Origin of the sequence: Mycobacterium sp. RTGN6, from assembly GCF_033804605.1 — a bacterium.
Classification (GTDB): Bacteria; Actinomycetota; Actinomycetes; order Mycobacteriales; family Mycobacteriaceae; genus Mycobacterium.
Window position 1 is genome coordinate 287,157 of sequence record NZ_JAPZKZ010000008.1, and the last position, 56,929, is coordinate 344,085.

Consider the following 56,929-nt stretch of genomic DNA (forward strand, 5'->3'; position numbering starts at 1 on the left):
ACGCCGACCGTGGCCGCGCGCCTGAAGGCCGCCCTTCCCACCTCCACACCACCGGCTCAGGCCCGCGCCGCAGGCGATCCCAACACGGACACCTTCACCGTGACCGTCAGCGACGGTCTGTCGAGTACCACCGTCACCGTCACGGCACCCATTGCCGCAGCGTCGCTCATCGGCCAAGGGGCGATCCCGACCGGCGACGGACCGGTCGAGATCGCAGTGGGTCCCGACGGCCGCGTATACATTCCGAACTACGTCGACGAGACCATCTCCGTCTTCGACCCGGCGACCAACGAGACGACGACCTTCTCCTCACCGCCCGGCACCGGGCCACTGGTGGTCAGCCCGAACGGCGAACTGCTCTACGTGACCCAGGGGCAGATCGGTGGACCGAATTTCGTCAGAATCATCCGGACCGCCGACAACAGCACCGCCGCCCTGATTCAGATCGGCACTGGCAACGGCGACGTCGCCCTCTCCCCCAACGGAACCCGGCTCTACATCGCCACCAACGGCAACGACACCGTCACCGTGATCAACACCTTCACCCAGTCGATCATCGCGGAGATCCCCGTCGCGGGTAGGCCGACCGGACTCGCCGTCACCCCCGACGGCACCCGGGTCTACGTCACCAGCCAGAACAGCAACACGGTATCCGTCATCGACACCGCCACCAACACTGTCATCAAGACCATCACGGTCGGCACCATGCCGTACTACGGCGTCGCATTCACCCCGGACGGACGCCGCGCCTACGTCACCAACTTCACCAATACGACTGAGCCAGGGTCGGTCTCGGTCATCGACACCGACCCCACCAGCGCCACGTACAACACCGTCATCGCCACCGTGACGACCGAAGTCTCGCCCTTCAGCGCGGCCGCGAGCCCCGACGGCAGCGTCGTGTACGTCGTCAACGCGTCTGGTTCGCTGTCGGTGATCGAGACGGCCACCAACACCGTCATCAAGGTGGTCGCGCTGAACACCACCGGGAACATCGGCGCCCAGAACGTCGTGGTGAGCCCGGACGGCACCCACGTCTACGTCACCAGCCTGGGCGACGATCAGGTGAAGTCGTTCCTAGTGGGTGCCCCACGCGTGTACGACGTCGTCGACACGATCACGGTTCCGCCCGCTCCGTTGCACCTCGCGCTGAACCCCGCGGACAACAGCATCTGGGTCAGCAGCCTGGGCTCGTACGTCTCGTTCGTCGACCCCGACCGCACAGTGACCAACTTCGGCGAGGCATTGGATCACGGCGTGTACGGGCTCGCCATCACTCCGGACGGCAGGTACGCCTACCTCGCCGACTTCGGCAACCCGGTCCAGGTGTTCGACACCGTCACGCGGACACCGGTGGCGACCATCCCGATTCCCGGCGGCGGAATCGTGAACTTCATCAACATCAGCCCGGACGGCAAGTATGCGTACCTCGTCAACGAGAGCAATTCCCTGGACACCGTCACGGTCGTCGACACCGCCACCAACACGGTCGTCGGATCGGTTCGACTCCCCGACGTCTCCGCGGGCTCGCCGACGATCTCACCGGACGGCGCCTACCTCTACCTGGTCAACAGTCGCGATGGCAACGTGTTGCAGATCGACACGGCGACCAAGGCCGTCACGAAGACCATCGCGGTCGGCAACGGTGCACAGTTCGTGGTCGTCAGCCCCGACGGCACGACGCTCTACGTCACGAACTACGGCGTCGCCGTCGGCTCAGAGCCGGCGAGGGGGAAGGTGTCCGTCGTCGACGTCGCCACTGGAGCCGTCACGACCATTGCCCTGAACGGCATCGAACCCTGGGTTCCGGTGCTCAGCGCCGACGGCACCCGGCTGTACGTCGCACAGAGCGGGTTCAAGAGCGTCGCGGTCATCGACACCACGACGAAGAGCCTCATCTCCGTCGTCAACGTGGGTAACAACCCCCGCGGACTCGCGATCAGTGCAGACGGCCAGTTCCTGTACGTGGCGAACTACGACGACGCCACCGTGTCGGTGATGAAGATCGCCTGACGCGCAACGGGGTCAGCTTGCGGGTCCGACGTAGGGAAACACCCGATTCCTCGTCTGCGCTCGGCGAATAGCGTCACGCCCATAGGGCGGGCGGTAGCTCGCCGGAGCAGAAGGAGGAATCACAATGGCGCGCAAGCTGACGAAACATTCCGAGCTGGCTCCGCTTTCGGTGCTGATACTCGTGACACTCGGCGGATTCGGCTCGCAGGCGACGGCTGTCGCCGATCCCCTGCCGTACGGGCCAGATACCTGCATTCAAGGATTCGTCTGGCGTGAGGCGCAGTCGGGCGACACCGTCTGCGTCACCCCGGCCATCCGCACCAGCACGGCGCAGCAGAACCAGGCCGCCGGCCAGAACGTCGAGCCGAACGGCGGAGCCTACGGACCCGCCACGTGCAAGCAAGGATTCGTCTGGCGCGAGGCCTTCTCGGGCGACACCGTCTGCGTCACCCCGGCCGTCCGGAGTCAGGCGGCCGCCGACAACGCCGCCGCGGCGTCGCGCAAGGCGGCGAATGCGCCCCAACCGACACCGACACCGGCACCGGCCCCACCGCTGTGTCTGCCGGACCCATTGGGTGTCTTCCCAGGTTGCTAACGGCGCGCTTATCATCACCTCGCGGTCTTTGGACGGAGGTCACCCACGAGCGCCGACGTCACGCTGCGCCAGCTGCGCTATTTCGCCGTGCTGGGCGAAGAGCTGAACTACCGGCGCGCCGCCGAGCGACTATTCATCACCCAGCCGGCGCTGTCGACCGCCATCAAGCAACTCGAGCACCAGTTCGGCGTCGTCCTATTCACCCGTAGTACCCGCGAGGTGGCCCTGACCGAGCTCGGCGCGGCGTGGTTACCCGAAGTGCAGAAGGCGATCTCGGGCGTCGAGCACGTCGTCGACACCCTCGTCGCCCTGGCCCAGCGCGATCGCCGCATCCACCTGGGCTATCTGATCGGCACCGGAGCCGACCTGCTGTTCAAACTGGTCCGCCACTTCGAGGCGGCTCAACCCGACATCACCTTGGAACCAAGGGAATTCGACTTCACCGACCCGACGGCCGGGCTCGCCGACGGCACCACCGAAGTGGCCATAATCCGGCCGCCCGTCGACCTACCGGACCATCGGATGTTCATCCTCGACGCCGAGGACTGGGTGGCGTGCCTCCCGCGGGACCACCGACTGGCCCACCGCTCCGAGGTGTCCATCACCGAGTTGCTCGACGATCCCATCGTGGTCGCGCCGGCCAGCGCCGGGCGGTGGCGGGACTACTGGATGGCGATGGACGTCAGGGATAGGCCGCCCACCATCGCCGCGGTGGCCGCGACGTACGAAGAGGAGACGACCACCATTGCCCGTGGACTCGGCATCAGCTTCACCAGTGAGGCCAGTGCGCGACTCTACGACCGGCAGGGCATCGCCTACGTTCCGATCGTCGACCGCCCGCGCAACTTCACGGCGCTGGCGTGGAATCCGTCGACGCTAAGTCCGGACGCCGCAGCGCTCGTCAGCCACGTCCGCGACCAATGGAGCTTCGGCGAAGGCGGGGCACGTGAACGGCCGGCAACTGATTACTGACCCACTGATAAACACAAGTTATCAGTAGATCAGTTATTCGAACTTCCGCACTCCTGGTCAAAGGGGTTTTCTTGGTGCACCGACCCTAAGTCTGGAGTAAAGATGACCGATATCGCGTCCACCGACGCCAAGGCTCCGGAACCCGTGAGTACCGAAGATGCCAACCTCGAGCAGTTCGGTTACACCCAGAAACTCGACCGCTCCGTTGGCAAGCTCGCGTCGTTCGCCATCGGCTTCGCCACGATCAGCGCTACCACCGCAGTGTTCACCGGCTTCGGCGCGGGGTACTTCACGGCGGGCGGTCCCTTCGTGTGGACGCTGCTGCTCGCGGCGGCGGTGTTCCTCATCTGGGTCTTCATCGCTGCGGACCTGACCGCGAAGATCCCGCTGGCCGGTTACGCCTACCAGTGGACCAGCCGGATCCACGGCTCCACCCTCGCCTGGTTCACCGGCGTCATGGCGCTGGCCGGATGGATCTGCGGCATGACCGGCGTCGGGTTCATCCTCTCCGGCTATCTCGGCGGCCTGTTCGGCTGGGACATGAGCCAGACCGTCCAGATCTTCGTCGCCATCGGCGTCATGGCCGTTTGCATGCTCGTCAACATGTACGGAGTGCGGTTCGCCACGATGGTGAACAACATCGGCGTCAGCCTGGAGTTCGTCATCACCATCGGTGCGACGATCCTGGTGGCGATCGTCGCCTTCTCGTCGCCCGAGAACCACCAACCCTTCTCGGTGCTGTTCACGGGCGGCACCTCCGATGGCAGCACCCCGTACATCCTGGCCTGGCTCGCGGCCTCCCTCGGACCGTTCTTCGGCCTGATCGGCGTGGAAGCCAGCGCCGACGTCGCCGAGGAGACCAAGGACGCGCGGCACGTCATTCCGCGCACCATGTTCTACGCGCTGAGCGCCTCGATCGTGATCGAGTTCCTGATGTACGTCGTCTACGTGCTGGCCATCAAGGATTCCGCAGCCGTCGAGGCCGCGACCGGTGCTCCGATCGAGGAGATCATCACCCAGCAGGTGGGCCCCGTCATCACGAAAATCGTTGTGGCGGTAGCACTCACGAACGTGATGGCCTGCATCCTGGCCAACATCCTGGTGGCTACCCGGCTGACCTACTCGATGGCCCGCGACAACATGCTCCCGTTCTCACACGTCTGGCGGCACGTGTCGCCCAGCAATCGCACGCCCACGTACGCGGTGCTGGGACTGTTCGGATTCTCGACGGCGCTGCTGCTCTTGGCCCTGGTCAGCGAGAAGGCCTTCTTCCTCATCCTCGGCCTGTCGGCACTCGCCGTGTTCGCCACCTACGTGCTGCAGACGATCGCCCTGCTCATCGGGCACCGCCGGGGTTCCATCCCGACCGCTGAACCGGGCACGTTCGACCTCGGCCGCGCTCGCATGCCGATCTACGTCGTCGGCCTGATCGTGTTCACCCTGGTGTGTGCGGCGCTGATCTTCCTACCGCAGTTCGCAGGCAACGGTTATGTCTTCCTGGGTCTCGTCGTCCTGGCCGGTATCTGGGCAGTCACCGGCTTGCGCAAGCGGCTGGCCAACGGCGAAGCGGGACCCAACTTCGCCAAGACTCACCTTTCCTGAATCTCACTACTTACCAAAGGAATTGCGCACCATGACCGTCACCACCCCATCCGTCGGATCCAGTAACCTGGTGGCCGTGGAACCAGGCGCCGTCCGCGAGGACACCCCACCCGGCTCGGTGATCCAGTACAGCGACTACGAGCTCGATACGTCCAGCCCCTACGCGGGCGGGGTGGCCTGGATCGAGGGCGAGTTCATCCCCGCGGAGGACGCCAAGATCTCGATCTTCGACACCGGCTTCGGCCACTCCGATCTGACCTACACCGTCGCACACGTGTGGCACGGCAACGTCTTTCGGCTTGGTGATCACCTCGACCGGCTGCTCGACGGGGCGCGCAAGTTGCGCCTCGACGCCGGGTATACCAAAGACGAGCTCGCCGAGATCACCAAGCGCTGCGTGTCGCTGTCGCAGCTGCGCGAGTCGTTCGTGAACCTGACGGTGACGCGCGGCTACGGAAAGCGCAAGGGCGAGAAGGACTTGTCGAAGCTCACCCATCAGGTGTACATCTACGCGATCCCCTACCTGTGGGCCTTCCCGCCCGCCGAGCAGATCTTCGGCACCACTGCCGTCGTGCCGCGGCACGTGCGCCGAGCGGGCCGCAACACCGTCGACCCGACGATCAAGAACTACCAGTGGGGTGACCTGACCGCCGCGAGCTTCGAGGCCAAGGACCGCGGCGCGCGCACCGCAATCCTGTTGGATTCCGACAGCTGCGTGGCCGAGGGCCCAGGCTTCAACGTGGTCGTCGTGAAGGACGGCAAGCTCGCGTCGCCGTCGCGCAACGCACTTCCCGGCATCACCCGCAAGACGGTGTTCGAGCTCGCCGACGCGATGGGCATCGAGGCCACCCTGCGCGACGTCACCAGCCACGAACTCTACGACGCCGACGAGTTGATGGCCGTCACCACCGCGGGCGGCGTCACGCCCATCAACTCACTCGACGGCGACCCGATCGGCGACGGCGCACCGGGACCCCTCACCGTGGCGATCCGGGACCGGTTCTGGGCGCTGATGGACGTGCCATCGCCGCTGATCGAGGCCATTAAGTACTGAGTCAGAGTGCCCCTTTCGGCCTGCTTCCGGTGGTACCGTCGAAGTACGGATCAGTACCCGAACGGTTGGTGCGGACATGAGCACATCCCGACGCGCAGTACGAATGATCGTGACCGGAGCGGCCGCCGCGGCCTTCGCGGCGGTGCTGACGTTCGCCGCGGACGGTCCGACCGTGCAGAACCAGGCGGACCCCTGCTACAACGGGGTGACCAGATACAACCCGTGGGCGCCGAGCTGCACAATTCCCGGCCCCAAGAACAAGATTCGTGGTTCGGCACCCGATGCCAACGCGATCATTGCGTGCAGGAACATTCCGGGGTGCCTGTCTTGGTACGTCAACAATCCCTGACCGCCTCGGCCGTTCGAGGCTGGCTACCCGTCTGCGGCTCTTAGGGATTGCGCACGCAGTCGTAGGTGAGCGGTACCTCGTCTCCGAGCTCGACCACCTCGAACTGATCCGGAGTGATCGAGTTGAACGACTGTGCGTCGATGTCGAGCTCCGACCATTTGGCCGTACTGGTGCGGTCGTCTGCGAAGGTCAAGGGGATCTCGCCACCGTCGGACAGAAGCATCCCGTACTTCTTGAGCGCCGTGATGATGGTCTTTTCACCTGCACTGTACGAGGAGTCGTCGAAGTCCGGCTTCAGCCGGAAGCGCACCCCGTAGGGCGGGGCATTCGGGTCGGTGCTCTCCGGCCCACCGGCGTGGGTCGCGGGGCGCACGTAGACACCCTCCTTCATCCGATCGTTCGGAAGGATGAACCGAATGGCATGTGCGAGTTCACCCGTCGCCACTTCGTCGGCGGTGGGTGTGAGTGCGGCGATCGGGAATCCGGCCGCGTCGGCGCTGGTGCACTGATCGCCTCGCAGAGTCTCGGGGTATTCCTTGTCGAGCTCCCACACGAAGAACGCCCCGGTGGTCAACTCGTCGCCCTCCATACTCGTCTGATACGTCTCGTAGAGCTTTTGCTCATCTCGGTCCACCACGAGCAGGTGGCAGTCGCCCTGGCCTTCGGTCTCGCCCGAGCTGTCGCACGTGAGATCGTCGGAGCCCTCGATGGTGGCATCGGCCGGGACGGGCATCTCCGCGGGTACTTCGTCGCAGTCCGGTCCGCCGTAGCAGTACTCCTCTGGGTTGCCGACCACCTGCACGCGGGGTGCCGACGAGTCGGCCTCGAAGACCGTGATCGAGAAGTCCGTTTGCAACTCGTTTCCGCCACCCCAGCCTCCCGCGTCGTTCAATGCGGCGATGATGGCGTCACTGCGATCCGACTTTTCTGCGCTGGAGACATCGGTCGTCCATGGCTCCGAGGCAGTGAACAGCCCACCGCCGGCCGCACTGGGACTGGCGGTGTCCGAAGCCCTGGTGGTGCTCGATCCCCCGACTGTGCTGGTGACCGTGACGGTGACGGGACTTGACCCGGCGCAGCTCGTGGCCACGAAACAGGCGAGGGCCAACGCGCCCATTCGTCCGAAACGGGTGATCGCCATGGGGCCCCTAGGTACTGGTCGTTGAGTGTCCATCGACGCTATCGACGCGCTCACCCGGACATATCGGGTGTTTCCCTACGGAGCCTCCTGATCAGGACCGGATCGAGTCGATTCGCCCTATTCGTCGGCTCCGCCGACCTCGTGCTTCGCGAGCTCCCGCTTGAGGATCTTGCCCGTGGGGTTGCGCGGCAGTTCGTCGAGGAAGACGACCTCCCGCGGCACCTTGTAGCGGGCCAGGTTGTCCTTCACGTAGGCCTTGATGGTGTCCTCGTCGACGCTCGCCCCCTCGACCTTGACGACGAAGGCCCGCAGCCGGTGGCCCCACTCCTTGTCCTCGACGCCCAACGCGGTGGCTTCGACGACCTCGGGGTGGCCGCTGATCAGATCCTCCACCTCCGCGGGGAACACGTTCTCGCCGCCGCACACGATCATCTCGTCGTCGCGGCCGCTGACGTAGAGCAGCCCGTGCTCGTCGAAGTAGCCGACGTCGCCCGACGACATGAGCCCTTCGATGATCTGCTTGCCGCCGCCACCGGTGTAGCCCTCGAAGGGGAAGGTGTTGCCGACGAAGATGCGGCCCACCTCGCCCTGGGCCACCTCGTTGCCGTTGTCGTCGAAGAGCTTCACCTTCACGCCCTTGACGACGGGCCCGACGGTGGCCGGGTTGATCGATAGGTCCTTGGGCCGGGCGATGGTCGCGAACGCGATCTCCGTCGACCCGTAGAGGTTGTAGACGACGGGGCCGAGGTCCTTCAGCGCGCGGGTGGCGAGCTCGCCGCCGAGCTGCGAGCCGGACACGAAGACGATCCGCAGGCTCGACAGGTTCGGCTTGGGACTGGTCTTCTCCAGTTCGTCGAGAATCCGGGACAGCATTACGGGCACCACCACGAGTGCCGTCACCCGGTGCTCCTCGATGTCGGCGAGCACCGTGGCCGGCTTGAAGCGCCGCCGCAGCACCAGGGTGGAGCCGAGCATCATCGCGATGGTGCCGTGCAGCAAGCCCAACGCGTGGAACATCGGCGCAGGCAACGACGTCACCTCACCCGACCGGAACGGCACGTGGGACAGCACGCCGCCGATCGGGGCCAGCGACGGCGGGGTGCTCCGGTTGGCGCCCTTCGGCGTGCCCGTGGTGCCGCTGGTGAGGATGATGATCTTCGCGTGCTTGTCGGACTTCGGCGGCGGGTCCTTCTTGCTCCGGGCGATCAGGTCGGCGAGCGTCTCGTCGGTGCTCTCGGACGGGGCCTCGTTGTCTGGGTTGGTCGGCAGCGCGCGGAGCTTGCCCAGCGGCGGGTCGGCCGCCGCGACGGCCTTCGTGTACTCGTCGTCGTGGATGATCAGCTTCGCGCCCTCGCGCTCGGAGACCTCCTTGATCTGAGGTCCCGAGAACTCGCTGTTGAGCAGGATCAGCCGAGCGCCGACCCGGGCGGCACCGTAGAACGCGATCAGGAACCACCGGTGGTTGCGGATCAGCAGCGCCACCCCGTCGCCGCCCCGGACGCCCATCGCCCGCAGTCCGTTGGCGACGGCGTTGACCGAGTCGTCCAATTCCTTGAACGTCAGCTCGCCGTCGTCGTCGATGATGGCGGTGCGATCGGGCGTGCGGCGCGCATTGAGGGCCGGGATCATCCCGAACTCACCCCAGCGGCGGATGTCGGCGACCATCGCGGCGACGTTCTGCGGCGGCTCCAGCTTGAATGCGCCCGCCTCGAACATCTTGCGGGCGTAGTGGACCTCCGCCGAGCCGCGTTCGGCGAGTTGTTGGATCTTCGCCACTGCCTGCAAAGGAAGGTCGGTTAGCTTGGGCATGGCCCAACAATATGTGACGCCGGTCTCACCCGGGCCGGTCCCACCGCACAACTAGCATTGCCCTATGGCCGGTCCGCTGTCATTGGACGTGGGCGGTCGCACGGTGTCCGTGTCCAACCCCGACAAGGTCGTCTTCCCCGAGGCCGGGGTCACCAAGCTCGACCTGATCCACTACTACCTGTCGGTCGCGGACGGCGCACTGCGCGGCGTCGCAGGCCGGCCGATGATCCTCAAGAGGTTCGTGAAGGGCATCTCGGTCGAAGCGGTGTTCCAGAAGCGTGCCCCGGAGAAGCGGCCCGACTGGATCGAGGTCGCCGAGTTGAAGTACGCCTCGGGCACCTCGGCGAAGGAGGCCGTCATCCGCGACGCGGCCGGACTGGTGTGGGCGGTCAACCTCGGATGCGTCGACCTCAACCCGCATCCCGTGCTCGCCGAAGACCTCGACCACCCCGACGAACTCCGCGTCGACCTCGACCCGATGCCCGGTGTGGAGTGGGAACAGATCGTGGCCGTCGCGTTGGTGGCCAGGGACGTGCTCGCCGACTACGGGCTGACGGCCTGGCCGAAGACGTCGGGCTCGCGCGGCTTCCACATCTACGCCCGCATCCACCCGCATTGGCCGTACAAGCAGGTCCGCCTCGCCGCCGAGACCATCGCCCGCGAGGTCGAGCTCCGCACCCCCGAGCTGGCCACCAGCAAGTGGTGGAAGGAGGAGCGCGGCGAACGCGTCTTCGTCGACTTCAACCAGAACGCCAAGGACCGCACCGTCGCCTCGGCGTACTCCGTCCGCTCTCGACCAGACGCGCGGGTGTCGACGCCGCTGCGCTGGGACGAAGTGCCCGACTGCCGACCCGAGGCGTTCACGGTGGCGACGGTGCCCGCGCGCTACGCCGAACTCGGCGACCCCTGGGAGGGCATCGACGACGCCCCAGGTGGCGTGGACGCGTTGCTGGAGCGGGCGAGGGAACTGGGTCCCGCGGAGAAGGCGCCGAAGGGGACGACGCGCGGCACCGGCCGCCGCGAGTCGAGCATGCCGCTGATCGAGGTCGCCCGCACCAAGACCAAGGACGAGGCGATGGCCGCGCTCGACACGTGGCGCACGCGGTATCCCGCCGCCGCCGAGCGCCTCGAACCGGTCGACGTGCTCGTCGACGGGATGCGCGGCCCCAGTTCGATCTGGTACCGCATCCGCGTCAACCTGCAGCACGTCCCGGAGGATCAACGGCCGCCGCAGGACGAGCTCATCGCGGACTACGACCCGTGGGTGAACTACTCGGGCCCCCAGTGGAAGCGTTGAGCCGTTTGCCCATGGCCACCGCCGGGTAGTTCTTAGCGAAGTATTAGCCGCTACTCAACGGTAGGCCAACTTGCGTGGATACCTTCGGGTTACAGGTTGAAGGGACGGCGTCGTCTGCAGCCAGCTCATTCAACGGAAACGAGGGCATCATGACGAACGTGAGCACCGGCTCCGCGTCGGATCATGGCTTCCGCTATGGCAATCCCGCGCTCGATTGCGACCGCGCTCAGATGAGCGCGGTGTGCCGCCAACTTGCCACCGTCGTATCGTTCGGCGGCGAGCTCGACCACACGAACATCGCACGCATCAGCCAGTACGCCACCCGATATGTCTTGTGCGAGAAGCCCTTCGTGCTCGACCTCAGCGACGTGGAAGCGTTCGCCGACGCGGCCATCGCACTGCTGTACGCCGTTGACGACGCCTGCTACGACGCCGGTGTCGAGTGGGCGGTCGTGGCGAGTCCCGTCGTCACCGACGTGATGCATCACTACGGCGACCCCGCCGCCTTCCACACCGTCGGCTCCGTGCCGGAGGCACTGCACCGCTTCGCCGACGCCACCGCGGCGCGTCGCCGCCTCCTGCCGATCCTCGTCAAGTCCGCCTGAGAGGACTACCCATGCTGCTCGACGTTCGCTCGCTCATCCGCCTGCTGCGCAGGCGCAAGCCACTCGACATGCACCGGCTCGCACTCGAGGCGCCCCGCGCCCACGCTGCCTGATCGGGCCTAGGGCGAGCCATCGCCGAAAGTACGGTCGTTGTACACATCGCCCGAGTAAGGCCGTGAACAACCGTACCTTCGGCGATGCAGATCATGCCGCGAACACCTGGGAGTCATCTGCAAAGGCCTTGAACTCCAAGGCATTTCCGGCCGGGTCGAGCAGGAACATGGTCCATTGCTCGCCGGTCTCGCCCTGGAACCGGACGTAGGGCTCGATGACGAATTCGACGTCGGCGGCGCGTAGCCGCTCGGCGAGCTCCAGAAACTTCGGAACGGTCAGGATCAAGCCGAAGTGAGGCACCGGGACGTCGTGTCCGTCGACCGGATTGTGGATAGGGCGCACCCGGCCGGGCGCCAGATGGGTGACGACTTGATGGCCGCTGAGGTTCCAGTCCACCCAGGTCTCGGCGCTGCGACCCTGCTCGAGGCCGAGCACGCCGCCATAGAACCGCCGCGCCTCAGCGAGGTCGTCGACCGGCACGGCCAAGTGGAATCGAGGGATCGGTGACTCGAGCACGGTCATGCCTCCCACGATAGGCGGCTGCGCATTGAGCGTGCTTCTGTAGCTCTTACAGTTGTATATTCAGTATCGTGGCGGCAATGACTGACAGGCTGGCGGCGCAACGGCCGTACCTGAGCGTGCTGTCGCCGAATGCGGTCGACGCGGTTCGCAGTGCGGGCGGCCTCATCTGCGATCGGGTGCGGCTCGGTTGGCGGGTCACCGTTCTGGTCCCCGCATGCGAGGACACGCTTGCGCTCCGCATCCTCGGCGCCGAGGTCGCCGACATCGACGCGCCACCCGACGGGCTCCGCGACCGTCGCTCGGCACTGGTTGCCTCCGGCGCGTTGTACGCCAACGACCGCGCGGCACGCTCAGAGGTCGATTCAGCACTGGCCACCAGGACCACCGAGGTACTCGTCTGGGGCGCCGCAATGCCGGCCGAGCTCGACCGTGGGGCAAAGGTGGTGTCCTACCGGCTCAGCAGCGCGGCACGGGCCTTCAAGACGCAAGCGTTGATCGCGGCCGGGCTGCCAGCGGACGAGATCGCCACCGAGACGTTCCGTACCAAGTGCGCATTGGAATTGATCGCGCGGGAACTCGACGTCGCGGGCTGAGCGCCCACCGTCGGTTTACCCCGCCGCGAGCCTGCGCTCCCGCGCCAGCTCGATGTCGATCAGGCTCGTGATGATCGGCAGTGCCACCCGCGCTGCGAGGCACAGCGCGTCGCCCTGACCGGCAGGCAACGTCGCCAACAGCTCGCGCAACCTGGCCCGGACGTCGTCTTGACGCTCGAGTACCAGGGCACGGCCGCCGTCGCTGAGTGCCACAAGGGCCGCTCGGCGGTCGGCGGGGTCGGCCGATCTTTCGACGAGCCCCCTGCGCTCGAGTCGTTGGATCAGCTGCGTCATCGAGGGCTGGCTGATGGCAGCCGCCGACGCCAACGCGGTGAGTCGCACCGGCCCCTCGGCGTGCAGTCGGTACAACACCTCCGACGCCGTCGGGCTCAGGTCTGCGCGGTCGAACAGATGCCGGGACATCAGCACCGTGGCCTGTGCCAACGCTTCGGTGACGGCCTCGACGTCGTCTTCACGCGGCTTCACGGTCGGCAGAATACTTCACGACACTATGGAATACGTGGGAGGCGCTTAAGTGCTTCCTATGACCCGGCACGGAGCGCCGAAGCAACCCCGCGCCTCGGTGTGACGGAAATCCTTGTATTGCAGTGAATGTGCCGCGCATCACCCTTTCGACGTAGCGGTTTGCAGGGCGGCTTGCGCGCCATACTATTAGCCGTACTATATATCTGCATTAAGCACCTGCCGCCAAATGAGTGGCCGGACGACCTGAGCCCGACATCGACGACTCGACATCGAAGAACGCAACGAACGGCAGGACGATGACACGTGCATTCGGGCGGCCACGCCTGGTGAGGCCCGCATGAGCACCCACACCACCGACGCGCCGACGGACGCCTTTCCGCCGGCCCGTCACGCCGCGCGGCCCTTCATTCCTCGGATGATCCGCACGTTCGCGATTCCGATCATCATCGGCTGGATCGCCATCATCGCCGTGCTGAACGTGATCGTTCCGCAGCTCGAAGAGGTCGGCAAGATTCGGTCGGTCTCGATGACGCCGGACGCCGCGCCGTCGATGATCTCGATGAAGCACATCGGCCAGGTCTTCGAGGAATTCGACTCGAACAGCGCCGCCATGATCGTGCTCGAGGGCCAGGAACCACTCGGAGCCGACGCCCACGCCTACTACGACCAGCTGATCAAGAAGCTCGAGGCCGACACCGGGCACGTCGAGCACATTCAGGACTTCTGGAGCGATCCGCTCACCGCAGCCGGTTCACAGAGCAACGACGGCAAGGCCGCCTACGTCCAGGTCTACCTGCGCGGCAACCAGGGCGAGTCGCTGGCCAACGAATCCGTCGAGGCCGTCGGGAACATCGTGAAGAGCGTGCCCGCGCCGCCGGGCGTGACCGCCTACGTCACCGGAGCCGCGGCGCTTGCCGCCGACCAGAACACCGCGGGCGACCGCAGCATGCAGCTCATCGAGGGAGTGACGTTCACCGTCATCTTCATCATGCTGCTGCTCGTCTACCGGTCGATCGTCACGGTGCTCATCACCCTCGTGATGGTCGTGCTCCAACTCGCCGCAGCGCGCGGGGTGGTGGCGTTCCTCGGCTTCCACGAGATCATCGGGCTCTCGACCTTCGCCACCAACCTGCTCGTCACCCTGGCGATCGCCGCCGCCACCGACTACGCCATCTTCCTGATAGGGCGGTATCAGGAAGCGCGCGGCACCGGAGAAGACCGAGAAGCCGCCTACTACACCATGTTTGGCAGCACCGCCCACGTCGTCCTTGGCTCGGGGCTGACCATCGCGGGCGCCACCTTCTGTCTGAGCTTCACCAATCTGCCCTACTTCCAGACGCTCGGCGTCCCGCTGGCCATCGGCATGGTGGTCTGCGTGTTGGCCGCGCTCACCCTCGGCTCCGCGGTGATCAGCGCGTTGAGCCGCATCGGCAAGGTGCTGGAACCCAAGCGCGCCATGAAGGTTCGCGGCTGGCGCAAGATCGGCGCCGCCGTCACTCGGTGGCCGGGACCCATCCTCGTCGCCACCATTGCACTGTCCCTCGTCGGCCTGCTCACGCTGCCCGGCTACCGCAACAGCTACAACGACCGGCTCTACCTACCGAAGGACGTGCCGGCCAACGAGGGCTACGCCGCCGCCGACCGGCACTTCTCGCCGGCCCGCATGAACCCCGAACTGCTGATGATCGAGAGCGATCACGACCTGCGGAACTCGGCCGACTTCCTGGTGATCAACAAGATCGCCAAGGCCGTCATGGCGGTGCCGGGCATCAGCGAGGTGCAAACCATCACGCGGCCCGAGGGCAAGCCCATCGAGCACACGACGATCCCGTTCCAGCTCAGTATGCAGAGCACGACCCAGATCATGAACCAGAAGTACAACCAGGACCTCATGGCCAACATGCTCAAGCAGGCCGATGACATGCAGAACACCATCGACACGATGACGAAGATGTCCGCGCTGACCCAGCAGATGGCGGATCTGATGCACGAGATGGTCGCCAAGATGAAGGGCATGACCATCGACATCGCCGAATTGCGCGACAACATCGCCAATTTCGACGATTTCTTCCGGCCGATCCGCAGCTACTTCTACTGGGAACCGCACTGCTACGACATCCCGGGCTGCTGGGCGATCCGGTCGGTGTTCGACACTCTCGACGGCATCAACACCATGACCGACGACATCCAGGAACTGCTGCCCGTCATGGAACGGCTCGACACGCTCATGCCGCAGCTGGTCGCGTTGATGCCCTCGATGATCCAGACGATGACGTCGATGAAGACCATGATGCTGACGATGTATGCCACCCAGAAGGGGCAGCAGGACCAGCAGGCGGAGGCATCGGAGAACTCGTCGGCCATGGGCGAGGCGTTCGACGACGCCCGCAACGACGATTCGTTCTATCTGCCGCCGGAGGTCTTCGACAACGCCGACTTCAAGCGCGGCATGAAGAACTTCATCTCCCCCGACGGAAAGTCGGTGCGGTTCATCGTCTCTCATGAGGGCGATCCCCTCACCGAGGAAGGCATCTCGCACATCGATGCCATCAAGCAGGCCGCCAAGGAGGCGATCAAGGGCACCCCGTTGGAGGGTTCGCGGGTCTACCTGGCGGGAACCGCGGCCACCTTCAAGGACATGGCCGACGGAGCGTTCTACGACTTGATGATCGCGGCGATCGCGGCGTTGGCGTTGATCTTCATCATCATGTTGATCATCACCCGTGCCGTGGTGGCCTCAGCCGTCATCGTCGCCACGGTGGTGATATCGCTCGGCGCCTCGCTCGGACTGTCGGTGCTCATCTGGCAGCACCTCATTGGGATCGAACTGCACTGGATGGTGTTGCCGATGTCGGTGATCATCCTGTTGGCCGTCGGCGCCGACTACAACCTTCTGCTGGTCTCGCGCATCAAGGAGGAGATCCACGCGGGCTTGAACACGGGCATGATCCGCGCGATGGGTGGCACCGGATCGGTGGTGACCTCGGCCGGGCTGGTGTTCGCGTTCACCATGATGTCGATGGCGGTCAGCGAGTTGACGGTCATCGGACAGGTCGGTACGACGATCGGCCTCGGCCTGCTGTTCGACACGTTGATCGTGCGCTCGCTGATGACGCCGTCCATCGCGGCCCTGCTGGGCAAGTGGTTCTGGTGGCCGCAGCTCGTCCGGCAACGGCCGGTACGCGTGCCGTGGCCGAAGCCTGCCGTCACACCTGCTGTCACGACCGGCTGAACTACCGCGGGGCTCGATCTGCACCCAATCCGTCGTGACTGCGCACTTGGATTTCGGATATCGTCGTCAAACGAGGAACTCGCCGCCGATCTCGTCAAGGACGTGACATGACCGCTCTGACCAATTCTGACGCCCTGCCGACCGGGCAGGACCTCGCGTCCGCGATCGCCGAGGGCCAGCGCGCGTACGAACTCGACCGCGCCCACGTCTTCCACTCCTGGTCGGCCCAGGGAGCGCTGAAGCCCATGACGGTGCTGGCGGCTCAGGGCTCGTACGTGTGGGACGGCGACGGCACCAAGCTGCTCGACTTCTCCGGGCAGTTGGTATTCACCAATATCGGCCACCAGCACCCGAAAGTCGTTGCGGCCATTGCCGAACAGGCCGCGAAGCTGTGCACCGTCGCGCCGCAGCACGTGAACGCCGCCCGCTCGGAGGCCGCCCGCCTGATCGCCGAGCGCACCCCCGGCGACCTGAACCACGTGTTCTTCACCAACGGTGGCGCCGACGCCGTCGAGCACGCAGTCCGCATGGCCCGGCTGCACACCGGCCGCTACAAGGTGCTGTCGCGCTACCGGTCGTACCACGGCGGCACCGACACCGCGATCAACCTGACCGGCGACCCCCGCCGCTACCCGAACGACTACGCCAGTGCGGGTGTCGTGCACTTCAACGGACCCTTCCTGTACCGCTCGTCGTTCTACGCCGAGAACGAGCAGCAGGAAACGGAACGCGCACTCGAATACCTCGAGCGTCTGATCCAGCACGAGGGCGCGACGTCGTTCGCGGCGATCATCCTTGAGTCGGTACCCGGCACCGCGGGCATCATGGTGCCCCCGCCCGGATACATGGCGGGCGTTCGCGCACTCTGCGACAAGTACGGCATCCTCATGATCGCCGATGAGGTCATGGCCGGTTTCGGACGCACCGGAAAGTGGTTCGCCATCCAGCATTTCGACGTTCAGCCCGATCTGATGACGTTCGCCAAGGGCGTCACCTCCGGCTACGTGCCGCTCGGCGGCGTGGCGATGAGCGACGCGATCTACGGCACGTTCGGCGAGCGCCCCTACCCCGGCGGACTGACCTACTCCGGTCACCCGCTGGCATGCGCCGCCGCTGTCGCCACCATCAATGCGATGGAGGACGAGGGCATGGTGGCCAACGCCGCCCGGATCGGCGACGACGTCCTGGGCCCCGGACTGCACAAGCTGGCCGCCCAGCACCCCTCGGTGGGCGAAGTGCGGGGGCTCGGCGTGTTCTGGGCCATCGAGTTGGTGGCCAACCAGCAGACCCGCGAACCGCTCGCCCCCTACGGCGGCTCCAGCCCGGCGATGGGCGAGGTGCTCGCCGCGTGCAAGGCCAACGGATTGCTACCGTTCGCGAACTTCAACCGCATCCACGCGGTTCCGCCGTGCAACGTGAGCGACGCCGAGGTCAACGAGGGACTGCAGAAGCTCGACGCTGCGCTGACCGTCGCCGACAAGCACACCACCTGACCGGCCGTCACTACAGCGGCCACGTCTCCTTCAGAAGGGCCGCATCGAAGAACATCCACTCATACCGGGCCGTATTCGCGAAGTGAGCGCGGGCCCTGGCCTCGTCCACCGGCGAGAGGGTCGGCCCGATCCGGTCGGTGAGTGCCAAGACCTGCGCGACGGACGCGGCGAACTCATCGCCGCCGTAGCTGTCGATCCACCGTTGATAGCGAAGGTCCGTCGAGCCGCTGGCGATCAATCGCTCGCCCACCCGGGCGTAGATCCAGTAGCACGGCAGGATGGCGGCGAGCCCATCGGCGAAGCTGCCGCTGTACGCGGTGGCGAGCAGGTAGCTCGTATAGGCGAGCGTCGTCGGTGCCACGGGGACCTCGGCGACGGCCTCGAGCTGCATGCCGAGCGCGGGCAACAGCGTCTCGTGCAGCGTGAACTCGACGTCAAACACGTCCGCGGAGTGGCGCGCGAACATTGCCGTGTCGGCCAGGGTCGGCGCCTTTGTGGCGATGACGGCAAGCGCGCGGGCGTAGTCGCCGAGGAAGTGCACATCCTGGGCGACGTAGTGCCCGAACACCTTCTGATCGAGCGTCCCGTCGGTCAGCCCGCTGATGAAGGGATGGGCAAGGATGGCGTCGAACGTCGGCTCGATCTCCTGCCACAGGCGCAGCGACCACGGCTCCGAGGGCGAATCGGCAGGGATGCTCACGGTTGCTGCCTTCCGTCGGCGACGCGAGACCCCCTCGCATAGCAGATTCGGGAATGACGGTAGAACATACCGACCGAACCTGTGAAATGCGCGGCAAACCATCGATACTGAACCGCATGGCTGATCGCAACGTGCTGGGTGGCCCGCTCGAACCCTGCGGCACGGAGCCGATGACCGGCTTTTATCGCGACGGCTGCTGCACGACGGGTGAAGAGGACGTCGGTCGCCACATCATCTGTGGCGTCATGACCAGTGAATTCCTCGAGCACCAGCGTTCCATCGGCAACGACCTGTCGACGCCCATGCCCCAGTACCGGTTCCCGGGACTCGCGCCCGGCGACCGCTGGTGTGTCACCGCGCTGAACTGGGTCCGGGCCCACACCGACGGATTCGCCTGCCCAGTCGTGTTGGCGTCCACCCACGAGCGGGCGCTCGACGTCGTATCCCTCGACGTGCTCCAAAAGCACGCGGTCGACGTGCCCGACGACATCGCCGGGCTGTAGCTCTAGACTCGCCGGTGTGGCAGCCGTCCCCGTCATCGCGCTGACCGGATACCTCGGCGCGGGCAAGACGAGTCTGCTCAACCACGTCCTGCGCGCGCCGGGCGCCCGTATTGGCGTCGTAATCAACGACTTTGGTGAACTCAACGTCGATGCCGCGCTGGTAACGGGGCAGGTCGACGAACCTGTGTCGATCGCTGGTGGCTGCATCTGCTGCCTGCCCGACGAGGGAGGGCTGGACGCGGCGCTGGAGAAGCTCACCGACCCCCGCCTGAGTCTGGACGCCATCATCGTCGAGGCCAGTGGGCTTGCCGAGCCCGTGGCGCTGGCCCGGATCATCCGCTACAGCGGCGTCGAACGCGTGCGACCCGGCGGCGTCATCGACGTCATCGACGCCGCGGCCCACTTCGACACCGTCGACCGCGGCGGCCTCTCGCCCGCGCGCTACGGCGCGGCGTCCCTCGTCGTCGTCAACAAGCTTGACCAGGTCCCCACCGATGGCCGCGCCGCCGTCCTGGAGCGCATCGAAACCCGTGTGCGAGAACGCAATCCGCACGTCCAGGTCGTCGGCGCCGTCGGTGGAAGGGTGGACCCCGCGCTGCTGTACGACGTATCCGATGCCGACGAAGGCGTGGGGCAGCTGTCGTTTCGGGAACTGCTGATCGACGCGGAGCCGGCCTCGGACCCACACGCCGGCGACCACGACCACGCACACGCCGCCTCCGTGACCGCGACGAGCGACGGCTGCATCGACCCCGGCGTGCTCTTCGACCTGCTCGAGGAGCCGCCGACGGGCGTCTACCGGCTCAAGGGCACCGTCGCCGTCCGCACCGGCGCGCGGGAGCGCAGCTATGTCGTGAACGTCGTCGGCACGTCGGTTCACGTCGCGGCTGCGCCACCGACCGCGCGGGCCAACTGCCTGGTCGCGATCGGCACCCGCTTCGACGTCGACGCCGTGCGCGACCGCGTGACGGCGGCGTTGCGTTCGCACGACGGATCCGCGCCCTCGGTGGGCGTCCGCCGCTTGCAGCGGCATCGACGGCGCAGCATCTGACTCAGCCGCGCGACTCGACGTAGGCAGTGATGACGTCGACCAGCGTCCGGCGCTCGCGGGACGAGTCCAGCGGTTCCGGCCACACCATCTGTGCGACGACGAGCCCGCGCAGCGTCGCCCAGATGAGGTTGCCGATCTGGCCGGCGCGCGGCGCCGATAGGCCCTTGCCGAGGGAGCGCCCCAGGGCGGTCAGGGAGGTCATCAGGTCGGCCAGGTGAGTGTTGGCCGCACCGTCGCGCAGCCCGCGGGTGGCGATGAGGATCTCCAGGGCGGCCATCGACGTCGGACTGGAGAAGGCGTCCCACACCGCGTCGACGACGAACTGGGTGCGCGCGTGCACGCTGCCCTCGACGACGGCCTCCGGCGGGAGCTCCCCCAAGGCTTCGAGGAGCTCCGCAAACCCCTTGTCGACGACCGCCATCAGCAGGCCATCCAGGTCGCCGAAGTGGTATTGCACGACGCCCCAAGTCAATCCGGCCCGGTCGGTGATGTGCCGAACGCTGGGCGGGGCGAACCCCTCGTCGAGGATGCAGCGCACGGTCTCGTCGATGACGGCGACTCGGGTGCGTTCGGCGCGGGCCTGGGTGCCCGTGGGCGGCCTCCGGGGTGTGGTCACGGCGGTGGCGTCACCACAGCACGCCGCGCACGTGGTCGGTCGGCCGGAGGTCATGGGCGGCCAGGATGCCGCTGGGTGCCCGGCACACCGCCTCGACGACGTTGACGGCGCGGGCCGCGGTGGCGATGACGCCGCCCTGGTTGTGGTCGATACCCGAAGTGCCCACGTGGGCATTGATTTCGACGCCGGGGCTGCCGTCGACGACGACGCGATGCACGCCGGGGTGCCCATCGGGTGGATACGGCCAGTGCGGTGCGGCCGCGTCGGTGAGCCGGTTCACGTGTTCCATGGTGATCACCACCTCGCCGCCCCGCACCCCTTCGACGGCGAAGCGCACGGCCGCAACCGTGCCGGGGTCGACCGTCATCATCGTGCACTCGATCGGCTCCGGCGTCACCCAGGTCTCGTGACGTTCGCGAACCTCGTCGAGTTCGATTCCGAGATCGACGGCGAGGCTGCGCACTTGGGCGCCCCACATCGAGGCGAGCACACCGGGCGCGAACAGAATGGGCGTGTGGTCGGGTGAGGTGCCGAAACCGAAACTCACACCGGTGAATTCGGCGTCGTCGTAGCTCCCGTAGTCGAAGATCTCCTGGACGGTGACGGCGGTGGCCCGCGCGGCCAGGCTCAGTGCGGTGTACACCAGCGTGTCACCGGAGAACCCCGGGTCGATTCCGTTGACGTACAGCGTGGTGTTGCCGTCGGCGCAGGCCTTCGCCAGTGGCTCACGGAGCCAGTCGTCGGCCTGATCCGGTGCGACCAGCCAAACGAACGACGTGCCAACGACATTGGTACCGGTGCTCAGGAATCGACAGAGCTCGTCCAGCGCTTCGTGCGGGCGGGTCTCGGCCTGCGAGGTGTAGACCACGCAGTCCGCGCCAAGCGCGACGAGGGCGTCGACGTCGTCGGTGGCGAGCACGCCGGTGGGTTCGTCGAGGCCGCACAGGTCGGCGGCGTCGCGACCGACCTTGGGTCCGCGGGCGTGAACGCCGACGAGCTCGAGATCGGGCCGCTCGACGATGCTACGCAACGCGTGCACCCCGACGTTGCCGGTGGAGAACTGGACGATCCGACGGGTCACGGGGGTCCTTTCGATGCGGTCAGAGCAGGTCGGTGATGGTCTTCAGGCCCGCGTCGTAGAGCACGCCGGGCAGCATGCCGCCGTCGATCTCGATGGTGGTGCCGTTGATGAAATCCGCTGTGCCAGAGGCCAGGAAGACGCAAGTCCGTCCGACCTCGGCGGGCTCGCCACCGCGCTTGAGCGGCACCGCATCGAAGTACTTCGCGCCCGTCGGGTCGTCCTTGGACAGCACGAACGAGCGGAAGTTCTCGGTGATCGTGGGTCCCAGTGCCACGCAGTTGACGCGGGCGTGCGGGCCCCACTCCTCGGCCAGTGACCGAGTGAGGTGGTTGAGGCCGGACTTCGCGGCGCCGTACGACACCAGCGTCGGCGAGCCCGCCGGATGGCCGGCGCCGCTGGAGACGTTGATGATGCAGCCGGTGCCATCCTGTTGGCGCATCTGGCGGTAGACCCGAATGGCGAACCACATCGGGCTGACGAGGTTCATCTGGATGGCGAAGGCGTGGAACAGCACCGTGCGCTCGTAGTCGTCGTCGGACGGCGGGGCCCCCTGAATGCGCGACACCAGCGCCGGAACGTCCTCGACGTGCGGGGCGGGCACGGTGCCGCCCGCATTGTTCACCAGGATGTCGATGCGACCGTAGCGGTCGACGACATCGCCGACCATCGCGTCGATCGCGTGGTAATCGCCCTGGTCGCACGCCATTTGGGCGGAGCGTTCGGCCCAGCCGGGCTCGTCGGCGACACCGGGGATGGCGTCGAGCGGCGACCGCGAGCAGCCGATGACGGTGGCTCCGGCGCGCAGGAGTTCGTGCGCGATGCCGACTCCGACGCCTCTGCTCGTTCCGGTGACGATGGCGACCTTGCCGTCGAGTACGCCCATCTTGCAGCCCCTTTGCCGCTCGATCCCGACGCAGCGCGCAGCCGGGCTGGCGAGAAAATTACACGTGTAATCATTTGAGGGCAAGGGGGTTGCAGCAGTCAGAACCCGTGTGCTCAGGCCCGACGGAGCGTCAGCAGCGTGATCTCGCTTGGCGCGAAGACCCGGAACGGTGGGCCCCAGAAACCGGTGCCCCGACTGGTGTACAGCTGCGTGCGCTCGCCGTGCCTGCTCAACCCCTGCACCACCGGCTGGTCGAGCCGGACCAGGAAGTGGAACGGCCAGATCTGCCCGCCGTGCGTGTGTCCGGAGATCTGCAGGTCCACACCGGCACTCGCCGCCTGTTCGACCTGCTTGGGCTGATGCGCGAGCAGCAGCACCGGCAGCGCGGGGTCGACGCCCGCCAGCGCCGCGCCGAGGTCCGCCCCGTGCCCGTCGACGCCGGACCCGTGGGCCGTCACGTCGTCGACGCCAGCGACGACGAGGGTGTCACCGCCGCGTTCGACGAGAATGTTCCTGTTGCGCAACGTATCCCAGCCGATGGAGTCCATGTAGTCGAGCCAGCCCAGCACCTCGCTGTAGTACTCGTGATTGCCGGTGACGTACACGCGAGCGAGCTTGGCCCTGACCGCGGCGAGCGGCCTCGCCTGCTCCTCCCGCACGTCCGCCGTGCCGTCGGCGATGTCGCCCACGTGGCAGACGACGTCCGCGTCGAGTTCGTTGACGCGGTCCACCACCGCGGCGGACCAGCGGGCGCGGTCGATCGGGCCGTAGTGAGTGTCGGTCAGCACCGCCACGCGAAGGCCGTCAAGTCCGCGGCCCAACCTAGGGATCTCGACGTCGACGGATCGGACGCGCGGTACCCGCATCGCCTCGGCGTATCCCCACGCCAACAGCACGCCGACGACGGCGACGACTGCTCCCGCCACGATCCGCGACCGCGTCGGATCCTCGACACCGGATGCGAGCAAGATCAGCCGTAGGACTTGGGCCAACACCGACCAGACGAACAACACCCAGACCGCGCCGAGCAGCGCATCCGCGGTGGCCGCCGCCCAGTCCAGGTGACGGCGACCATGGCCGTACGTCATGGCCACGAGGAGCGCCACGAAAGCAGCAAGGAAGACGAGCGACCCGGTGACGACGACGGCCGTCGGCCATGCCGCGCCTGCCAACAGCAGCGTCCACCAGGGCACCGCGAACAGGAGCAGCAGGATCGTCGACACGGTCGCGAAGCGGAGCCACCGGCGTGGTCTGCGCGCGTGTCGGGCGGGTTCCGCGCGAACGGTCTGGGATTCGGACATTACAACCGAGGCTACCGATGCAGTGCGGCGACGATCGGTTCGTTTTCTCAGCGCAGAATCGGGGCGGGCAGCGCTGAACTGCCCTCAGGGGGAGCGAGCTTCCAGGTTTCGAACGCCATCGCCAACATGGCGTAGGTTCCGACGACGAAAACCAACTCCACCGCCGGGTGCGTGCCTAGCTCGTCAACGAGGCGATGCCACGTCGTGTCATGTGCCCGACCTTCGACGATCAGCTCATCGGTAGCGGTGAGGACTACCAGGTCGACGCCGTCGAATCCGGCGTTGCCGCGCGCGAGGCGGGCGATGTCGTCTGCGGTCATCCGGGCGTCAGTGGCGACCTTGACGTGCTCACCCCAGAAGAAGGCGGAGCGACGATTGTGCGCGACGCGCAGGATTGCCAGCTCACGCAGTCGTGTCGGCAGTTCGCCACGTTGGAGCAAGTATCCGTTGTACGCCAGAAACTTCCTCGCCATGTTCGGATGCCGGGCCAGCACGCCGATGATGTCGAACTTGAGCGGGTCAGCCACGTGACCGGAGCCCGCTCGCGGCACCTTTTCGCCTGGCAGTCCCAACAGCGCTCCGAACGCGGCGTATTCCGCATCTCCCCACTCGTCGGCGGTCAACGGCGCAAGAAGAGGTGGTGTTACCTCGGTCATGTCCTTCGTCCTCCGTTTACCCCGATGATCTGACCCGTGACGTAAGAGGATTCGTCCTGGCATAGGAAGATCGCGGCATTGGCGATGTCCTCGGGTCGACCGGCCCTACGTACTGGCGTGATCTTGGCGAAGTGTTCAAGCGGAGCGCTGAATCTCCCCTCCGCGATCGCCTTCTCGAGCATCGGCGTCACCACCATCCCGGGCGGGATCGTGTTGACGGTAATCCCCTTGGGCCCCAACTCAAGTGCCAGGCTCTTGGTCAGCCCGATGACGCCGGCCTTCGAACTGACGTAGGCAGCCATGTGGGACTGCCCGCCCTGCGCGCTCGACGAAGATATGTTGACGATTCGGCCCCACTTGGCGGCCAGCATGTCCGGCAACACCACCTGGGTGCAGATGAACGGCCCGCGCAGGTTGATCGCCACGACGCGATCCCACTGCTCGTCGGTGATCTCGGAGAACTTGCCGAATTGTTCGATACCGGCGTTGTTGATCAGGATGAGTACCGAGCCCATGTCGGCGCGCACCTGCTCGACCGCCGCCAGGACCTGTCCGCGGTCGGAGACATCGACGGGGTAGCCGTTGACGATGCCCCCCGCCCCACGCAGTCGGGCGACTTCGGCGGCGATCTTGTCGGTTGCGAGGTCGAAGATCGCGACCTTGGTTCCGCGGGCTGCGAGCGCTTCGGCGATCGCCAGGCCGAGGCCTTGGGCGCCGCCGGTCACGATTGCGGTGGTGTCTACGAAGGGCATGTGCCCGTGGCCTTCTCGTCGTTGGGGCTGAAGCCGATGTGCAATTTGGTGAGCCCTCGGAGAATGAAGGTGGGCAGGTAGCGGTATCGCCGATCACCGGGAGGGCCGTGCTTGTCCTCGTCGATCCAGATGTCGGAGGTGCGGTCCAAGAGCCGACCGAGGCTGATCGTCGCCTCGGCGCGAGCGAGTGGGGCCCCCGGACAACTGTGCGCTCCGCGACCGAAGGCGATGTGATTTCGGGCGTTGGCGCGTTCGATGTCAAAGGAATCGGGATCGGAAAACTTGCGGGGATCTCGGTTGGCCGCCGCGTTGTTCAACATCACCGTGGTACCTGCGGGCAGGTCCACTCCGCCGATCGTGACGGGGACTTTGGACAGCCTGAAGTCGCCCCGGATTGGGCTCTCGACCCGGAGGGTCTCCTCGATGAAGCTGGGGAGCAAGCTGCGGTCGGCGCGAAGTCTCGCCTGCAGCGCCGGGTCCTCGGCGATGAACTGCACCGCGGTGCTGAGCAGCCGGACAGTCGTCTCCTGCCCGGCGGCGAACAGGTTCGCGGCCACGCACACGACGTCGGTCACGGGCGGGGTGCTGCCGTCTGGGAACACCGCTGCCGCAAGGCCGGTCAGCACATCCTCGCGCGGGTTCTCGCGGCGTTCGGTGATGTATCCAGTGAACTTGCCGTAGAGGTACTCCAGTGGCGAGTGGTGCATCGCATCGCCGCCGCTGCTGCCGATGGTGCCGGTTGAGTTGAGCAGCGCACCCCTGAAGTCAGGGTGGTCGGACTCCGGGACTCCGAGCAGATCGGCGATGACGAGCATCGCGAAGGGGTTGCCGAAGTCGGCGACGAACTCACAGCTACCGCTGGCGAGCGCCTCGTCGTACTGACGATCGGCCAGGCGCCACATGAACTCCTCGTTCTCCTTGAGCCGTTTCGGCGTGAGCATCCGTGACAGCAACGCCCGGTGATCGGTGTGGACCGGTGGATCCAGGCTCGGAAGCTGATCGTTGAAAGGCAGTTCGTGACGGTGCTTTTCGATCAATTCCGAGATGTCGTCATCTACCAGGGGAACGGGAAAGCCCGGGAATGGTCCAGTGACCGACGTACACGACGAGAAGCGCACGTTGTCGTTGTAGACCGCGACGGCTTCCTCGTAGCCCGTCACCATCACGACGTCGTGGTGTGGCTCCCTGCGCACCGGGCACCGGCTGCGCACCGCCGCCAGGTACTCGTAAGGATCGTGCAGCAGCTTGTTGTCGCTGAAGAAGTCGACCGCATCAACGTCGACGGACACTTTCGACTCGGTCACCCAGAGGCCTCAAGCGGAGGTGTGGTGACGATGACCGTGCTCATTCGGCAGCCAGACGCTGCGGTCTGCCAGCCGTGGTCGACCCCGTTCACCACGATTGCGTCGCCCTTGTCGAGCCGGTGCGGGCCGTCGTCCAGGAGCACGAACACGCTCCCCTCCAGAATGACGTTGAAGTCCACGCTGTCGGTGTGGTGCACGGCGGTCTTCGTGTTCGCGGGGAAGGAGATGAAGTTCCACCGGACGATGCCCGGCTCCCCGGACATCGGGACCAGACCCCCACGGCCCGGTGGCCGTGGGGGTGGCGGGCACGACTCGGTTGCCGTGGCGAGCTCCACCTGAATCCCGCCGGATTCGAAGGGCACGATCGTCGGGGTTCGGTCCGCCACGAGGCACGAGCGGCCCTCGTCGTCGACTCCGGTGATGAGAAAACGCATCCGAGTCCTAGGTGATGTTGTAGACGGCGGCGGCGTTGTCTTGGAGCAGCTTGCTCACCAAGTCGCGTGGCAGGGCGGTCAGGTTGTCGTTGATCGTTTCCCGCGGCCCCTTTGCCAACGAGCCGGGCGTGGGATGCAGGCCGCTCGAGTGCGGGAAGTCCGTCTCGAACATGAGATTGTCCGGGTACAGCTCTGCCGCGGAGCCGACGTGCGGATCGAACCAGAACGTGGCGTAGATCTGACGCTTGAAGTACTCCGACGGCAGCAGCTTGTCCGGATACTGCTGGCGCGTCGCAAGACTCGTCCACTGCCAGTCGAGCGAGTCGAGCAGGAACGGGATGTAGCCGACCCCACTCTCCACGGAAACGAACTTCAGGGTCGGGTAGCGCTCACAGATCCCACCGAGGATCAGCTCCGAGATGCAGCGGGCGTTGGCAAGGAAGGCCTCCGCAGAGCCCTTCGTGAGGTCGATCGTGGTCATCCCCTGCGCCCTGGCGGCAAGACCCTGGTCTTCTTCGAAGGACTCGTTGAAGGCCGTGTGGAAGTTCACCGGCCAGCCCATCTCCTCGCAGCGCTTGAGGACCGGGTCCCAGTACCCGGAGCGCAACGGTGGCAGGCCCAACTTCTCGAACTGCCAGCCGAAGTTGAGTCCCTTGTGGCCAAGTGCGGCGCAACGCTCAAGCTCGGCCACGCTCTGGTCGAGGTCCCACCACGGCAGGTTGGCCAGTCCGATGAGGCGATTGGGGTCCTCTGAGCAGAAGTCGCTCATGAAGTCGTTGTAGGCCTGGAAGATCTCCAGGCGCAGCTGCGAATCGAACGTCATCAGCTTGGCGGTGTGGAAGGCGATGGTGTTCGGGTAGAGCACCTGGGAGTAGAGGCCATTCGCGTCCATCCAAGCCAGGCGTGCATCCGAGTGCCACGCAGCGGGGTGCGCGTCTTCGTACCGGTAGGGCGCGTCGGGGTAGGGCGCATGCCAGCCCGCCTGCGCCTGACCGCCGACGGCCGAGCCGATCCGGACGTCGCCGCCGTACCACGTGTCCCGTTCGTCGACCCGCTTGATGTGCGGAATGTCGTCGCCCCACTTCGTCGACATCCGGGACGTCCACAGGTCTGGTGGTTCGAGGACGTGGGCATCCACGTCGTGGACCTTGAGTCCGAGGGCGATGTCCTCAGTGGTCGCGACCACGTCGCTGGTCAAAGTCATATTGCTCTCCATTCCCGGTTGCGTGGGCTGTCGGTTTTCACCGTGTCAGAAATGTCAGTCACTGTCAATCACTATTTGTCGTGGAGCTTGGGGATGACGGGCGGCAGATCGAAGATCGTGACGATTCCGGGTTGGGCCTCGACGACGTAGGGGATCGCGTTCACCGCGGGATGTGCGGTGTAGCCGGCGAGGTGCTCCGAGTACCCCTCCTCGGTCCGTCCGTAGGTCACGCGGACCTGCATCGGCGCGTCGCCCTTGGTGGTGAACAGCCACCCTTCGCCGTCGATGCCCCAGTGCGGTTCAAGTTGGTGCGTGCAGAACCAGTGCGATCGGAAGGAGATGAACGGCTTGCCATTGCGCATGCCCGCGACGGTGAGGCGCTGTGCGCCCATCGTCCCCTCTTCGATGACCCATCCGTCGGAGAGCGTGTACGCCTCGGTCGCGCGGGCGATGTCGCCGCGGATCTCGAAGCCATCGAGCGGGAGCCCGATCGCGTCAGCCAAGGCGACGATCGACTGCTGATAGCCGATGACGCGCGGCGCGAGCCTCGCGGGGTCGATCACGGTGCTATTGACCGGAGTACCGAAGCCCATCCGTTTGATCATCGCCGGGCCCACCGAAGCCGGAATGTCCGCGTATTCATCGATAATGAGCTCGTCAAGCCGTCGCATGGGGTTGACGAGAGTCAGCGGCATCGTGTTGGTGCTGTAGCCGGGACTGCTGCCCGTCGCATGGATCGACGTGCCCCCAAGCTGGCAGGCCTCCTCGATGCGCGACCGGATATCCGGGTCCATCGCGGCGCCATAGAAGAACTCATTGCGAGTAGTGATGACGTTGATCCCGGAGCCCAGGAGTCGGGTCAGGTCGTCGAGGTCGAAGCCCTCCTGCATGTAGAGCACGCAGTCGGGTGCGAGCGCCACCACGTCCTCGATGTCACGGGTGGCCGCGATGCCGAGTGGCTCGGTGCCCGCCAGCACGCCGGCATCCACGCCCTCCTTCTCCTCGGAGTAGACGTAGAGCCCCACCAGCTCTAGGTCGGGATGGTCGACGACGCCGCGGATGGACTTCTTGCCCATCCGGCCCGCCGACCACTGGACCACGCGGTAGGTGTTGGTCGGGTGCTCGCCGGTGGTGAGCTTTTCATCGGTCATGTCGCTCCTCGCTTCGTATGAGCCGACAGGCTCGGGTGGACTGTCGAAGAATGACAGTAGATGACAAAATATCCGAAGTCGATGGGATACGAGGAAGACGTCGACCGGGTATTGTCACGTCTCGACAATCCTGACAAGTGTCTGAAAGAGGTGACCGATGGCGGTCGAGGCAGCTGAAGGCGGGGCCGGGCGCAAGAGCGACCGGACCCGTCAGCGACTGCTTGAGGTGGCCAACCGTCGGTTCCGGGTGCACGGGTACACCGCGACGACCGCTGCGGCGATCGCCGAGGAGGCGGGGGTCACCGAGCGCACCTTCTTCCGCTACTTCCCCTCGAAGGCCGACGTGCTCGCCAACAGCTGGCAGGTGTGGCGTGACGTGCTCAACGACGCCCTCGCCAGCTCACAGGCCCCCGAGTTGGTCGACGTCGTGGCCGAGGCCATGCACGCGCTCGCCGAGGCCGTCCGCGTCGACATCGAGGCAGGTGTCGAGGCCGTCTCGCTCGTCCAGCAGGACCGGGAGGCAGCGACGGCGGCGATGCACGTGCTCCTGGCCATCGAGCACGACCTCGCGGTGGACATCGCAAGGCGTGCTGGTTGCACGTCGGAGAACTTCGAAGTGCGAACGGCGGCATACGCGACCGTCGGGGTGCTCCGTGCCGCGCTCCGCGCTGTGCTCGCGGTAGGCATCGACAGCTACATCACGTCACTCGTCGACGACGGGATGAAACGCGTGCGGCCCCTTTACTCCGGCATCGACGACGTCTCACGTCGCTAAGGCGACGGGTGCGACTCAGCGCAGAATTGCGGCGGAGGCGGCCACTGCGTCGGTGACCGATCGCACCAGCGGGCTGTCGAGCTTCCAGCACTGCCAGTACAGCGGTACGTCGAGATACGCGTTGGAGATCCGGGCGAACGAACCGTCGGTCTCCGCGGGCGCCGCCAGTTGTTCCGGATACATGCCCCAGCCCAGCCCTGCCCGCACGGCCGCCCGGAAGCCCTCAGCCGTCGGGACGTAGTGCACGGACCGCAGCACGTCACGCCGAAATGCCTTGCGCACCAAGTTGTCCTGAAGCGCGTCGTCACGGTTCCACGCCAACGAGGATGCGGCGGCCACCGTCTTCGCGGTGAACCCATCGGTGAAGTGATGTTCGGCGAAGGCCGGGCTGGCCACCGGGACGTAGCGCATCACGCCCAACGCCTGTACCCGGCAGCCGGGCACCGGCGTGCGTTCGGTGGTCACCGCCCCCATCACGGTGCCCTCGCGCAACAACCGCGCCGAATGGTCCTGGTCCTCGATTCGGACGTCGAACACGACGTCAGGCAGCCGTCCGAGCACCGCGGTGAACCAGGTCGACATGGAATCGGCGTTGACCGCGATCGCAATCCGCGTGCGCGCGCCCGCCGTGTCACCGCTCGTCTCGGCCAGCGCCTCCGACTCCAGCAGCGCCGTCTGCGCGGCCAGCCGCAGCAACGGAACACCGGCTGCCGTTGGCTGACAGGGCTTTTCGCGGACGACGAGCACCTGGCCGACTCGCTGCTCGAGGGCCTTGATGCGCTGGCTGATCGCCGATGGGGTGACGTGCAGCCGCGCGGCCGCCGCGTCGAAGCTGCCGTGTTCGATCACCGCGGCGAAGGCGGCGAGTTGGTCCGCCCCCAGGCGCGGCTCGTATTCGCGTGGCATGTCAACGATGCTAATGATCCCGGTCGGTCACCAGTATCGCTAATGGCAAGGCCAGCGGCCACTCGTCGGACACGATGCCATCCAGGTAACGTTCAGTGCCATGGCGGGGACGCGATGAGTGCGGGGCTGTTCGGTCTTCTCGACGACGTTGCGGCGCTGGCTCGGTTGGCGGCGGCCTCGGTGGACGACATCGGCGCGGCCGCCGGTCGGGCTACGGCCAAGGCGGCAGGCGTCGTCATCGACGACACCGCGGTGACACCGCAGTACGTACACGGCATCACCGCCGACCGCGAGTTGCCGATGATCAAGCGGATCGCCGTCGGCTCGCTGCGCAACAAGCTGCTCTTCATCCTGCCGGGCGCGTTGCTGCTCAGCCAGTTCGTGCCGTGGCTGCTGACACCGATCCTGATGATCGGCGCCACCTACCTCTGTTATGAGGGCGCGGAGAAGGTGTGGGGTCGGATACGCGGCCACGATGCGCACGCCGCTCCGACCGCAACCGAAGGCGAGGACGCCGAGAAGCAGATGACGGCCGGCGCGATCCGAACCGACTTCATCCTGTCGGCCGAGATCATGGTGATCGCGCTCAACGAGGTTGCCGACCAGTCGTTCTGGCCGCGGCTCATCATCCTCGTGGTCGTCGCGCTCGTCATCACCGCTGCGGTGTACGGCGTCGTCGCCATCATCGTCAAGATGGACGACGTCGGGCTGAGTCTCGCGCAGCGCTCGTCGCGGTTCGCCCAGAGGTTCGGGCGTGGACTGGTCGGAGCGATGCCCAAGGTGCTCGCGGCACTGTCGGCGATCGGCACGGTGGCGATGCTCTGGGTCGGCGGCCACATTCTGCTGGTTGGGACCGACGACCTCGGCTGGCACCTGCCCTACAGCCTGGTCCACCACGGCGAGGAGTACGTGAGCCACGCGGTCGAGGCCGTCGGCGGTCTACTGGCTTGGTTGGTCAATACCGCCGCATCGGCGGTCATCGGCTTGGTCGTCGGCGCCGTCGTCGTGGCGGTCGTGCACGTGCTGCCCTTCGGAAAGAAGAAGGCCGCGGCGCATTAGCGCTAGCCGCCACCCTCTTCCGCCGGTAAGGGTGGCGGCAACGGCGTCGACGGCGCCGACGAAGTCGCGGGCGCGGCAGGGGCTTGGGACGATGCGGGCCCGTGGAAGTCGACCCATGTCTCGTCACGGATGACGCGCGTGCCCGCGCTGACGACGAAGGTCTTCGCCGTCACCGTGTAGTCGATTCCGTCGTTCTCGGCGGCGTACGCACCCTCATCCGACCGCGTGGCCGACACGATCAGCTTGGCCCCGTCGCTGATCCGCACGCCGCGGTACTCGTACTGACCGCCCGGGGTCTTGCAGATCGCCACCCGGGACGTCGCCGTGCTGCCGTAGGCGACGGCGACATTCGGCGTCGTGCATCGGGCCGTGGAGTCGACGTAGCCCTGTTCGTCGGTGGCCGGTGCGGCGGTGACCGTAGGCACTGCGACGGCGAGCAGCGCCGAGCACGCCGCCGCGGCGGCGCATGCGCGAAGGGTCGCTGACCAGGACATCAGACTTCAACCAGACCACGTCAGCGCGGATTACGCGAGCGACGCGGCCGTAACTCGGCGGACTAGTTTCGAACGAGCCCGTCGAGGCCGTAGACGGTCAACTCCCGATCCGCGATCAGGTCGAGGCTCGACGCGATCTGGCCGGTGACGTCCACTCCGCAGTCACAGAACGAGACGACTGCTTCGACGATCTCCTCGACGGATTCGAAGAGTTCGGCAGGCAGCTGGTCACCGATGAGGTCGGCGAAGCCCTCACTCATCACCGCGATGCGGGGACCGACCGCGTTGACGCGGATGCCCGAGCCGTGCAGGTCACCGGCGAGCCCGCTGGTGATCCGATTGAGCGCGGCCTTGGTCGCCCCGTAGAGCTCCATGGTCGAACCCTGCGGGCCGAGGTAGAACGGCGGGCCAACGTGTGTCCGAGCTCCCGCACTGGTCAGGTTGACGATCCAGCCCGCGCCGCGGCGGCGCATGCCGGGGATGACGGCCTGTGCAAGCTCCAGCGGAGCAATCACGTTGCACTCGAAGGCGATCCGCTGCTGCTGGGCGGTGACTTCGGTGATGGGTTGTGCGATGGCCGCAACGGCGTTGTTGACCAGGATGTCGACGTCGCCGTCGAGGAGTTCGACCGCGCGTGGGACGACGCCGGCGCGGGAGCTCTCGTCGGCGAGGTCCGCCACGACCGTCTCGACCCTGGTGCCGTACGTCTGGCACGCCGCCTGGGTGTGGAGCAGGCTGCCCGGCTGGTCGCCTGCCCCCAACGTGCGCGCAACGAGCACCACGTCGGCCCCCTCGGCGGCCAGTCGCTCGGCGATGCCAGCGCCGATGCCACGACTGGCCCCGGTGACGATGGCTCGGCGGCCCACGAATCGGTCCGTCATCAAGCGTGTCCTTCCGTCGTCGGCTCGCGCTGGCGCGCGGCAGCCCTGCTACCCGCCGCGGTGAACGCCTCGAGGTCGTAGGTGCGGCCGACGCTGGCGGCGGTCTCGGCGGCCAGCGCGCCGGCCACGGTGAGGTCCTGGCCGCGCTCGTAGAGCCCGAGCAGCTCGCCGACAGTCGGACCCGCCGGTACCCGAGCCGCGAGCTGCAAGGCGAACGGCAGCAGCTCGTCGTGCGGGACAACGCGATTGACGAGACCAAGCCGCAACGCCTCGGTGGCGTCCACGAACGCGCCCGTGATCGACATCTGCCGAGCCGCCCGGATTCCGACGGCGCGTGGCAGCAAGGCCGTCAATCCCCACGTCGGCAGCACGCCAAGCATGGCGTGGGTGTCGGCGAATCGGGCCCGTTCGGACGCGACGATGAAGGTGCAGCTCAGCGCGACTTCCAGCGCGCCGGACACACATGCGCCGTTGACGGCGCAGATGACGGGCTTGCCCATCGCGCGGACAGCCGCGGCGGGCGTGAGGTCGAACGAGGTTCCCGACTCCCCTGGACCGCGCTCGAGGTTCTTGAAGTCGACGCCCGCGCTGAACACCGGGTCGACGGCGGTCAGCACCACCACCCGCACGGCATCGTCGCGATCGGCGGCGGCGAACCCCTCGCAGAGCTCGCTGCGCAGCGCACCGTGCATCGCGTTCTTCGATTCCGGCCGGTCGATCGTCAGCACCCGAACGCCGTCGTGGTCACTGACGCGCAGATGGGTCATCGGCATCGCCCGCTGCGCCCGCCGATTAAAACCACGTTGATTTCTTACCAGCCGTGTCGCATCATCACAAGGGCGGCTTACGACTCCACCTGCGAAACAGAGGATCTCGATGAAGGTACATCTCCAGGTCGACGGCTCTCCGGAGAAGGCGGTCGCCAGCGCGCGGGAGATCGCCGCGTCGGGTGCCGATGGTGCGTTCTCGTTCGAAGGCCAGCACGACGTGTTCTTCCCGCTGCTGCTGGCCGCTGCTGCGGAAACCGGCCTGGAGTTGATGACCAACGTAGCGATCGCAGGACCACGCAGTCCATTGCACCTCGCGCACGCCGCCTACGATCTGCAAACCCTGAGCGGCGGCAAGTTTCGGCTGGGTCTCGGTTCGCAGATCCGGCCGCACATCGAGAAGCGCTACGGCAGTCAGTGGGGGAAGCCGGCCGCCCGGACGGCCGAGTCGGTGGCGGCCGTCAGGGCCATCTTCGCGGCCTGGGAAGGCAAGGAAGCACTGAACTTTCGCGGCGAATTCTTCACGCACACGCTGATGCCGCCCAACTTCAACCCCGGACCCAACGCGTACGGTCCGCCACCGGTGTTGATGGGCGCACTCGGCCCGGTGATGACCCGCAAGGCCGCCGAGGTAGCCGACGGTCTGCTCGTGATGCCGTTCAACAGCACGCGGCACTTCGCCGAGCGGACAGTGCCGGCCATCACCGCGGGGTTGTCCACATCGGGGCGGACGCTCGACGAGTTTCAGATCGTTGCGCAAGCCATGACCGCGGTCGGCGGGACCGAAGCCGAGCTCAGCGTCGCGATCGACCGGGTGGCGTTCCTGATCTCCTTCTACGGGTCCACGCCCGCTTACCGTCCAGTTCTGGAAGTGGAGGGGTGGGAGGACCTTCAGCAGGAACTCAACACACTGTCCAAGCAAGGGCGCTACGCCGACATGCGCGCCCTCATCACCGAGCCGATGGTGCGCGCCTATGGCGTCGTCGGCACGCCCGCGGAATGCGCGGAGCAGATCCGGGAACGCTACGGCGCCTATGCGTCTGATGTGTGCTGTTACTTCCCCGGCTTCTCGCCGAGCGGACAGGATCTTGCGGACTTGATCGCCGCCGTGCACCGAATTCCCGCGCCACCGCTGCGCACCGGTGAAACCGCGGTACAGAGCAGATGATCGATCGGCGTCACCTCTGCTTCGCCACCGAAACCGATCACGACGCGTCCTGGCCCATGTGGCATACGTCAGCCTGGCTGACCGTGCCGGACGGTCCGTGCGACGAGTTGCATGTGCTCGTTCACGGCGCCGGCCTTGACCATCGCTACTGGGACTGGCCGGTCGAGTCCGATCGGTATTCCTACGTCTCGTGGGCGGCCGATCGGCGTATCGCCACCCTCAACGTGGACCGAGTCGGATGTGGGTTCAGCTCGCGCCCGCCGGGCCGCGAAGTCTCGGTCGTGGCGCAGGCTCACGCCCTTGCGCGAGTCGTCGATTCGGTTCGGAACTCAAGCGACAGCACGATTCCGCGGTTCGCCCGAGTGGTCATTGTGGGGCATTCCCTCGGGTCGGTCATCTGCGGTACCGCCGCCGCTACTGCTGGGGTCGCCGACGCCGTCGTGCTCTCTGGATATCTGCCTGTCGACGGCACGACCGAGATGGGCGAGGACCTGTTCGACTTTGCGTTCACCTCCGCACTGGAGGGCATGCCGCATTTGGTGGGCCTGCTCGACGCCGACTACCTCGTTGCCCGCGACGGCTTGGGAGTGGACGAGTTGCGATACTGGAAGCCCGGGGCGGACCTGGAAATCATGGCGTTCGACAACCTCACGAAGAGCCCCGCTACCAAGACCGAGCTTGGCGACGCTGCCCTTGCGGGTCCGCTCATTCGGACGATCTCGACGCCGACACTCGGGATCGTCGGCCAACATGACGCCCTCATGATCGACGCCGCCCTCGGCGACGCCGACGCTCACGGCACTGTCCTGCGCGTCGCAGACGGCGTCGGATCCAACTTCGCGTTCATGGTCGTGCCCGACGCCGGCCACATGCTCAACCTGCATCGCAATGCACACCAGACGTTCGCCGCGATCGATCAGTGGTTGAGCACTCACTGCAGATCCACCACCCGATGACCGCGGACCTTGCGTCGTATCAGCATCGCTGTGTAGTTTAAAACATCGACGATGTTTTAAGGTTCGTTCGACCACCGGGAGTAGCTTCATGACGACGCAATCAGTCCGGACCTTCATGGACAGTCCGCTCACTTACTTCGGCGAGTCGATCACGGCAATGCACAGCGTGCCGCGAGCGGAATTGGAGGAGTTGCAGCGCGAGGCGATGATCGCGCGGTTCGCCGAGCACCGCGACCAGATCGAGATGGTGCGCAAGCTGGCCGACCGACTCGGCATCACGGCAGTGGACAAGTTCGATGACATTGTGCCGCTGATGTTTTCGCACACCGCGTACAAAGCGTACCCGGCATCGTTGATCGACAACAACCGTTGGGATCTGATGACCCGGTGGCTGGGCAAGCTCACTGCGTACGACTTGTCGAAGGTCGACACCGAAGGCTGCGACTCGATCGATGGGTGGCTCGACCGGCTGGAGGCCCAGACTCCGCTGCAGATCGTGACGTCATCGGGCACCACCGGGACCTTTTCGGTGATCCCCAAGGATGTGCCCATCACCATCGAGGGAATGCACATCTGGAAGAACATGGTCTTTCAGACTTTCGGCAAGGAACCCACCGAAGATGAGCTCAATCCCGTGGTCGATGTGATTTGGCCGAACTTCAGTGAGGGCCGCTTCGGTATGACGCGGATGGTTCCCTGGATGAAGCGGGAATTCACCGGTGGCGACGAGAGTCGCTTCCATCCTTTGTATTCCGGGGCGATGGATACCGATCTGATGTTCCTGGCCAACAAGATGCGCGCCGCCGCGGCCAAGGGCGAGCTGGACCGCCTGCAGCTCGATCCCAAGCTCGCCGCCCGCAAGGGCGAATTCATCGAGATGCAGCAGCGTCAGATGACTGAGGTCCCCGAGTTCATCACGCGGATGACCACCGAACTGCGGGGCCGGCGAGTATTCATGACCAGCACCTACAACCTGATGTACAACCTCGCCTCTGCCGGACTGCAAGAAGGCGCGCGCGCTGAGTTCGCGTTGAACTCAGCCATCCTGACAGGCGGCGGCGCCAAGGGCCAGGTCCTCCCCGAGGGCTACATGGACGTCATCAGGGAGTTCTACGGTGGCGTGAGAATCCAAGAGGGCTATGCGTTCTCGGAGCACAACGGCGTCCACTTCGCCTGCGGCGAGGGTCGGTATCACCTGCAGCCGTGGGTCATCCCGTTCATCCTCGACCCCGACACCAGCGAGCCGTTGCCGCGGGTGGGCGCGCAGACCGGTCGGTTCGCCGTCTACGACGTGGTCAACCAGAGCCACTGGGGTGGTGTCATCACCGGCGACGAGGTGACCATCGACTGGGACACGCCCTGTCCGTGCGGCCGTACCAGCCTTGCGCTCGAACACACCATCCAGCGGTTCAGCGAGAAGAAGGACGGCGAGGAGGACAAGATCTCCTGTGCGGCAACGCACGAGGTGCAGAACGAGGCCATCGACTTCCTGAAGGAATTCCAGGCGTGAGCACCTTCACCGTCCCGATGTTCGTGCGCGGCGAGGTCATCACCGACGATCTGATCCCCTTCGCCACTCGGTTGGAGCACGGCTTCGAGGCGCCCGATCCGGTCAAGCACGCACACCGGTTGCCGCTGCGCAGCCCGATGGACATGGCCGACCTGTATTCGGTGTCGTTCGACGAAATCCTCGACGTGCTCGAAGAACTCGGGCACGCGCTGGCCTTCGAGCGCAACGCCTACATCCAGGAGGCGTACGAGGCGTGCCTGATCTCCAACCCCATGCCCGCGTCGATCCTGCGCACCGGCTACGTCGCACTGCCCATGATGTTCGACCGCGCCGCCATGCGCGAACTCGCCGACACCCAAGTCGGGATCGACTACCTGGAGGGTTGGGTTCCGCGCCGACTGCTCGACGGCAGGGAGATCCGGGTCCGCGCGTTCGGCGCCCGCACCCTGCACGTGCCTGCGGGCAATGGCGGACTGGTCGCAGGCATCACGGTGCTGCGGACCGCACTCACCCGCAGCGACGCGATCATCAAGGCACCCTCGAACGACCCGCTGACCGCCATGGCCATCGCCCGCACGCTGCGCGACATCGCCCCCGATCACCCGATCACCCGCCACCTCGCGGTCGCCTACTGGAAGGGCGGCGACGAGCAGGTCGAGGAACAGCTATACAAACCGGAGCACGTCGAAAAGGTGGTGGCCTGGGGCGGTTTGGCGTCGGTCAAGCACGTGACGGGCTACCTCCAGCCCGGCTTGGAGCTCATCGCGCTCGACCCCAAACGCAGTGCGACGATCATCGGACCGGAGGCCTTCGACAGCGACGAGACGCTGCGCGACGTCGCGATGCGCGCCGCGTGCGACGTCGGCGCGGGAAACCAGGAGGGCTGCGTCAACGCCCGAGTCATCTACGTGCTCAGCGGCACCGACCCCGACGGGCTGGACAAGGCCAATCGGCTCGGCGAGCTCATCTACGAGTCGATGCTGCGACTGCCGGAGGCGCTGAGCGCCAAGCCCAAGGTGGTCGACCGCACGCTGCTCGAACACATCGAGGGCTCGCGGCTGACCGACGACTGGTACCGCGTCTACGGCGGTGAGGACGGCGAGGGTGCCATCGTGGTGTCGCAGCTCGACGAGGCGGTGCCGTACTCGAATCTGCTGTCGGGCCGAGTCGCCAACGTCGTGCCCGTCGACGGCATCGACAAGGTGACCGACGCCGTGACGGCCTACACCCAGACCATCGGCATCTACCCGGAGTCGCTCAAACACACACTGCGCGATCGTCTTCCGCTGTTCGGTGCGCAGCGTTTGACATCGCTCGGCTACGCAGCGAGCGTCAACTTCACCATTCCGCAGGACGCGATGGAGCCGGTACGCCGCATGTGCAAGTGGATCGTCGACGAGGAATGCGACGCCGACCGCGTCTTTCCGCTCTGGCTGACACCGGACCTGTCCCTGGCATGACTAGACCTACGATGGCGTCATGGCCAAGCCGCTGATCCCGGTCGAGTTGATCTACGAGCGTGCGCTGGTCCTACTCGACGCGGAGGGCTCACAGGCGCTGACTACGCGGCGGCTCGCCACCGAACTCAGGATCTCGACGCGCACGCTCTATCAGCAGGTGGGCTCCAGGGACGAGTTGATCCGGGCCCTGGTGGCACGACACTTCTCGGCGCTTCGGCTCGAGTTCCACGAGTACGGCGACTGGGAGTCCACGGCCCTGCAGTGGTGCCTCGCGTTGCGGGACGCGCTGCGGGCACATCCCTTCCTCACCGAACTGATGACCATCGACGACGGCGGTGCCGTGATGGGCTACGTCAAGGAACTGGTGGATGCGACTCTGCGTGAGGGCTTTCCACGCAAACTGGCCGAGGAGTGCTGCCGTGCGCTGGTGAACCTCACCATCAATCACACCGTCATGGAGGTTCGCGGACTGCACGAGCCGAAGCTGTCACGTGCCTCCGCTGCCGAGACGGCGCGCATCGAGAAGAACTTTCCGATGGCCGTGCGATGGATACTCACCGGCGTGCGGGCCGAGGCGGAGGGGGCGGCCCCCGTGGCGCGGATGTCGAAGCGGCGGCGATCTTCTTGACGTCGCCATCCAGTTAGGGAGCCCCATGGACTTCTCACGAGTCGACCTGTCCCCCGACGATCGGGAGTTCCAGCGCCAGGCGCGGACGTTCCTCGATCAGCACGTCACCGACGACGTGCTGCGTCGCGAACACGCGACCGGTGACGGCTTCATCGAGGACGTTCATCTGGCCATGGGCGCGGCCGGCTGGCTGGAGCGGGAGGCGAAGGGCTCCTCGGACGGCGGGTTCACCGCCGTGCAGCGCCGCATCTGGGATCTCGAACGTCGGCGTGCTCGGGTACCGCTCGAAACGTGGGGCGGCACGATGATGATCCTCAAGGCCGTCCTTCGGTATGGGCAGCCCGCCCTGCTCCACGAGGTGCTGTCCGGCGTCTACGCGGGCGCCGTCCGGTTCGCCATGGGCTACACCGAACCCGAGGGTGGCTCCGACATCGCCACCTGCCGGACCCACGCGGTGCGCGACGGCGACGACTGGATCATCAACGGCCAGAAGATGTTTACCTCGGGCGCACACAACTGCCAGTTCATCTTCCTGCTCACCAACACGGATCCCTCCGGGCGCAAGCACCGCAACCTGACCATGTTCCTGGTGCCGACGAACGTGGCGGGCCTGGAGATCCACGGCTTGCGCACCGTTGACGGCGAGCGGACCAACATCACCTACTACGCCGACGTTCGGATCCCCGACCGATACCGAATCGGCGACGTCAACGACGGCTGGACCGTGCTCAGTGGGCCGCTCGCCGCCGAACACGGTGCGGGCGAGGCGAAGTCGCACGGATTGTCCGACATCGCGACCATGAGCGGGTTCGGCACCACGATGGCCGTCACCGCCGACGCCGTCGCCGCCGCGACCACCCACGTCGCACTCGACGGTCGGCGGCCGATCGACGACGACTCCGTCGCATATCGGCTCGGACGGTCGGTCGCCCGGATCGAGGTCGCGCAGAGCACCCCGAGCCTGTTCGGCCGGGTCGCGATCGCCCAGACGATGCGAGACACCGCGCCCGACCTCATGGACGTGCTCGGCGCCGGCGCGGCGTTGCCCACGGACGCCGCGGGCGCGGCGGTCGACGGCGCCGCCGAATACCTGTACCGCTGGGGTCCCCTGATCGGCATCTACGGAGGATCCATCGACGTGTTCCGCAACATGATCGCCCAGCACGTGCTGGGGCTTGGCAAGCCCAACTACTCCCCGCCCAAGTGACTATCGCTGCTGGGACTTCTTGGCGCGCTCGACGTAGAACTTCGCGGCCCTTCCGATGGACTCCTCGGTGGGTGCGGGATGCCAGCCCAGCTCTCTGGTGGCCTTGCCGTGATCGGCAGGCCCCGTCAGCTCGACCAGCTTCGCGGTGATGGGACTCACCCCCAAGTCGCGATTGGTCACTGCGCTCGCGACGCCGGCGACGCGGGCCAGCGCATGGAAGGCCGCCATCGGCACCCCGAACCGCGGTGGCCTAACTCCGACGGCATCGGCAGCAGCCGTGAACATTTCGCGGTACGTCATGTAGCGCTCCGAGATGATGTACCGCTCGCCCGCACGCCCATGTTCGGCCGCCAACAGGAACGCCTTCGCGGCGTCATCGATGCCGACCACTTCCGAGCCCGCCCTGAGGTACAACGGCATCTTGCCGGTGGCGGCCATCGCGATGAGGGCACCCTGGCGAGGCTCCCAGTCGGGCGGTCCATAGGGATTCGACACGTTCAAGACCACCGCGGGCAGCCCGCGGGTGGCATACGACAACACGAGGTCTTCGGCCTGTCTGCGCGACTCGATGTACGCGCCGCCCTCGCCTGCCCAGTCATACGGGGTGTCCTCGTCGACCGGCTCGCCGTTGCGACCGATCGCGACGGCGCCGATGGTGCTGAGGAAGACGAACTTCTTGAGCTCGGCGCCCAGCGCGATGTCCAGCACGCCGCGCAGGCCTTCGACGTTGGTCTTGAACAACGGTGCCGGATCGCGCAGTTCGGCGCGGGGGTCGACCACGCAGTAGTAGACGACGTCACGGCCGTTCATTGCCGCCGCCACGGCATCGGCGTCGAAGATGTCGCCGTAGCAGCGCTCGACGTTCAGTCCATCGATCCCCCTGGTGGAACTGGACTTTCGGAGCAGCACACGGACGTCATCGCCGCGCGCTACCAGCTGCCGGACGACACACGAGCCCACGTTGCCGCTGGCGCCCATGACGAGCGCTCTGCGTACCGTCGTCGAGTCGTCGTCGCTCATGTCGCCTTCCCGATGCCGCTCGGTGAGTTACTGAAGTTCTTACAGTAGCGCCATGAGGTGGGGGGAAGGCTCAGGTGTTGAGTCCACCGTTGATGTCTCTCTAACGGGTGGCGCCGGGTCTTTCTCGCTCCAGCGCGGCCATGATGGCGTCGTAGGCCAGGTCACCGGCCGCTTGCCATCGGTCCCCCACGTCGATCTTGACTGCGGCGGTGAAATAGGAACTCAGGTGGGCACTGACAGTGGTCGCGAGCCGGGCGGGTGGGTCACCCTTTCCGCCAGCGGCGCGCCAGAGGATCCGGGCGACGTCGGCCACGATGACACGGCGCTCCCGTAGCCGCCTCTTCTCGACGGCCGCGAGCCCTGGTGGCAGCTCGGTGCTGGACGTGACCTGAAAGTACCCGGGCCCCACCACGGAGTTCATCCTGTGCGCGGCCTGGCACGTCGCGCGAAGCCAACCCTCGAGATCGCCGTCATAGGCTGGCAGTTGCTCGCTATAGCCGGCCATGCCGGCGGCGAACGCCGCGGCGATCAACTTCTCTCGAGAGTCGAAGAGCCGGAACAACGTTCGCCGACTCACACCGGCTGCTTCGGCGATCTGATCCATCGTCGTCTCGAGACCGATCTGCATGACCACACGCCGGGCGGCGGGCAGCACATGGTCGACGACCGCTTGGCGTTTGGCATCGCCCACCGTGGCGGACGTCGCATCTGGCACCTCAACAGCCTAAGGCATGCCACTCTTGACACGTACGAGTGCTATTTGTGACACTCATGAGTGCCACTATCACCACTGGCACCGACATGGCAAGGAGGCTCCCGATGCGCCAGCCCATCTGCCTGAGCCGAGACCCGGACGCCGAAGCGCTGGTGACCGCGGTCCGCGCGACGGATCAGCCTGCCCTGTGGCAGCGCGGCGTCGAGTTGGCTCGCGCCTACATCGAGGAACGCGCCGCGGCCGCACCACCGGGGCCGCGGGTCGACTGCGTCGAAGATGCCTCCGTCCCATTGGCGGACCGATCCATCGCCGTGCGCATCTACCGGCCGGACGCGGTGACTGCGCTACCAGTGGTCGTGTACTTCCACGGCGGCGGCTGGGTGCTGGGGAGCGTGGAGTCATCAGATGCCTTCTGCCGGCGCGTGGTCGACACCGCGCCATGTGTGCTCGTATCGGTCGACTACCGGCTGGCACCCGAGCATCCGTTTCCCGCGGCCATCGACGACGCCGTCGGCGCGATCGAGTGGGCGCGTGCGCACGCCAAATGGTGGGGCGGTGACCCGGAACGGCTGATCGTGCTCGGCGACTCCGCCGGCGGAAACCTCGCGACGGTCGCAACACGACGCCTCCTCGGTGAAGGCAAGGACGTGGTGGCCCGCCAGATTCTGGCCTATCCGAGTGTGGCCGCCGACAGGCGGCCCTCGGCGGCCGGGCTCGGCGCCGAATGGCCACTGACCGACGCGGACCGCGCCTGGTTCTTCGAGCACTACGTGCCAGATGACACGATGAGATCCGATCCCGACGTCGCACCGCTGCTCGCCGACGTCGCAGGCATGCCACCCACGACGCTGCTGCTCGGCGGATGCGACCCAGTGGTATCCGAGGGTATTGAGTACGCCAAACACCTTGCAATGGCTGCTGTTTCAGTCGACGTACATCTGTACACCGGCCAGATCCACGGGTTTCTGACCTTCGATGAGTCCGTCCTTGCCGGCAGCCGCGAGGCGCTCGAGCTCGTCGCGATCGCGATCTGGAACACGGGGCGCCGATGACGCGCCATCTGAGCACCCAACCGATTCACGACGACGATGACGCCATCGCCCAAGCCCTGGATGACGTCTCGGTGCCTGCGCTGATTGCATCGGTGGTTCAGCTCACCGGCGACCCGTCCTACCTCCGCGGCCCGATCCGCCCGAAGGAGTGGGTGCACAACGAATTCCAAGGCGCACTGCCCGAAGAGGAGAAGGCCGAACTGCGCCGCGACGCGCTCAAGGCGATCTCGGCGTGGCGTGACGCGGGTTGCCCGACCATCGAGCCGCTCAGCGCGGACGTGCAGCGCGAGGCCATGGACTGGATCGCCTGCGAGCGCGTGTCCGATGAGTACGTCCCCATGTACGTCGAGGAGCTGGACCTGCAGGGGCTCAACCCTCGCGCCATCAGGCCCGCCGCCGACGCGTCCGCCGATGACTTCTCGGTCATCGTCATCGGCTGCGGCGAAGCGGGTCTGCTCGCCGCCATCCGGCTGAAGGAAGCCGGCATCGCATTCGAGCTCCTCGACAAGAACGATGATGTCGGCGGCACCTGGCTGGAGAACACCTATCCCGGTTGCCGGGTGGACGTCGCCAGCCACTACTACTGCTATTCGTTCGAGTCGAACGATCGGTTCAGCGAGTACTACGCCCAGCAACCTGAGCTGTACCGATATTTCCGGGGTCTCATGGACGACCACGGCATCGCCGAGCACGTTCGCTGGCGAAGCGAAGTCGAACGCGCCGTCTGGGACGAGCCCTCGGCTCGGTGGCAGGTCACGGTCCGCAGGCCCGACGGCACCACCGAGACCCGGTCGGCCAACGCACTCATCTCCGGGGTTGGCATTCTCAATCGGCCGCTCATCCCGGAGCTACCCGGCCTGGACCGGTTCACCGGCCCGGCGTTCCACTCCGCGCGCTGGGACCACTCGGTCGATCTGACCGGAAAGCGGGTAGCCCTCATCGGCGCCGGCGCCAGCGGCTTCCAGCTCGGCCCAGCCATCGTCGACGACGTCGAGAGTCTGGTCGTCTTCCAACGCACACCGCAGTGGATGTCCCCCAACCCCCGCTACCACGACGCAGTGACGCCCGGCGAGCAGTGGGCACTGCGCCACCTGCCCGGCTACGCGCGCTGGTACCGGTTCATGCTGATGTGGCAGTCCAGCGACAAGCTCCTGGAAATGGTCCGCATCGACCCCGACTGGCCCGACCTGCCCCACACCGCCAACGCGTGGAGCGCGCAGCGCCAGGAGGTTTTCGCGAAGTGGATCGAACGCCAGGTCGGTGACGACCAGGAGCTGATGTCCAAGGTCATGCCGGACTACCCGCCGATGGCCAAGCGGATGCTGCAGGACGACGGCAGCTGGCTGCGGTGTCTGCGGCGACCGAACGTCGAGTTGGTACGCGAGCAGATTCTCGACGTCGACGAGGGCGCCATCACCACCGCGTCCGGACGCTACGACGTCGATGTCATCGTGCTGGCAACCGGTTTCCGCGCTAGTGAGGTGCTTTGGCCGATGGAGATCGTCGGCCGTGACGGCGTGTCGATCGCGCAAGTCTGGGACGGTAAGCCGGCGGCCTACCTCGGAACCACGGTTCCTGGCTTTCCCAACTTCTTCGTGATGACCGGCCCAGGCACCGGACTGGCACACGCCGGCAGCGTCATCCAGATGACCGAATGTCAGATGCGCTACATCGGGGACGCGGTGCGCACCCTCATCGACGGCGGCCACCACTCCATCGAACCCACAGTCGCCGCATACGACCGCTACAACCGCGACCTACAGGCCGAGGTCGCCACGCTCATGTGGGGTCATCCCGCGATCGAACACTCCTGGTACAAGGCGGCCGACGGCAACGTCTACGTGCTGTGCCCGTGGCGCAGCGTCGACTACTGGCGGATGACCGCCGCCGTCGATCCCGACGCACACGTCATCCGATGATCGCAACGCAGCTGGGAGGAAGACCATGAGCTACGACGTCGTACTCCGTGGGGGGACAGTGATCGACGGCTCCGGCGGCCCGGCCCGCACCGCCGATGTCGCGATCACCGGCGGGATCATCGCCGAAGTCGGTGCCGTCGCCGGCCGCGGCCGACGCGAGGTCGACGCCGACGGCGCCATCGTGACACCGGGATTCGTCGACATCCACACCCACTATGACGGCCAGGCCACGTGGGATGACCGCTTCCATCCGTCCTCGGCCCACGGCGTCACCACCGTGCTGATGGGCAACTGCGGGGTCGGGTTTGCACCGGTACGGCCGGGCGATCGTGATCAGTTGATCGAGCTGATGGAAGGTGTCGAAGACCTCCCCGGCTCGGTGCTGCACGAAGGGCTGCCCTGGACGTGGGAGACATTCGAGGAGTACCTCGACGTGCTCGACACGCGTCCGCATGACCTCGACTTCGCCACCCAGGTCACCCACGGCCCGCTGCGACTGTTCGTGATGGGCCAGCGCGGCGCCGACCGGGACATCGCCACCGCGGACGAGATTTCCGAGATGGGGCGGCTGGCGGCCGCTGGAATCAACGCCGGCGCACTAGGTTTCAGTACGTCACGAACGGCACTGCACAAGACGAGCAGGGGAGCGGACACCCCCGATCTGGGTGCGGCCCGCGATGAGCTGGTCGGCATCGCCGAAGCCGTCGGTGCGACGAACACCGGTGTCTTACAGGTGGTCTCGGACTTCACTGCATTCGACGAGGAGATCGAGCACCTCTACGCGATGATGCGGGCGTCCGGCCGGCCGCTTTCGGTATCGCTGGCTCAGACCACGGCAAGTCACGACTACCGCAAGACGCTGCGCGCCATCGAGCAGGCCAATCAACAGGGCCTGAAGATGACCGGGGTGGTCGCTGCCCGCGCGATCGGCATCCTGCTTGACTTCGACGGCACCGTCAACCCGTGGGCCCCTTCTCCGACCTTCCAGAGCGGCGCCGACATCACCGACCCCGAAGTCAAGCGGCGCATCATTGCCGAGGTCGCCGAGCGGGGCGGTATGCGATTCCCGCTCAAGCGGACCTGGGAGCTGGGTGACCCGCCGAACTACGAACCCGACGCGGCCGACTCCATCGCCGCGCGTGCCGCACGCGAAGGGCGCTCACCGGAGGAATTGCTGTTCGACGTCATGCTCACTGGCCCCGCCTACACGCCGTTCGCCAACTACTACGACGGGAACCTCGACCCCGCCGCGGAGATGATGGCGCATCCCCACACACTGTTCGGACTCGGCGACGGCGGAGCCCACGTGTCCATCATCTGTGACGCGAGCTTCCCCACCACGATGCTCACGCACTGGGGCCGTGATCGCACCGCAGGACCAAAGTTCGGGCTGCCCTGGATCATTCACCGCCAATCCCGGGTCAACGCACAGGCGATCGGCCTGGACGACCGCGGAATGCTTGCGCCCGGATACAAGGCCGACGTGAACGTGATCGACTTCGAAAACCTCACGCTCCGCGCCCCTTCCATCGTCGCCGACCTTCCGGCCGGGGGCAGGCGGGTGATGCAACCCGCGGACGGCTACCTGCACACCTTCGTCAGCGGTGTCGAGGTGTACACCAGCGGCGAGGCGACCGGCGCACTTCCCGGGCGCCTGATCCGCGGGGCTCGATCGGGCATCAAGAGCGATCGGGCCCGGCACCACGCCCGGCCCGGGTCCTGGTGACCAACGGCTCGGGATAGCCGGATTCGGTCACGGACCGTCGCATCGACTGCGCGACCACGTCGACCTTGGCCGTGGGCACCAGTGCGATCACACACCCTCCGAAGCCACCTCCGGTCATCCGTGCGCCCAACGCCCCGCTCCGTACCGCGGTGTCAGCGATCAGATCGAGGTGAGCGGTGGTGATCTCGAAGTCATCGCGCATGGACGCATGCGATGCGGTCAAGAGTCGCCCCGCTTCGGTGAAGTCTGAATCACTCAGTGCACCAGCGAAATCGAGTACGCGTTGATTCTCGGTGAGGATGTGGCGAGCACGGCGGGCAGCCACCGGATCGGTCACCGCCTCGAGTACCGACGGTCCCCGATGCTGCACTTCGCGCAGCGATGAGACGCGCAGCTCCTCGGCGGCGAGCTCGCACGACGCGCGTCGGGCGGCGTACTCACCACCCGCGTGCCGGTGTGTGGCGCGCGAGTTGACGAGAAGCAAAGCCACGTCGTGGGCTTCGGTATCGAAGGGCACCGGCCGCACGCTCTCCGCCCGGAAGTCGATCAATAAGGCGTGCCGCGCTTCGCCGAACAGTGCGGCCAGCTGATCCAACAAACCCGTTGGGGCGCCGACGTACTCGTTCTCGGCGCGCTGAGCGATCTTCGCCTGTTCGAGCTGGCTCAGGCGGAGTCCGGCCGCGTCGGCGATCGCGCCGAGCGCCGCACATTCCAGCGCGGCCGAGGAGGCCAGCCCCGATCCCATCTCGACGCCGCCCGCGACCGACATCACGCCCCCTGGGACGTGGTGCCCCGCGCTACGCAGCGCCCACACGACTCCCGCCACGTAGGCCGCCCAGCCGGTCACCTCGCCGGGAGCGGTGTCGACGGGGACCTCCGCCTTGGCCGCTTCGCGGTCGCTGCGCAGGGTTATCGAGCGGCTCTCGTCGGGGAGGTAGGTCACTACCGTGCGTTCGGGAAGTGCGATGGGCAGCGCGAACCCGAGGTTGTAGTCGGTGTGCTCACCGATCAGGTTGATTCGGCCCGGCGCCGAATAGGTGACGCCAGTCATCGTCACAGCTCCCGCAGCCTACTGGCGACACCCTCGGGGGTGACGTCAGTGATGAATGCCTCCATCGCCGACTCCGAGCCGGCCAGGTACTTCAACTTGGTGGCGCCGCGGCGGATCGAGATCAGCTCGACGTGGAAACAACCCTCCCGCTGAGCATCGGTGTCGCGATACTGGTGCAAAGCCGAGATGTACGGCAGCGGAGTCGGATACATGCGGTCGAATCGTCTGAGCACATCGAGGTAGGTCTGGGTGAACGCATCGAGTTCGGCGTCGTCGAGCTCGGTCAGGTTGCGCACGAACCTGTTCGGATAGAGGTGAACCTCCACCGGCCAGCGTGACGCGAACGGCACGAAGGCGGTGAAGAGCTCGTTGCGCGTGACGATGCGGGCACCGTCGGCCAGTTCCTGGGCAACGATGTCGGCAAAGAGGTTGGTGCCGTGTTGCGTTCGATGTGCGCGTGCTTGATCCATCATCCGCGCGGTCCGCGGCGTCAGATTGGGGTAGCCGTAGATCTGACCGTGCGGATGGGTCAGGGTGACCCCGATCTCCTCACCACGATTCTCGAAGCAGAACACTTGCTCGATCCCCGGCCGCGCCGTCAGGTCGGCGGTGCGGTGACGCCACGCGTCGACGACGATCCGGGCGTGGGACGGTTCAAGCTCGGCGAACGATCCGGTGTGATCGCTGGAGAACGCGATGACCTCGCACCGCCCATGGCCGGGTGCGGACACGAAGCCATCGGTGTCCGGCACCGGGAGGGGTGCGCCGCTCCCGGACAGGCTGGGAAAGCGGTTCTCGAACACGACGACGTCGTAATCTGGCGCGGGCACCTCGCTGGTGAGCCCGGACGGTCCCGGACAGAGCGGGCACTCCGCGAAAGTCGGTATGTGCGTGCGGTCTTGACGCAACGCGGCCACGACGATCCATTGACCGGTCTGACGGTCGAAGCGCAACTCCGACTGGCCACGTTGGTCTGTCAGCGGCCGTCGGTCGGTGGTTGGTGCGGGAATGTGGTCGGGCAATGAGAAGAAGAGAAGTTCACGGCCGTCGGCCAACGGCCATCGCGTCGGCGTTGTCGCACTGTCGGACATCGATCAGGCAGTCGAGCGCAGCAAGAGCAGTGCCCGGGAGCGCTCGTACGCCCAACTCGCCAGGGCAGATTCCCGGCCGCTGTCATGGCCCGGCTGGGTGGCCAGGTACTCGTGCAGCTTGGCCTTGGCGGCGAACCACGCCGACGCCGCTTCGGCCGTCGTGTCGGCTCGAGGTCGATCGTTGGCCAGTGCGGTCAGTTCGCGAAGAATGTCGAACGCCACGTCAGTGTCCTTCCGTCCGAGCGTTTCTGCGTCTCTTGGTGCCCGGCGAGGGCGCGGTGGCCTGTACCCGCAGCCAGGTCCGCCGCTGCTCGCGGTCGCGCCGGGTAGCCTCGGTCGCGACGATGAGGTGCATCCGGTCGATGAGTTCGTCCCGAGTCATCCCGAACTCGCCCATCACCTCGTCAGCGGGCGGACCACCGTAGGGCGCCCAACTGCGCATGAAGTCGAGAATCTCGCGATCGAAGCGATCCATCACCCTAGGAACCGCCCTTCTTCTTGTTGTAGACGTCGAAGCCGACGGCGGCCAGCAGGACCAGACCCTTGATCACCTGCTGGACGTCACTGCCGATGCCGACGAGCGACATCCCGTTGTTCAGCACCCCGAGGACGAACCCGCCGATGATGGCGCCGAACACCGTCCCGACACCGCCGCTCGCCGACGCGCCACCGATGAAGGCCGCGGCGATGGCCTCCAGTTCCATCCCGATCCCCGCCTGGGGCGTCGCGGAGTTGAGTCGGGCAGCGAAGAGCAGACCGGCCAGAGCCGACAACAGACCCATGTTGACGAAGACTAGGAAGGTGACTCGCTTGGTCTTCACCCCCGAGAGCCGCGCCGCCGCCACGTTGCCGCCGACGGCGTACACCTGCCGCCCAAACACCGTGCTGCGCATGACGAACGCGTAGACGACGAACATCACCGCCAGGATGATGCCGACGACGGGGACGCCCCGGTAGCTCGCGAGCAACAAGGTGAACGCAGCAAGCGCGGCGACGATGGCCGTGCACTTGAAACCAAACCACCCTGGCCGCGATACCTCGAATCCGTAGCGGGACTGCGTCCTTCGCTGGCGCACCTGCTGCCAGACCGCCGCGATCATGACGAGCACGCCGAGAATGACCGTGGGCCAGTGGTAGAGCGCGTTGCCGCCGAGCTCGGGCAGGAACCCACTGCTCACCTGCTGAAAGCTGCGCGGAAAGGGTGCGATGGACTGCCCGTGCAGCAGATACTGTGTCGCGCCCCGGAACACCAGCATTCCCGCGAGGGTCACGATGAACGACGGGATGCCGACGTAGGCGATCCAAAAACCCTGCCAGGCACCGATGGCCGCACCCATCAACAGGCAGACCACGACCGCCACGGGCCACGGCATGTGATTCTGGATCATCAGCACCGCGGACATCGCTCCGATGAATCCGGCGATCGAGCCAACGGACAGGTCGATGTGACCGTTGATGATGACGATCACCATCCCGATCGCAAGGATCAGGATGTAGCCGTTCTGCTGCACGATGTTCGTGACGTTGAGCGGCTTGAGCAGAATCCCACTCGTCCAGACCTGGAACAGGATCACGATCACGACCAGCGCGGCGACCATGCCATACTGCCGGAAGTTGCCCTGCAGCAATGTCTTCAGCCGGCTGCCGGCAGAGTCAGACGGCGGTGGTGGCGCCGATGCACTCGACGCGGTGCTCACCGTCGGAGTGGTGGTCATCTAGCTGCGTCCCTTCATCATGTAGCGCATCAACGTCTCCTGCATCGCGTCCTCACGAGCTACCTCCCCGGTGAGGCGGCCCTCGTTGAGGGTGTAGATGCGGTCGCACAAACCAATCAGCTCGGGTAGTTCGGAGGAGATCACGATCACCGCTTTGCCCTGGGCAGCAAGCGAATTGATGATCGTGTAGATCTCGTACTTGGCGCCGACGTCGATCCCGCGGGTCGGCTCATCGAGGATCAGCACGTCCGGGTCGGCGAATATCCACTTGCTCAGCACGACCTTCTGCTGATTGCCGCCCGACAGGTTGCCGGTGATCGCCTTCACCGAGGGCGCCTTGATCTGCATGTCCTTGCGGAAGCGCTCGGCGACCACCGCCTCCTCGTGCTCGTTGATGATCGAGCCTCTGCTGACCTTCGACAGCGATGCGAGGGTCACGCTGCGCGCGATGTCGTCCATCAGATTGAGCCCGTAGTGCTTGCGATCTTCGGTGGCATAGGCGATGCCGTTGGCGATGGCCTCGGACACGGTCCGGGTCCGAATCTCCTTGCCACCCTTGTAGACCGATCCGCCCGAGGCCTTTCCATAGCTACGGCCGAACACACTCATGGCGAGCTCGGTACGCCCGGCGCCCATCAGACCGGCGAGCCCGACGACCTCTCCGCGCCGAACGTTGATGGAGACACCGTCGACGACCTTGCGGTGCTGATCCAGCGGATGGAAGACGGTCCAGTCCTCGATGGCGAAGGCCACCTCGCCGATGTGGTGCGCCGAGCGTTCGGGGAAGCGGTCGACCATGTCACGGCCCACCATGCCGCGGATGATGTGCTCCTCGCTGAGCTCGTCGTCGACTCGCAACGTCTCGATCGTCTGGCCGTCGCGCAGGATCGTGATCGTGTCGGCGACCCGCATCACCTCATTGAGCTTGTGCGAGATGATGATGCAGGCAAGGCCCTGACCCCTGAGTTCGACGATGAGGTCGAGCAGGTGCCTGCTGTCCTCGTCGTTCAACGCCGCGGTCGGCTCGTCGAGGATGAGCAGCTTCACCTTCTTGGATAGCGCCTTGGCGATCTCGACGAGTTGCTGCTTACCCACGCCGATGTCGGCGATCCGGGTGCGCGGGCTCTCCCGCAGACCCACGCGGTCGAGAAGCTGCTGAGCGTGTGTCATGGTTTCGTGCCAACTGATCACGCCACCGGATGCGTGTTCATTGCCGAGGAAGACGTTCTCGGCAATCGAGAGCATCGGCACCAGCGCGAGTTCCTGGTGGATGATGCCGATGCCGCGCCGCTCGCTTGACCGAATGTCCTTGAATTCGACTGGTTGACCGTCGAAGACGATCTCCCCTTCGTAGCTCCCATGCGCATAGATGCCGCTGAGCACCTTCATCAACGTGGACTTGCCGGCGCCATTCTCGCCGCAGATCGCATGGATTTCGCCATGCCGTACCGCGAGATTGACCTCGCGCAGCGCCGTGACACCGGCGAATCTCTTCGTGATGCCCCGCATTTCCAGCAGCGGCGCCGCCTCTTGGGTCATGCGAGCTGCGCGGAGGTGTAGTAGCCCGAGTCGACGAGGACCTTCTCGTAGTTGGACTTGTCCACGCTGACGGGATCGAGCAGGAACGCGGGAACGACCTTCACCCCGTTCTCGTAGGTCTTGGTGTCGTTGACCTCGGGCGTGCCACCAGTCAGCAGCGAATCTGCCATCTGCACAGCCGATTTCGCGAGCTCGCGGGTGTCCTTGAACACCGTCTGCGTCTGCTCGCCGGCAATGATCGACTTCACCGACGCGAGCTCCGCATCCTGTCCTGTGACGATGGGGAGTGGATTGGACGCCGGGCCGTAACCGGCGCTCTTCAACGCCGAGATGATGCCAACCGACATGCCGTCATAGGGCGAGAGCACCGCGTCCACCCGGCCACTCGTATAGGCCTTGCTCAGCAGGTTGTCCATCCGAGACTGCGCGAGGCCGCCATCCCAGCGCAGTGTCGCCACCTGGTCGAACGACGTCTGGCCGCTCTTGACCACCAGCTTGCCGCTGTCGATGTAGGGCTGCAGGACGCTCATCGCGCCGTTGAAGAAGAAGGTCGCATTGTTGTCGTCGGGCGATCCCGCGAAGAGCTCGATGTTGAAGGGGCCCTTGCCCTGTGCGAGGCCGAGCTTGTCGGTGATGTACGTCGCCTGCAGCACCCCGACCTTGAAGTTGTCGAAAGTCGCGTAGTAGTTCACGTTTTCGGTGCCGCGGATCAGCCGGTCGTAGCTCACCACGGGGATCTTCGCGTCCGCCGCGCGTTGCAGGATGTCGGTCAGCGACGAGCTGTCGATGGGCGCGATGACCAACACCTTGACGCCCTTGGTGATCATGTTCTCGATCTGCGACACCTGGTTCTGCACCACGTCGTCGCCGTACTGCAGATCGGTGTCGTAGCCGAGTTTCTTGAACTGCTCGGACATGTTGTTCCCGTCGGAGACCCAACGCTCGGACGACTTCGTCGGCATCGCGATGCCTACTGTGCCGGTGCGTTCACCTCCGCTGCTGCCTTGGCTGGCCTCGGGCGCCGTCGAGCGACCACAGCCTGCGCTCGTCAATGCGGCGGCAACGGCCAGCGCGCCCATTGCTCGAATGAAGCCTTTGCGCATGAAATCCTCCGGTTGATTTTGCTTCCCAGCGCGGTCTCGCAGCTCGGACCGGGCTAGATGTTAGCGCTAACAAACGTCGATGATGTGACGCGGCTCACGCGTTTGTCAAGGCCTCCGGCCCGACAATGTGAGCGCTCACACCTGTTGACATTCGGAAAATGTTAGCGCTAACATTCGGCCGTGTAACGCCGGTCACACCGACTCGAGCACGAACCCGTGGCCAGCCGAACAGATCGGGCGAGGACGGACCTCGGCGAGCCAACACATCGAAGGAGCTGTCGTGAAAAGGGTTCTAACTGCGGTGATAGGCCTCGCCACGGTCGGCGTGCTCGCCGCGTGCGGGAGCGGCCCGGCGCCAGGTGGCGGTGGGTCCGACGACGGCAAGCTCACCATGGGGTTCTCCCAGGTGGGTGCGGAGAGCGGCTGGCGCACCGCCAACACCAAATCCATCCAGGAGGCGGCCGCCGCCGCAGGCATCGACCTGAAGTTCTCCGACGCAGGAGGCGAGCAGGAGAACCAGATCTCCGCGATCCGCTCGTTCGTGCAGCAGCGCGTCGACGTCATCGCCTTCAGCCCGGTGGTGCGCACCGGGTGGGACGCCGTGCTGCTCGAGGCCAAGAACGCCGGAATCCCGGTCATCCTCACCGACCGCGCGGTCGACACCCAGGAGAAGGACGTCTACAAGACCTTCCTCGGCGCCGACTTCGTCCAGGAGGGCCAATGGGCCGGCGACTGGGTGGTCAAGCAGTACGCGGCGGCCCCCGGCCCGGTCAACATCGTCCAGCTCGAAGGAACCACCGGGGCCGATCCGGCCATTGAGCGCACTACCGGGTTCGCCAAGGCCATCGCCGCGAACCCCAACCTCAGGATCATCGCGTCACAAAGCGGCGACTTCACCCGCTCGGGTGGCAAGCAGGTGATGGAAGCATTCCTCAAGGCCAATCCGAAGATCGACGTCGTATTCGCGCAGAACGACGACATGGGTCTCGGCGCCATGGAAGCCATCGAAGCGGCCGGTCTGAAGCCGGGACAGGACATCAAGATCGTCGCGGTCGACGCGACGCACGACGGCATGCAAGCCCTCGCCGACGGCAAGTTCAACTTCCTCGTCGAGTGCAACCCGCTCCTCGGCCCGCAGCTGATGGAGCTCGCCAAGAAGGTCGCCGCCGGTGAACCGGTGCCGGCCCGCGTCGTCACCCCCGACCAGACCTTCGATCAACAGCAGGCAGTGGCCGTCCTTCCCAGCCGCAAGTACTGACGGCACGAGACCGTCGATGCCGCCCGGGTGCCGGAACCCCCTCCCCCCCAGGGCGCCGGATCGCAAATCCCCGGGCGGCATCGACTACCACCGAAAGATCCTTCGATGACCACACCCCTCCTCGGGCCGTCCGACGCCCCGGTGGTTCAGATGCGGGACGTCACCATCGACTTCCCGGGCGTCAAGGCGCTCGACGGCGTCGACTTCCGCTTGCTGCCAGGCGAAGTCCATGCGCTGTTGGGGGAAAACGGCGCCGGTAAGTCGACGTTGATCAAGGCGCTCACCGGGGTCTACGACATCGACTCAGGCAGCATCACGGTCGACGGCGCCGAGCAGCGGTTCAGCGGCCCGAGGCAGGCGCAGGATGCCGGCATCAGCACGGTGTACCAAGAGGTCAACCTCTGCCCCAATCTGACTGTGGCCGAGAACATTCTGCTGGGTCGCGAGCCCCGCCGCTTTGGGCGCATCGACTACCGGGCGATGAATCGTCGCGCCAAGGAACTACTTGGCGAGCTCGACCTGACCATCGACCCGAGCTCCACTCTTGGCGACCACCCGATCGCCATCCAGCAGCTCGTCGCCATCGCACGCGCAACGGCGATCTCGGCGCGCGTCCTGATACTCGACGAACCGACCTCGAGCCTTGATACCGACGAGGTCGCCGAACTGTTTCGGGTGATGCGCCGCCTCCGCGACGGGGGCGCGGCCATCCTGTTCGTGTCGCACTTCCTCGACCAGGTCTATGCGATCTCCGATCGAATGACGGTGCTACGCAACGGCCGTCTGGTCGGCGAGTATCCGACGGCCACGCTGGACAAGGTAAAGCTGATTGCCGCGATGCTCGGTCACGAGCTCGACCTGCTCGAAGAGATCGCGGACACCGTCGCGAAGAGCGGCCCACACACCGGTGACCCCGTGCTCAGCGCCAAGGGCATCGGCCGCAAACCTGGGGTGCACCCCATGGACATCGACGTTCGCCGCGGGGAGGTCGTTGGACTGGCGGGGCTGCTCGGTTCGGGCCGAACTGAACTGGCGCGACTACTCTTTGGCGCCGACCGTGCGAACAGCGGCCAGCTGGAGGTCAACGGAAGGCCGACCGCGATCCGATCGCCGCGCGCCGCCATTGCCAAGGGATTCGCCTTCTCCTCCGAAGATCGCAAGGCTGAAGGCATCATCGGCGAGCTGAGCGTGCGCGACAACCTGGTGCTGGCCCTGCAGGCTCGCCGCGGTTTCGCCCGCCCGCTGTCGAAGAAGACCAAGGACGACCTGGTCCGCCGTTACATGGAGGCGCTCGACGTCCGGCCCCGCAACCCGGCGGCGCTGGTGAAGAACCTCAGCGGCGGCAACCAGCAGAAGGTGCTGCTGGCGCGCTGGCTCATCACCGAGCCGCAGCTGATCATCCTCGACGAGCCCACG

54 protein-coding genes (2 of these 54 only partly in view) are annotated in these 56,929 nt (G+C 66.1%); 26 read left to right on the plus strand and 28 right to left on the minus strand.

Annotated elements, in window-relative coordinates; genetic code table 11:
- From SLQ33_RS21035 to SLQ33_RS21060, 6 genes are all read left to right on the plus strand, one after another.
- Window positions 1-2,013: the 3' portion of a beta-propeller fold lactonase family protein gene (locus SLQ33_RS21035; protein WP_319455806.1), read on the plus strand. The gene continues 1,257 nt to the left of window position 1, outside the view; the window shows 2,013 of its 3,270 coding nt (coding positions 1,258-3,270); its start codon lies off the left edge, out of view; it ends in the stop codon at window positions 2,011-2,013.
- Window positions 2,014-2,137: 124 nt separating this feature from the next.
- The gene (locus SLQ33_RS21040; RefSeq protein WP_319455807.1) at window positions 2,138-2,608 is read left to right on the plus strand and encodes a hypothetical protein; all 471 of its coding nucleotides are present in this window, start codon (window positions 2,138-2,140) and stop codon (window positions 2,606-2,608) included.
- Between the two features lie 72 nt (window positions 2,609-2,680).
- Entirely contained in the window at window positions 2,681-3,580 is a 900-nt protein-coding gene (locus SLQ33_RS21045) for a LysR family transcriptional regulator (RefSeq protein ID WP_319455927.1), read from the plus strand.
- A 102-nt stretch (window positions 3,581-3,682) separates the two neighbouring features.
- A complete protein-coding gene (locus SLQ33_RS21050) occupies window positions 3,683-5,182 on the plus strand; it encodes an APC family permease (RefSeq protein WP_319455808.1) in 1,500 nt (499 codons plus the stop codon).
- Between the two features lie 31 nt (window positions 5,183-5,213).
- Complete coding sequence (locus SLQ33_RS21055) at window positions 5,214-6,236, plus strand: aminotransferase class IV (protein WP_319455809.1); 1,023 nt, start codon at window positions 5,214-5,216, stop codon at window positions 6,234-6,236.
- Window positions 6,237-6,312: 76 nt separating this feature from the next.
- Complete coding sequence (locus tag SLQ33_RS21060) at window positions 6,313-6,585, plus strand: hypothetical protein (RefSeq protein WP_319455810.1); 273 nt, start codon at window positions 6,313-6,315, stop codon at window positions 6,583-6,585.
- Window positions 6,586-6,625: 40 nt separating this feature from the next.
- On the opposite strand, the gene SLQ33_RS21065 is transcribed toward SLQ33_RS21060, so the two are convergent.
- Entirely contained in the window at window positions 6,626-7,726 is a 1,101-nt protein-coding gene (locus SLQ33_RS21065) for a hypothetical protein (RefSeq protein ID WP_319455811.1), read from the minus strand.
- A 117-nt stretch (window positions 7,727-7,843) separates the two neighbouring features.
- On the minus strand, window positions 7,844-9,535 hold the full coding sequence (fadD2, locus tag SLQ33_RS21070) for a long-chain-fatty-acid--CoA ligase FadD2 (RefSeq protein WP_319455812.1): 1,692 nt from the start codon (window positions 9,533-9,535) through the stop codon (window positions 7,844-7,846).
- A gap of 64 nt (window positions 9,536-9,599) precedes the next feature.
- On the opposite strand from fadD2, the gene ligD reads away from it, so the two are divergent.
- Both ligD and SLQ33_RS21080 read left to right on the plus strand, forming a co-directional pair.
- Window positions 9,600-10,832, plus strand: coding sequence for a non-homologous end-joining DNA ligase (ligD, locus tag SLQ33_RS21075; protein ID WP_319455813.1), 1,233 nt, complete (start codon window positions 9,600-9,602; stop codon window positions 10,830-10,832).
- 149 nt (window positions 10,833-10,981) lie between these two features.
- Window positions 10,982-11,437, plus strand: coding sequence for an STAS domain-containing protein (locus SLQ33_RS21080; RefSeq protein ID WP_319455814.1), 456 nt, complete (start codon window positions 10,982-10,984; stop codon window positions 11,435-11,437).
- 204 nt (window positions 11,438-11,641) lie between these two features.
- Here SLQ33_RS21080 and SLQ33_RS21085 read toward each other — a convergent pair whose 3' ends face one another.
- Window positions 11,642-12,073 carry a VOC family protein gene (locus tag SLQ33_RS21085; RefSeq protein ID WP_319455815.1) on the minus strand — a complete coding sequence of 144 codons (432 nt, stop codon included), beginning with the start codon at window positions 12,071-12,073 and terminating at the stop codon, window positions 11,642-11,644.
- Between the two features lie 77 nt (window positions 12,074-12,150).
- Here SLQ33_RS21085 and SLQ33_RS21090 point away from each other — a divergent pair, with 77 nt between their 5' ends.
- Window positions 12,151-12,666, plus strand: a complete 516-nt coding sequence (locus tag SLQ33_RS21090; protein WP_319455816.1) for a hypothetical protein — start codon at window positions 12,151-12,153, stop codon at window positions 12,664-12,666.
- A 15-nt stretch (window positions 12,667-12,681) separates the two neighbouring features.
- On the opposite strand, the gene SLQ33_RS21095 is transcribed toward SLQ33_RS21090, so the two are convergent.
- On the minus strand, window positions 12,682-13,152 hold the full coding sequence (locus tag SLQ33_RS21095; RefSeq protein WP_319455817.1) for a MarR family winged helix-turn-helix transcriptional regulator: 471 nt from the start codon (window positions 13,150-13,152) through the stop codon (window positions 12,682-12,684).
- Between the two features lie 337 nt (window positions 13,153-13,489).
- Between SLQ33_RS21095 and SLQ33_RS21100 the strand changes: the two genes are divergently transcribed.
- A complete protein-coding gene (locus SLQ33_RS21100) occupies window positions 13,490-16,384 on the plus strand; it encodes an MMPL family transporter (RefSeq protein WP_319455818.1) in 2,895 nt (964 codons plus the stop codon).
- A 107-nt stretch (window positions 16,385-16,491) separates the two neighbouring features.
- Window positions 16,492-17,877, plus strand: coding sequence for an aspartate aminotransferase family protein (locus SLQ33_RS21105; RefSeq protein ID WP_319455819.1), 1,386 nt, complete (start codon window positions 16,492-16,494; stop codon window positions 17,875-17,877).
- Window positions 17,878-17,887: 10 nt separating this feature from the next.
- Here SLQ33_RS21105 and tenA read toward each other — a convergent pair whose 3' ends face one another.
- The gene (gene tenA, locus SLQ33_RS21110; protein WP_413467679.1) at window positions 17,888-18,571 is read right to left on the minus strand and encodes a thiaminase II; all 684 of its coding nucleotides are present in this window, start codon (window positions 18,569-18,571) and stop codon (window positions 17,888-17,890) included.
- Between the two features lie 122 nt (window positions 18,572-18,693).
- Here tenA and SLQ33_RS21115 point away from each other — a divergent pair, with 122 nt between their 5' ends.
- Both SLQ33_RS21115 and SLQ33_RS21120 read left to right on the plus strand, forming a co-directional pair.
- Window positions 18,694-19,080 carry a DUF2237 domain-containing protein gene (locus SLQ33_RS21115; protein WP_319455821.1) on the plus strand — a complete coding sequence of 129 codons (387 nt, stop codon included), beginning with the start codon at window positions 18,694-18,696 and terminating at the stop codon, window positions 19,078-19,080.
- Window positions 19,081-19,096: 16 nt separating this feature from the next.
- Entirely contained in the window at window positions 19,097-20,131 is a 1,035-nt protein-coding gene (locus SLQ33_RS21120; RefSeq protein WP_319455822.1) for a GTP-binding protein, read from the plus strand.
- Window position 20,132: 1 nt separating this feature from the next.
- Here the strand turns inward: SLQ33_RS21120 and SLQ33_RS21125 are convergent, their stop codons facing one another.
- From SLQ33_RS21125 to SLQ33_RS21170, 10 genes are all read right to left on the minus strand, one after another.
- On the minus strand, window positions 20,133-20,747 hold the full coding sequence (locus SLQ33_RS21125) for a TetR/AcrR family transcriptional regulator (RefSeq protein WP_319455823.1): 615 nt from the start codon (window positions 20,745-20,747) through the stop codon (window positions 20,133-20,135).
- Window positions 20,748-20,757: 10 nt separating this feature from the next.
- On the minus strand, window positions 20,758-21,828 hold the full coding sequence (locus tag SLQ33_RS21130) for a dihydrodipicolinate reductase (protein WP_319455824.1): 1,071 nt from the start codon (window positions 21,826-21,828) through the stop codon (window positions 20,758-20,760).
- Window positions 21,829-21,847: 19 nt separating this feature from the next.
- Complete coding sequence (locus tag SLQ33_RS21135) at window positions 21,848-22,711, minus strand: SDR family NAD(P)-dependent oxidoreductase (RefSeq protein ID WP_319455825.1); 864 nt, start codon at window positions 22,709-22,711, stop codon at window positions 21,848-21,850.
- 113 nt (window positions 22,712-22,824) lie between these two features.
- Window positions 22,825-24,012, minus strand: coding sequence for a metallophosphoesterase (locus SLQ33_RS21140; protein ID WP_319455826.1), 1,188 nt, complete (start codon window positions 24,010-24,012; stop codon window positions 22,825-22,827).
- A gap of 47 nt (window positions 24,013-24,059) precedes the next feature.
- A complete protein-coding gene (locus SLQ33_RS21145; protein ID WP_319455827.1) occupies window positions 24,060-24,668 on the minus strand; it encodes a carboxymuconolactone decarboxylase family protein in 609 nt (202 codons plus the stop codon).
- Window positions 24,665-25,420, minus strand: a complete 756-nt coding sequence (locus SLQ33_RS21150) for an SDR family NAD(P)-dependent oxidoreductase (RefSeq protein WP_319455828.1) — start codon at window positions 25,418-25,420, stop codon at window positions 24,665-24,667. The genes SLQ33_RS21145 and SLQ33_RS21150 overlap by 4 nt, the downstream gene beginning before the upstream one ends.
- Complete coding sequence (locus SLQ33_RS21155; RefSeq protein WP_413467678.1) at window positions 25,408-26,709, minus strand: cytochrome P450; 1,302 nt, start codon at window positions 26,707-26,709, stop codon at window positions 25,408-25,410. The genes SLQ33_RS21150 and SLQ33_RS21155 overlap by 13 nt, the downstream gene beginning before the upstream one ends.
- Before the next feature lie 11 nt (window positions 26,710-26,720).
- Window positions 26,721-27,158, minus strand: coding sequence for a cupin domain-containing protein (locus SLQ33_RS21160; protein ID WP_319455830.1), 438 nt, complete (start codon window positions 27,156-27,158; stop codon window positions 26,721-26,723).
- 7 nt (window positions 27,159-27,165) lie between these two features.
- Complete coding sequence (locus tag SLQ33_RS21165) at window positions 27,166-28,362, minus strand: amidohydrolase family protein (protein ID WP_319455831.1); 1,197 nt, start codon at window positions 28,360-28,362, stop codon at window positions 27,166-27,168.
- 71 nt (window positions 28,363-28,433) lie between these two features.
- Window positions 28,434-29,513: a dihydrodipicolinate reductase gene (locus tag SLQ33_RS21170; RefSeq protein WP_319455832.1), complete on the minus strand. Its 1,080-nt coding sequence runs from the start codon at window positions 29,511-29,513 to the stop codon at window positions 28,434-28,436.
- A gap of 157 nt (window positions 29,514-29,670) precedes the next feature.
- Between SLQ33_RS21170 and SLQ33_RS21175 the strand changes: the two genes are divergently transcribed.
- Complete coding sequence (locus tag SLQ33_RS21175; RefSeq protein WP_319455833.1) at window positions 29,671-30,288, plus strand: TetR family transcriptional regulator; 618 nt, start codon at window positions 29,671-29,673, stop codon at window positions 30,286-30,288.
- 15 nt (window positions 30,289-30,303) lie between these two features.
- Here SLQ33_RS21175 and SLQ33_RS21180 read toward each other — a convergent pair whose 3' ends face one another.
- Window positions 30,304-31,194: a LysR family transcriptional regulator ArgP gene (locus SLQ33_RS21180; protein WP_319455834.1), complete on the minus strand. Its 891-nt coding sequence runs from the start codon at window positions 31,192-31,194 to the stop codon at window positions 30,304-30,306.
- Between the two features lie 114 nt (window positions 31,195-31,308).
- Here SLQ33_RS21180 and SLQ33_RS21185 point away from each other — a divergent pair, with 114 nt between their 5' ends.
- Window positions 31,309-32,253 carry a DUF808 domain-containing protein gene (locus tag SLQ33_RS21185; protein ID WP_319455835.1) on the plus strand — a complete coding sequence of 315 codons (945 nt, stop codon included), beginning with the start codon at window positions 31,309-31,311 and terminating at the stop codon, window positions 32,251-32,253.
- Between the two features lie 2 nt (window positions 32,254-32,255).
- Here SLQ33_RS21185 and SLQ33_RS21190 read toward each other — a convergent pair whose 3' ends face one another.
- The 3 genes from SLQ33_RS21190 to SLQ33_RS21200 all read right to left on the minus strand — a co-directional run bounded on the left by SLQ33_RS21190 (window position 32,256) and on the right by SLQ33_RS21200 (window position 34,395).
- Window positions 32,256-32,747, minus strand: coding sequence for a hypothetical protein (locus tag SLQ33_RS21190; RefSeq protein ID WP_319455836.1), 492 nt, complete (start codon window positions 32,745-32,747; stop codon window positions 32,256-32,258).
- 62 nt (window positions 32,748-32,809) lie between these two features.
- Window positions 32,810-33,628, minus strand: a complete 819-nt coding sequence (locus tag SLQ33_RS21195) for an SDR family oxidoreductase (RefSeq protein ID WP_319455837.1) — start codon at window positions 33,626-33,628, stop codon at window positions 32,810-32,812.
- A complete protein-coding gene (locus tag SLQ33_RS21200) occupies window positions 33,628-34,395 on the minus strand; it encodes an enoyl-CoA hydratase (protein WP_319455838.1) in 768 nt (255 codons plus the stop codon). Before SLQ33_RS21200 ends, SLQ33_RS21195 begins: the two co-directional genes overlap by 1 nt.
- 109 nt (window positions 34,396-34,504) lie before the next feature.
- On the opposite strand from SLQ33_RS21200, the gene SLQ33_RS21205 reads away from it, so the two are divergent.
- From SLQ33_RS21205 to SLQ33_RS21230, 6 genes are all read left to right on the plus strand, one after another.
- Window positions 34,505-35,563 carry a TIGR03617 family F420-dependent LLM class oxidoreductase gene (locus tag SLQ33_RS21205; protein ID WP_319455839.1) on the plus strand — a complete coding sequence of 353 codons (1,059 nt, stop codon included), beginning with the start codon at window positions 34,505-34,507 and terminating at the stop codon, window positions 35,561-35,563.
- Complete coding sequence (locus SLQ33_RS21210; RefSeq protein WP_319455840.1) at window positions 35,560-36,519, plus strand: alpha/beta hydrolase; 960 nt, start codon at window positions 35,560-35,562, stop codon at window positions 36,517-36,519. Before SLQ33_RS21205 ends, SLQ33_RS21210 begins: the two co-directional genes overlap by 4 nt.
- An 88-nt stretch (window positions 36,520-36,607) precedes the next feature.
- The gene (locus tag SLQ33_RS21215; protein WP_319455841.1) at window positions 36,608-38,029 is read left to right on the plus strand and encodes a hypothetical protein; all 1,422 of its coding nucleotides are present in this window, start codon (window positions 36,608-36,610) and stop codon (window positions 38,027-38,029) included.
- Window positions 38,026-39,489 carry an acyl-CoA reductase gene (locus tag SLQ33_RS21220; RefSeq protein WP_319455842.1) on the plus strand — a complete coding sequence of 488 codons (1,464 nt, stop codon included), beginning with the start codon at window positions 38,026-38,028 and terminating at the stop codon, window positions 39,487-39,489. The genes SLQ33_RS21215 and SLQ33_RS21220 overlap by 4 nt, the downstream gene beginning before the upstream one ends.
- Before the next feature lie 19 nt (window positions 39,490-39,508).
- Window positions 39,509-40,117 carry a TetR/AcrR family transcriptional regulator gene (locus SLQ33_RS21225; RefSeq protein ID WP_319455843.1) on the plus strand — a complete coding sequence of 203 codons (609 nt, stop codon included), beginning with the start codon at window positions 39,509-39,511 and terminating at the stop codon, window positions 40,115-40,117.
- A gap of 25 nt (window positions 40,118-40,142) precedes the next feature.
- Window positions 40,143-41,324, plus strand: coding sequence for an acyl-CoA dehydrogenase family protein (locus tag SLQ33_RS21230; protein ID WP_319455844.1), 1,182 nt, complete (start codon window positions 40,143-40,145; stop codon window positions 41,322-41,324).
- Here the strand turns inward: SLQ33_RS21230 and SLQ33_RS21235 are convergent, their stop codons facing one another.
- Entirely contained in the window at window positions 41,325-42,344 is a 1,020-nt protein-coding gene (locus SLQ33_RS21235; protein ID WP_319455845.1) for an NAD-dependent epimerase/dehydratase family protein, read from the minus strand.
- A gap of 100 nt (window positions 42,345-42,444) precedes the next feature.
- On the minus strand, window positions 42,445-43,059 hold the full coding sequence (locus tag SLQ33_RS21240; RefSeq protein WP_319455846.1) for a helix-turn-helix domain-containing protein: 615 nt from the start codon (window positions 43,057-43,059) through the stop codon (window positions 42,445-42,447).
- 104 nt (window positions 43,060-43,163) lie between these two features.
- On the opposite strand from SLQ33_RS21240, the gene SLQ33_RS21245 reads away from it, so the two are divergent.
- From SLQ33_RS21245 to SLQ33_RS21255, 3 genes are read left to right on the plus strand one after another with little or no spacing between them, the layout of a single operon-like run.
- The gene (locus SLQ33_RS21245) at window positions 43,164-44,111 is read left to right on the plus strand and encodes an alpha/beta hydrolase (RefSeq protein WP_319455847.1); all 948 of its coding nucleotides are present in this window, start codon (window positions 43,164-43,166) and stop codon (window positions 44,109-44,111) included.
- A complete protein-coding gene (locus SLQ33_RS21250; RefSeq protein ID WP_319455848.1) occupies window positions 44,108-46,030 on the plus strand; it encodes an NAD(P)-binding protein in 1,923 nt (640 codons plus the stop codon). Before SLQ33_RS21245 ends, SLQ33_RS21250 begins: the two co-directional genes overlap by 4 nt.
- A 25-nt stretch (window positions 46,031-46,055) precedes the next feature.
- Window positions 46,056-47,756, plus strand: coding sequence for an N-acyl-D-amino-acid deacylase family protein (locus SLQ33_RS21255; protein WP_319455849.1), 1,701 nt, complete (start codon window positions 46,056-46,058; stop codon window positions 47,754-47,756).
- On the opposite strand, the gene SLQ33_RS21260 is transcribed toward SLQ33_RS21255, so the two are convergent.
- The 7 genes from SLQ33_RS21260 to chvE are packed head-to-tail and all read right to left on the minus strand — an operon-like array spanning window position 47,710 to window position 54,255.
- On the minus strand, window positions 47,710-48,807 hold the full coding sequence (locus SLQ33_RS21260) for a galactokinase (protein ID WP_319455928.1): 1,098 nt from the start codon (window positions 48,805-48,807) through the stop codon (window positions 47,710-47,712). The genes SLQ33_RS21255 and SLQ33_RS21260 overlap by 47 nt on opposite strands.
- Window positions 48,808-48,809: 2 nt before the next feature.
- On the minus strand, window positions 48,810-49,898 hold the full coding sequence (gene galT, locus SLQ33_RS21265) for a galactose-1-phosphate uridylyltransferase (protein ID WP_319455850.1): 1,089 nt from the start codon (window positions 49,896-49,898) through the stop codon (window positions 48,810-48,812).
- A 3-nt stretch (window positions 49,899-49,901) separates the two neighbouring features.
- Window positions 49,902-50,120, minus strand: a complete 219-nt coding sequence (locus tag SLQ33_RS21270; RefSeq protein ID WP_319455851.1) for a hypothetical protein — start codon at window positions 50,118-50,120, stop codon at window positions 49,902-49,904.
- A gap of 1 nt (window position 50,121) precedes the next feature.
- Window positions 50,122-50,373: a hypothetical protein gene (locus SLQ33_RS21275; protein WP_319455852.1), complete on the minus strand. Its 252-nt coding sequence runs from the start codon at window positions 50,371-50,373 to the stop codon at window positions 50,122-50,124.
- Between the two features lie 4 nt (window positions 50,374-50,377).
- Complete coding sequence (gene mmsB, locus SLQ33_RS21280; RefSeq protein WP_319455853.1) at window positions 50,378-51,613, minus strand: multiple monosaccharide ABC transporter permease; 1,236 nt, start codon at window positions 51,611-51,613, stop codon at window positions 50,378-50,380.
- On the minus strand, window positions 51,614-53,152 hold the full coding sequence (mmsA, locus tag SLQ33_RS21285) for a multiple monosaccharide ABC transporter ATP-binding protein (protein WP_319455854.1): 1,539 nt from the start codon (window positions 53,150-53,152) through the stop codon (window positions 51,614-51,616).
- Entirely contained in the window at window positions 53,149-54,255 is a 1,107-nt protein-coding gene (gene chvE, locus SLQ33_RS21290; protein ID WP_319455855.1) for a multiple monosaccharide ABC transporter substrate-binding protein, read from the minus strand. Before chvE ends, mmsA begins: the two co-directional genes overlap by 4 nt.
- A 280-nt stretch (window positions 54,256-54,535) precedes the next feature.
- Between chvE and SLQ33_RS21295 the strand changes: the two genes are divergently transcribed.
- Window positions 54,536-55,513: an ABC transporter substrate-binding protein gene (locus tag SLQ33_RS21295; RefSeq protein WP_319455856.1), complete on the plus strand. Its 978-nt coding sequence runs from the start codon at window positions 54,536-54,538 to the stop codon at window positions 55,511-55,513.
- Window positions 55,514-55,618: 105 nt separating this feature from the next.
- Window positions 55,619-56,929, plus strand: partial view of a sugar ABC transporter ATP-binding protein gene (locus SLQ33_RS21300; protein WP_319455857.1) — the 5' portion only. Its footprint extends 222 nt past the window's final position; the window shows 1,311 of its 1,533 coding nt (coding positions 1-1,311); the start codon lies at window positions 55,619-55,621; the stop codon falls past the right edge of the window.

Coding starts and splice junctions, on each gene's coding strand:
- SLQ33_RS21235 (WP_319455845.1), bottom strand. CDS start 42,344: ATGAGCGACGACGACTCGACGACGGTACGCAGAGCGCTCGTCATGGGC.
- SLQ33_RS21060 (WP_319455810.1), top strand. CDS start 6,313: ATGAGCACATCCCGACGCGCAGTACGAATGATCGTGACCGGAGCGGCC.
- SLQ33_RS21040 (WP_319455807.1), top strand. CDS start 2,138: ATGGCGCGCAAGCTGACGAAACATTCCGAGCTGGCTCCGCTTTCGGTG.
- fadD2 (WP_319455812.1), bottom strand. CDS start 9,535: ATGCCCAAGCTAACCGACCTTCCTTTGCAGGCAGTGGCGAAGATCCAA.
- SLQ33_RS21150 (WP_319455828.1), bottom strand. CDS start 25,420: ATGCCCTTCGTAGACACCACCGCAATCGTGACCGGCGGCGCCCAAGGC.
- SLQ33_RS21205 (WP_319455839.1), top strand. CDS start 34,505: ATGAAGGTACATCTCCAGGTCGACGGCTCTCCGGAGAAGGCGGTCGCC.
- SLQ33_RS21275 (WP_319455852.1), bottom strand. CDS start 50,373: ATGGATCGCTTCGATCGCGAGATTCTCGACTTCATGCGCAGTTGGGCG.
- SLQ33_RS21055 (WP_319455809.1), top strand. CDS start 5,214: ATGACCGTCACCACCCCATCCGTCGGATCCAGTAACCTGGTGGCCGTG.
- SLQ33_RS21260 (WP_319455928.1), bottom strand. CDS start 48,807: ATGACTGGCGTCACCTATTCGGCGCCGGGCCGAATCAACCTGATCGGT.
- SLQ33_RS21100 (WP_319455818.1), top strand. CDS start 13,490: ATGAGCACCCACACCACCGACGCGCCGACGGACGCCTTTCCGCCGGCC.
- SLQ33_RS21190 (WP_319455836.1), bottom strand. CDS start 32,747: ATGTCCTGGTCAGCGACCCTTCGCGCATGCGCCGCCGCGGCGGCGTGC.
- SLQ33_RS21115 (WP_319455821.1), top strand. CDS start 18,694: ATGGCTGATCGCAACGTGCTGGGTGGCCCGCTCGAACCCTGCGGCACG.
- SLQ33_RS21225 (WP_319455843.1), top strand. CDS start 39,509: ATGGCCAAGCCGCTGATCCCGGTCGAGTTGATCTACGAGCGTGCGCTG.
- SLQ33_RS21090 (WP_319455816.1), top strand. CDS start 12,151: ATGACTGACAGGCTGGCGGCGCAACGGCCGTACCTGAGCGTGCTGTCG.
- mmsB (WP_319455853.1), bottom strand. CDS start 51,613: ATGACCACCACTCCGACGGTGAGCACCGCGTCGAGTGCATCGGCGCCA.
- ligD (WP_319455813.1), top strand. CDS start 9,600: ATGGCCGGTCCGCTGTCATTGGACGTGGGCGGTCGCACGGTGTCCGTG.
- SLQ33_RS21145 (WP_319455827.1), bottom strand. CDS start 24,668: ATGACCGAGGTAACACCACCTCTTCTTGCGCCGTTGACCGCCGACGAG.
- SLQ33_RS21195 (WP_319455837.1), bottom strand. CDS start 33,628: ATGACGGACCGATTCGTGGGCCGCCGAGCCATCGTCACCGGGGCCAGT.
- SLQ33_RS21215 (WP_319455841.1), top strand. CDS start 36,608: ATGACGACGCAATCAGTCCGGACCTTCATGGACAGTCCGCTCACTTAC.
- SLQ33_RS21105 (WP_319455819.1), top strand. CDS start 16,492: ATGACCGCTCTGACCAATTCTGACGCCCTGCCGACCGGGCAGGACCTC.
- SLQ33_RS21050 (WP_319455808.1), top strand. CDS start 3,683: ATGACCGATATCGCGTCCACCGACGCCAAGGCTCCGGAACCCGTGAGT.
- galT (WP_319455850.1), bottom strand. CDS start 49,898: ATGTCCGACAGTGCGACAACGCCGACGCGATGGCCGTTGGCCGACGGC.
- SLQ33_RS21255 (WP_319455849.1), top strand. CDS start 46,056: ATGAGCTACGACGTCGTACTCCGTGGGGGGACAGTGATCGACGGCTCC.
- SLQ33_RS21085 (WP_319455815.1), bottom strand. CDS start 12,073: ATGACCGTGCTCGAGTCACCGATCCCTCGATTCCACTTGGCCGTGCCG.
- SLQ33_RS21080 (WP_319455814.1), top strand. CDS start 10,982: ATGACGAACGTGAGCACCGGCTCCGCGTCGGATCATGGCTTCCGCTAT.
- SLQ33_RS21210 (WP_319455840.1), top strand. CDS start 35,560: ATGATCGATCGGCGTCACCTCTGCTTCGCCACCGAAACCGATCACGAC.
- SLQ33_RS21165 (WP_319455831.1), bottom strand. CDS start 28,362: ATGACTTTGACCAGCGACGTGGTCGCGACCACTGAGGACATCGCCCTC.
- SLQ33_RS21065 (WP_319455811.1), bottom strand. CDS start 7,726: ATGGCGATCACCCGTTTCGGACGAATGGGCGCGTTGGCCCTCGCCTGT.
- SLQ33_RS21140 (WP_319455826.1), bottom strand. CDS start 24,012: ATGTCCGAATCCCAGACCGTTCGCGCGGAACCCGCCCGACACGCGCGC.
- SLQ33_RS21135 (WP_319455825.1), bottom strand. CDS start 22,711: ATGGGCGTACTCGACGGCAAGGTCGCCATCGTCACCGGAACGAGCAGA.
- SLQ33_RS21245 (WP_319455847.1), top strand. CDS start 43,164: ATGCGCCAGCCCATCTGCCTGAGCCGAGACCCGGACGCCGAAGCGCTG.
- mmsA (WP_319455854.1), bottom strand. CDS start 53,152: ATGACCCAAGAGGCGGCGCCGCTGCTGGAAATGCGGGGCATCACGAAG.
- SLQ33_RS21175 (WP_319455833.1), top strand. CDS start 29,671: ATGGCGGTCGAGGCAGCTGAAGGCGGGGCCGGGCGCAAGAGCGACCGG.
- SLQ33_RS21180 (WP_319455834.1), bottom strand. CDS start 31,194: ATGCCACGCGAATACGAGCCGCGCCTGGGGGCGGACCAACTCGCCGCC.
- SLQ33_RS21200 (WP_319455838.1), bottom strand. CDS start 34,395: ATGACCCATCTGCGCGTCAGTGACCACGACGGCGTTCGGGTGCTGACG.
- SLQ33_RS21250 (WP_319455848.1), top strand. CDS start 44,108: ATGACGCGCCATCTGAGCACCCAACCGATTCACGACGACGATGACGCC.
- SLQ33_RS21170 (WP_319455832.1), bottom strand. CDS start 29,513: ATGACCGATGAAAAGCTCACCACCGGCGAGCACCCGACCAACACCTAC.
- chvE (WP_319455855.1), bottom strand. CDS start 54,255: ATGCGCAAAGGCTTCATTCGAGCAATGGGCGCGCTGGCCGTTGCCGCC.
- SLQ33_RS21160 (WP_319455830.1), bottom strand. CDS start 27,158: ATGCGTTTTCTCATCACCGGAGTCGACGACGAGGGCCGCTCGTGCCTC.
- SLQ33_RS21230 (WP_319455844.1), top strand. CDS start 40,143: ATGGACTTCTCACGAGTCGACCTGTCCCCCGACGATCGGGAGTTCCAG.
- SLQ33_RS21185 (WP_319455835.1), top strand. CDS start 31,309: ATGAGTGCGGGGCTGTTCGGTCTTCTCGACGACGTTGCGGCGCTGGCT.